Here is a 57671-nt window from a genome sequence, read left to right as displayed (position 1 = left end):
ATGACCCTTCGAACCCGAGTCCTGCTCGTCCTCACCGCACTGCTTCTCACCCTCGCGCCGACCACGCCGACGGCCTTGGCCCGCGCCGCCTCGCCCGCGGCGACGGGGGCGGCCGACGCCGCGCTTGCCCCTTCCCCGAAGCCACGAGGCACCGAGGTCGTCGCGGTCACCCAGGTCGCGGACCGCCAGGTCGACCTGTCCGTGCGCTCACCGGCCCTGGGCGGCCGGACGGTCAAGGTCCGGCTCCTCACCCCCGACGGCTGGAACCCGAGCGACCGACGCCAGCATTGGCCGACCTTCTGGCTGCTGCACGGCTGTTGCGGGGACTACACCTCCTGGACCGCCCTCACGGACGTCGCCCGCATCGACAGCCTGCGCAACGTGCTCGTGGTGATGCCGGAGGCCGGCTGGAACGGCTGGTACAGCGACTGGTGGAACCACGGCCAGGGCGGCGACCCCGCGTGGGAGACCTTCCACACGGTCGAGCTGCGGCAGCTCCTGGAGCGTGACTGGGCCGCCGGCAGCAACCGCGTCGTCGCCGGCCTGTCGATGGGAGGCCAGGGCGCCCTGCTGTACGCCGCCCGGCACCCCGGAATGTTCAAGGCGACCGCGGCGTACTCCGGCTCGGCGCACCCGCTGCTGAACGAGGAGTCGGTGAACCGCATCCTGGGCTACTTCGCCGGCCAGGGCGACGACCCCCTGCGGGTCTGGGGCGACCCGGCCGCCCAGCGCGGCATCTGGGCGGCGCACGATCCGTTCCACCTGGCCAAGCGGCTCAGGTCGATCCCCGTGTACCTGTCGTGCGGTGACGGCACCACGGGCCCCCTGGACTCCCCGGGCAGCACGAGCGAGCTCGAGTCCGACTTCAACCGCCAGAACCACGCCCTGGCCGCCGAACTGGCGCGCGTGGGCGCGAAGCACGTGACCACCCATTTCTACGGACCGGGAACCCACGGCTGGGCCTACTGGCAGCGCGAGCTGCACGCCTCACTGCCGATGCTGCTGGGCGCCCTGCGCGTGGACGGCTGACACCGCATGGTTTCCGTCAGACACAAGGTGGTTCTCGCACCGGTCCCGTACCCGTGGCTCGTCGACGCCCTCGCCGCGATCCGCACCCTGCTGGAGGAGAGCCAGGCGGACGAACGAGGGCTCGTACTGCCCGATGGACAGGTGATCCCGGACATCCGACTCGCCCGAGGGAGACACCTGCGACCCGGCTCGGTCTACCTCATCGAGGACGAGGACGAGGACGAGGACGAGGGCAAGGACAAGGACAAGGACGCGGACGCGAGCGAAACCGTACAGATCACCGTCGGGGAGTGGGATCACCGCCGCGCTGTCCGCCTCGAACTCGCCCTGGCCGCAGACGACATGAACGTCGAACTGGACGCGACCCTGAAGAGCCCCGACCGCCCGAGCCTGGTCGAGGTCAGCGGCCGGACACGCGGCGACGCGAAACCACGCACGCTGTTCGACATGGCGGGCCGCGCCCGGGTGCGGCTGGACGACTGGTGGCCCGCCGCGGACACCGACCGCACCCCACCCTCGGCCCCCGCCTCGGCCCGGCTCGATCACCGCTGGATCCGGGCGGACGTACAAGCGGTTCCCCGGCCTTCCCCGTCCCGGGACGACGGCGGATGGGACCTACACGTCACCGTCTCCCTGCGCGGCCGCCGGCTCCTGCGACCGGTCGCCGCGGTCGTCCTCGCCGTGGCCGCCGGCCGGATACGCCGATCCGTGATCCAGTCCCTGGACAACCTGGCCGCGCGGTGGAACGACCGCGTACCACGCCTGGTGGCGATGAACGCGGACCAGCTGAGGGAGAACCTCCTGAGCAAGCCGTGAGACGAAAGCGGTCAGCGCGGCACGGCGGCCACCGGCGCGCCGGGCCGGCTGGGTCCTGGTGGGGGCCCAGGACCCGGCCGGCGCCGTAGACCGTCGCTGTCACGCGGTGGTGAGCAGGGACTCCAAGGCCGTCGCCGTGGCCGGATACCGGCTCGTCAGCGCGGCACCCGAAGGTGCGGAGCCGTACGCAGCCGCCCACGCCCCGTCGCAGCCCAGCAGCTCCGCCACCGCGTCGCACGTCGCCGGGTACGCGGTGAGCAACCCGGCACCCGACGGCAGCGGGACGTCGGCCGGCGTCCACCCCTGCGCGCAGCCGAGCAGTTCCGCCACCGCGTCGCAGGTCGCCGGATGCGCCGGCACCAGCGCGGCGCCTTGGCGGCCGTGCTCCGCGGACTGCGTCCGGCGTCCGGCGGGCGCGGCCGGGGGCGTACGCCACGGCGGTATCCACGCGTCCAAGGCCGCCAGCCGGCCCGGGAAGATCCGGCCGGCCTCGCGCATCAGCAGCGGGGCGAGCTCGGCGGCACCGGACCGCAGGGTGGTGATGAGCAGCGGCAGCCACGGCAGCAGCACCGCGTCGGGCAACCGCCCGAACGCGTTCGACACCGCCTCCACGACCACGTCCGCCAACCCCGGCACCGGCTCCAGCGCGTGGACGAAGCCGCTGAGGTAACGGGGATAGGCGGGCACCACCAGCGGATTGTCCAGCAGCGCCTCGCACCGGCCCCGCAGCTCCGCCCGGGACAACGTGCCCAGCTGCACCTGCGCCGCCCACAGCAGGGCCGTCTTCGACGGCTCCTCGGGATGCGACTGGGCGACCGCAAGCTCCAACTGGGCCCGGTCGCACCCCAGCGACAGCGCGAGGCTCTCCATGCTGAACAGGAAGCCGAGCATCGCCGCGACCTGCCCGACCGTCGCGTCCTCGTCCCGGAACGCCATCGGCAGCAGCGTGCAGTAGTGGGCGTAACCCGTCTTGACGAACGACTCGATCCACGACGGCAGCACCGGTTCACTCGTGCGGTAGTACGCCAGCAGCCCGCGCACCCGGCGCAGCACCTCCGGCGCGCCGTCGACGCTGCGTTCGGTGGCGAGCACCTTCAGCGCGTGCGTGCCGAGTTCGTCGGCGAGGCGGCGGCTGCGCAGGTACAGCGTCGCGTCCTCCACCGCGGCCAGTACGGTCGCGGTCGTGGCCTGCGGGGCGTAGGCGTCGCGCCGCAGCCGCTGCTCCAGGACCTGCTCGATGCTGACGCCCTCGTAACCGAGTTCGATGAGGGCCCGCTGGTGGGTGCCGAGCGCCAGGTCCCAGGACTCCTGGATCGAACGCTCACCGAGCCGCCGTTCGCCCATGATCGGCCGGGCCGCGCCGTGCGGCATCAGGCGCCGCAGCATCCACAGGACGTCGGAGCAGGCCTCGAGTTCCGGCCGGGAGGCCATGTCCAGCAGGGCGCGTTGCACGCCGCGCTGCTGGAGCTTCAGCCCGAGCGGCGCCAGCCGGTCGTGCACGTCGCGGGCGAGCGGCGGCAGCGCGTCGTAGCCGACCTGGCCGATCCGGTCGCCGCCCATCATGATCTCGACGAGGCGCCGCACGTCCCGCCGCCCCGGCACGGCGTCCTTCTCGATGCAGGTGACCGCCGCGTCCTGGAAGTCGTACGGCGTGGGCTTGGCCCGGTCCCGCATCCCGGCGAGCAGGACCGACGTCTCGAACACCGCGATGGCGTCGGCGGTGGAGGCGAGATAGCCGTTGCGCCGGGCCGCGCGCACGATGTCCACCGACCAGCCGAGCAGTTCGGCCTCGTCCAGGCCGTCGAGCACGGGCGGTCTGCGCAGGAAGCCGGACAGCCGGTCCGCGGCGGCGGACTCCGGTGCCGGAACGGTCGCTTCCCCTCCCCGGGCCTTCGCCGCCGCGACCTTCGCTGCCGAGGCCTTCTTCCCGGGGGTCTTCTTCGCCGCGGACTTCTTCGTACCCGCCTGGCCCGCCAGCCGGTACGGCCGCACCCGGGTGCGCTTGAGGCTCTTCGCCCACTCCGTCGAGGCGATCGACACCGAGCCGGCGGCAAGACCGAACTGCGCCTCGATCGCCGCGTGACTGGACGGGATCAGCCCGTACTGCCAGGTGGTGGCGGTTCGCGGGGTGATCGTGAACGTGTCGGTGCCGCCGTGCACGCCGAACTCCTCGACGCGGCTGACCGCGTGGAACGCCCCGCACACGTACAGACAGTCCGCCGGATCGGTCCCGGTCGCCTCCAAGTGCTCGCGCATACGGGTCCACATGTACCGTTCGCGGTCCTCGTCCACCCGGACGCGGTCGCCGTCGCCCGGAGCGAGGCGCCGGAACAGGCTGCCGACGAGGAGCATCACCTGGCGGTAGGTGTCGTGGTCGGCGGTGCTGTCGCCGAGCGGCACCTCGACGTACTGGTGCCACCACTCCGACCAGTGCCGCACCTTGCCGTGGCGCAGCAGGTGCTCCTCCAGTTCGGCGAAGCGTGGCCTCAGGTCGCCGAGTTCGACGCCGACGGCCTCGCCGTGCAGCGCGGCCTCGGGCTCGGCCGGCGGGTCGGTGTCCTCCGCCGTGCTCTCCCGCGTCTGCTCGCCGCGGGTGTCCCACTGGAAGACGTGGTCCGCGGACCGGTCCACGAGGACCAGCTCCACACCCGGGGTGTCCAGGGCGTACGCGATGGCCTGGTACTCGGCGGACGCCTCGGTGATCGGCGCGACGACCGACAGCGGAGCCCAGTCCTGGGGGAACCCGTCGACGTCACCGGCGAACGCCTGCACCGCCACCGGCAGGCGGCAGTTGCGCAGTTCGGTCAGCAGCGGTGCCATGTCCTCGCACAGCTCCAGGTAGACCACCTTGGGCTGCTTCTCGCGCAGTCGCCGGGCCATGGCGGTCGCCGAGGCGGGGGAGTGATGGCAGACGGGGAAGATCTCCAGCGGCTCCCGCAGTGCCCGGTCGACGTCGTCGACCATGCCGAGCAGGATGCCCTCCAGGGCGTCGGGCCCGCCCGCGAACGTGTCGGCGGCCTCCCTCAGTTGCCCGCGCAGCGGGGCGAACGTGCCGCTCTCGTGGGGCCCGCTCATGACAGCGTGGCGATCGCGTCGCGGCCGCCCTCCAGGAACTCGGGCCAGGAGCCGCCCTCCTCCTTGCTGCGCGGCTCGACGACACCGTGCAGGTACTTGTTGAGGATGGCCAGGTCCTCGGGCTCGCGGCGGGTGAGGGAGCCGACGAGCGAGGAGGCGAGCGTGCGGGCCGTCAGGGCGCGCTCACCGAAGAAGTTGCTGTGCAGGACGGCGTCCTCCAGCACGCCGATCTGCTCGGCCGTCGACAGCGCCGACTCCAGCTTCTCGTCGTCGCTGCCGGCCGCGGCTGCGGACGCGCGCAGGTCGGCGAAGCTCTGCAGGAGCACGTCGAGCAGGGTCGGCGGCACGTCGAGGTCGATCGAGTGCCGGCGCAGCAGTTCCTCGGTGCGGAAGCGGACGATCTCCGCCTCGCTCTTCTTGTTCGTCACGACCGGGATGCGGACGAAGTTGAAGCGGCGCTTGAGCGCGGAGGACAGGTCGTTGACGCCCCGGTCCCGGCTGTTGGCCGTGGCGATGATCGAGAAGCCGGGCTTGGCGAAGACGATGTTGTCGCTGCCGCCGCTCTCCAGTTCGGGGACGGAGATGTACTTCTCGGAGAGGATCGAGATCAACGCGTCCTGGACATCACTCGTGGACCGGGTCAGCTCCTCGAAGCGGCCGATGGCACCGGCCTCCATCGCGGTCATGATCGGCGAGGGGATCATCGACTCCCGTGACTGGCCCTTGGCGATGACCATGGACACGTTCCACGAGTACTTGATGTGGTCCTCGGTGGTGCCCGCCGTGCCCTGCACGACCAGCGTGGAGTTGCGGGATATCGCGGCGGACAGCAGCTCCGCCAGCCAGCTCTTGCCGGTGCCGGGGTCGCCGATGAGCAGCAGACCGCGGTCGGACGCGAGGGTGACGATGGAGCGCTCGACGAAGCTGCGGTCGCCGAACCACTTCTGCGCGATCTCCCGGTCCAGGCCGTCGGAGCGCTCGGAGCCCAGGATGAACAGACGGACCATCTTCGGGGACAGGCGCCAGGAGAACGGCTTGGGACCGTCGTCGATCGACTCCAGCCAGTCGAGTTCCTCGGCGTACTTGATCTCGGCGGGGGCACGGAGCAGGTCGGACATGAGGGAAGGGCCTTTCCATGGGGTGATCACCACGACGCGGACGTACGGTCGGTGATCAGGTGAGAAACGTCTTGAGTTCGTGTACGAGCTTCTTGATGTGGCCGGAGATCACCGGCGTGCCGAGGTCCTTGAACCGCTCCCGGAACCACGGGTTGACGCTGCCGCGCCCGGAGCTGGTCACCGAGCCGACCGGGATGAACTTCGCTCCCGAGCGGTGAACGGCGGCCATGCTGTCGAACAGCTCCTGGTGGCTCCACTCGTAGAAGTCGGAGATCCACACCACGACGGTGTTGCGCGGCTCGGCGATCTTCGGCTGGGCGAGCCGCATGGCGACGGTGCCGTCGGTGCCGCCGCCCAGCTTGGTGCGCAGCAGCGTCTCGAACGGGTCGTGCGCCCAGGGAGTGAGGTCCAGGGCCTGGGTGTCGTAGGCGATCAGGTGGACGTCCACCTTCGGCAGCCCGGCGAAGATGGAGGCCAGGATGGTGCAGTTGACCATCGAGTCGACCATGGAACCCGACTGGTCCACGACCACGATCAGCCGCTGGGGCGTCGTCTTGCGGCTGGTGTGCCGGTAGTAGAGGCGGTCGACGTAGAGCCGTTCCTCCTCCGGGCTCCAGTTGGTGAGGTTCTTCCAGATGGTGCGGTCGAGGTCGAGGTTGCGGAACACACGCTTGGGCGGCACGGACCGGTCGAGCTCGCCGACGGTGGCCTTCTCCACCTGGGTGCGCAGCACCTCGGTGACCTCGTCGACGTAACGGCGGATCAGCGCCTTGGCGTTGGCCAGGGCCACGCCGGAGAGGTTGTTCTTGTCGCGCAGCAACTGCTCGATCAGGGACATGCTCGGCGTCAGCCGCGAGGCCAGCTGCGGGTCGGCCAGCACCTCGCGCAGGTGCATGCGCTTGACCAGATCGCCTTCGATGGAGCCGAGTTCCGGACCGATCGCCGGGATCAGCCGGCTGAGGTCGGGCGCGGGGCCGCCGATGCCGGTGCCGGTCGGGCTGACGCCCCCTCCGGCTCCCCTACGGTGAGTGCCGCCGCGCCCGCCGCGCAGTTCACCGGGCCGGCAGCCCAGGGCCCGCTCCAGCCAGTCCGCGTCGGACTGCCAGTGGGCCAACTGCTCGGCGGTGACGGTGCCGGGGCGGGCGGCGAAGACGTTCAGCAGCACCTTGGACGCGAGCGCCGCCCGCCGCACCTCGGCGGCCCGGTCGCGCTCGCCGTCCTCGTCCGGCGCCGGTGCCATCAGCCCGTCGAACTCGGCGGCCAGCTCCGGATGCCGCTGCACGACGGAGTCGACCGACGCACCGGGATCGAGCAGCGCGGTCGGCAGGCCGATGTCCTCGACCACGGCGAGACTCGCCGACTCCAGGGAGGCCTGCTCCTCCGGGTCGAAGAGACGGGCCAGCAGGCGCCAGTAGAGGACCTGCCGCCGGTTGTCGTACGGATCGGGCTCGGGGGCGTCCGCGTCCCCGCTGGTGTGGTGGGTCAGCCGGTGGGTCATTTCCGCAGCAGCCTTCCGGCACGTTCGCGCAGCACGGTGACGGCGTCGGTGGCGGCCTTCTCGGCCCGGACCCCGGCCTTGTCGGCCGTACCCCCGGCCCAGGCCCCGGCGTGCACGGCGACGGACTTCTTCCGCACGGTCCGCTCGACGGCGAGCGGCTGGAGCAGGAACGCCCCGGCGTCCCAGCGCAGCAGCCCGACACACGCGCCGGACGCGGCGACGACCTCGGGCGAGAGCGGGCCGGCGGCCGGGACGCGGTCGGTGTCGACGGCCAGGCGGCACCCGGCGACCTGGAAGACGACTCCGTCGTCGCCCTCCTCAACGCTGTACCCCTCCAGCAGGACGGGCACCGCGATCCGGGCCGGGTGCCGGTCCAGCGGTGCCACGGCGAAGGCGGCGGCGGTGGGCAGGGCCACCCGGGCAGTGGTGAGGACATCCGCGGGCTCGCCCATACGCGCACGGGCGTCGTCCCACATCAGGTCGCCCTCGGCGGTGACGGGCATCGCGTCCAGGTCCATGGCGCGGCCCTCGCTGACGGCCCCCAGCAGGGACATGTGCGGCCGCAGCAGCTGCCACAGACCGGCGCCGACGACCGTGTCGGGCTTGGGCGCGGAGACCGAGGCGCGCACCAGCCGGGGCGTGCCACCGTCCGCGGGCTCGAACACCGCGTGCACCTGGGCCTGTACGGCGGTGGCGTGCTCCTGCACGTCGACACCGAGCGGCAACAACCGGCCGGTCGCCTCGGCCACGGAGGCAGCGCGCGCCGCACCCGGCAGCGTCAGCAGCAGGGCGCGCGACCACAGGTCGGCCCAGCGGCGCACGGGGACGCGCTCCAGGGTCGCCCCCGGGCAGGAGGCGGCGAGTTCGGCGGCGAAGCCGTCGAGCAGCGTGGCCAGGCGGCGCAGCGCCGGGTCGGGCAGCAGCGCGGAGACGACCGGCGCGGCCCCGTCGACGAGTTCGTGGTCGATGTTCTGCCAGCCGGCCCGCGCCAGGTCGCACAACCAACCACGCGCGGCGGCGTACAGATTCGCCGCGTGTTCGTCGTCGCCGGCCGCCGCGGTGCCGGCTTCCTCGACCCGCGGCCGGCCGACGGCCTCCTCGACGCGGGCGGTCAGCGCGTCGTGCACGGAACCGAGCAGGGCGGTGCGGGCCGCGGCGAGGGCGACGAAGTGGTCCTCGCCGGCGGCTCCGGCGACCGCCTTGTCGGCGGCCTCGGCCACCCGCGCGGCCAGCGGCGTCCCGGCGACGGCGTCGGCGAGCCCGGTCAACCCGGCCGCCTGGCCGGGCTGCGGACGCAGCAGACCGGCGACGAGGGCCTCGTCGAACCCGTCCACGGCCGCGAGCGCCTCGTCGAGGCCGTCGACGGCGTCGGAGAGCAGAGCGGCATGCATCAGGCCACCGCCCTCGTCGTCGGGAACCACTGCATCTCCGGCACCGGTGCGGTGCTCGGCGCGAGTTCGAGATAGGCCAGGTGCCGAAGGAACCGGCTGAACACCCGGGCCGCAGCCGAACTCCCGGCCGCCGCAGGACGGGTGACCGTCATGGCGTCGGTGACGGCGTGCGCGTCCGGCTCCGCCGCGTCCACCTCGACCTTCAGGTACCGGGCCACGCGCGCGGCGCCGTACTGCAGCACGGCCTCCCCGACGAGCGCGCGGATGTGGTTGCAGAACATCCCGCGGGCCCCGCCGCAGGGGCGGTTGTTGTTGGTGCTGCACGCGAACGCGTACGTCCCCGCCTCGACCGAGGACACGTACACGCGCCCGATGTCCGACCCGCTGGAGACCACCCCCTGCAACCGCCCGTCGGCCAGCTCGACGAACGGCACCTTCGCGAGCTTCCGCGGCCGCGCGGACGGCACCACCCGCGCCGTGCTCGACTTCTCCCAGACCGACAACGCACCATCTCCCATGCATGCGAAAGGGGGCGCTCACGCCACCTCGGCGGAACGAGATCGAACCTAGCGGGGGCCACTGACAACTCCGCCGGAAGACGGTCGGGGGAGAGTGCGGGGGCGTCGGTGTGCGGCGCGGCGAAGGCGACGCGCCGGCCCCACCCACCACCGCGGCCTCACTCGTTGCGCAACGCCTGCGCCACCGTCAGCAGTGCCGCGCCCCGTGCCGGGACGAACGCGCCCAGGACCGCGATGGCGACGCCCGACAGGGCCAGGAGCGCCAGGGTGCCGGCCCGCCAGACGTCCGTCATGAAGGCGGGCAGGACGACGTCCACGGCGTCCGCCATCCGCGGCACCACCAGGTGGTAGCCGGCGATGCCCAGCGGGACACCGAGCAGGGAGCCGACCGCGCCGAGCAGCGCCATCGACGTCACCACCATCACAGTCACCTGACGCGGTGTCATGCCGATCGACTTCAGCATGCCCAGGTCGCGGCGCCGGTCCCGGGAGTTGAGGACGACCGTGTTGAGGACGCCGAGGGAGGCCACCACGGCGAGCATCGCGGTGAGCAGCGCCGCGGAGCCGACGATGGTCTGGGTGATGGTGTTCGGGCCTTGCGGCACCGGGTCGATCCCGTTGTCGACGGCCCTGGCCGCGCGCGCGTAGGCGGTCGGGTCGGCGCCGCCGCGCAACGCGACCAGGTACGCGATGGGCTTCTCGTGCGGGGACAGCGCCGTCAGCGTCGGCCAGTCGGTGAAGACCACCTGGCCGTTGGTGTCCAGGGACTCGCCGACGACGACCACCTTCTCCCGGCGGTCGCCCTTCTCCAGGACGAGCCGGTCACCGACCCGCAGGCCGTGCCGGTGCAGAAAGGCCGAGGGGGCCACGATCTCGCCGGTACCGCGCGCCCATCGGCCTTCGACGAGCACGGTGTCCGCCTGCGGCCGGTCACCGCGGCGCCCCTCGATCATCACCGACCGCACCGAGCCGGCGATGCGGGCCTCCGCGACCCCCCTCGCGGTGATGCCGCTCGCACCCTGCAGCGAGCGCAGCAGCGACTGGAGCGCGAGGTCCCCGTGCTCCGGCTCGATCACCTTGCCGTGGCTGACCTTGCTCGCGTACACCGAGACCTGGTAGGCGTCCCGGCCCGCGTTCCCGAACCTGGTCATCGTCGTTCCCAGGCCGGTGGCGAACGTCACGGTGGCCACCCCCAGGACCACGGCGGCGAGCGTGAGGCCGCTGCGGCCCGGCCGGGCGAACGGCAGGCCCACCCCCAGGCTCACCGACCGCGGCAGCCCGCTGCCCGCCAGCCGACGCTGAATGCCCAACGCCCGCCCGGCGCGCGGGGCGCTGCCCGCGCTGATCGCCCGCGCCGCGGACAGCCGGTGCGCACGCGCCGCCGGACCGAGCGCGGCGAGCACACAGATGGAGGGCATGCCGAGCAGGGCGAGCACGTTCACCCAGGGCGCGATGCCGACGCTGCGGTGGAACATCCCCGCGTCCGGCCCCATGAACACGAACTGAAGGAGGGGACGCGCCAGCAGATTCCCGACGACGGTGCCGACCACGCAGCCCGCGACCGCGGGGACGGAGACCATCGTGAGGTACACGGCGACGACCTGCCCCGGCGTGAACCCCAGGGCCTTGAGGATGCCGATGTGCCGGAAGCCGGAGATCACCGCGCCGCTCACCACGTTGCCGACGATGAGCACCGCCACCACGACGCCCAGAACACCGAACGCCATCAGGTACGGGCCGTAGGCCCGCGCCGAACTTCCCACCTGGCTCTTGAGCGTGAGATACGACTGGGAGGCGGTGAGCGCCTCCTTGGGCAGCCCCGCGGTCACCGCGGACAGGTCCGCGCGGAGCCGGCTCTCCGAGGACGCGTCCGTGAAGCGGAACAGCATCTGCGTGGCCGTCGGGTGCAGGGCCGGCATCTGGCCGGGCACGACCCAGGCGTCCGCGGTGCGGCTCATCTCGAAGCCGAACCCGACGATGGTGAGCGTCGGCCCCGAGGGCACCTTGATCCGCTCGCCGAGGTCGTGCGCCGTCCCGTCCGACTGCCGGTTCACGACGATCTCACCGGGCCGGGTGGCCCAGCGGCCCGCCCACAGGTCCACCCGGTCCACCGGGCCCCCGGGACCGGGACGGCCCACGACCGTGACCGCGCCGGGAAGACCGTGGGCGTGGGCGCCGTCCCTCGGCAGGTCCAGCACGGCCTGCGCGAAGGGCCCGGCAGCGGCCTCGACCTCGGGCCGCCGCGCCGCCCGCGCCAACTGCGTGTCCGAGACCCTGGCCGGATCGAACGCGGCGACGACATGCGGGCCGTGCTGCTCGGCGAACGCCTTGTCGAACGGCGCGGACGCCGAGTCGACCAGGCCGAGCGCGACCACGATCGCCCCGGTCGAGGTCAGCGTGACCAGCCAGATGACGATCGTCTGGAGCCTGCGCCGCCGTACCGCCGCCTGCGCGGCCCGCCACACCGCCCTCACGCGGACGGCTCCAGGGCGTGCTCGCCGGCCACCCGGCCGTCGGCGAGGAGGACCAGCCGGCTGGCGCAGCGCCGCGCGAGGTGCTCGTCGTGAGTGACCAGGATCAGCGTCTGCCCGATCTGGTTGAGGTCGAGCAGCAGGTCCATCACCTGCTCACCGGAGCGGCTGTCCAGGGCGCCGGTCGGCTCGTCCGCCAACAGCAGGGCGGGGCGGTTCATCAACGCCCGTGCCACGGCGACCCGTTGCCGCTCACCGCCACTGAGCACGGCGGGATAGGCGTTCCGGCGCTCGGCGATGCCGAGTTCCTCGAAGAGCTCCAGGGCGCGGCGGCGGGCCTGCCGGGCCGGGGTGCCGGTCAACTGCGCGGCCAACGCGACGTTGTCCAGGGCGGACAGGTCGTCGATGAGGTTGAAGAACTGGAAGACCATGCCGATCCGCCGCCGCCGGTACAGCGCGAGGCCCTTCTCGCTCAGCGCCCCGACGTTCTCCCCGTGCACGAGGACCGTGCCGCCCGTCGGACGGTCCAGGCCCGAAATCATGTTGAGCAGCGTGGATTTGCCGCACCCCGAGGGTCCCATCACCGCGACCGCCTCCCCGGCCCGGATCCGAAGCGACACCCCGTCCAGGGCCGTCGTCCCGCCGTACTCCTTGCGCACACCGTCGAGTCGGACGACGGCCTCTCCGCTGCTGTCCTCAGTGACCATGCACGGGACGCTAGGCGAAGACGGCTGCGGGGACATCGCCCTGCGGAGGGCACTCGGACCCGTACCTCATCCTCCGGATGCAGCGCCGTGGATCCACAGGCTGATGCGGATCGGACGCCGCTCTGCGAAGGTGACCTTCGTGTGGGAGTGGAAGACGGACGCCCTGGTCGCGGCGCTGGTGACGACGTGCGCGGCTGCCGGATGGCTGGCGGTGGCGCTCGTGCGCACGAGGTGCCGCTGGCGGACCGCCGTGGGAGAACGCGGCTGGCTGCTTGAGCGGGAGCGGGCGAGCGCCGCCCGCGGTGCGGTGGCGGCCGAACGCGACCGTATCGCCCGGGAGTTGCACGACATCGTCAGCCACAATGTCAGCCTCATGGTGGTTCAGGCCGGCGCCGCGAGGGAGGTGCTGGGCACCATGCCGGACGAGGCCGCGGCGGCGCTGAGGGCCGTGGAGGACGCGGGGCGCGGCGCGATGACCGACCTACGGCACCTGCTGGGCCTGCTGGCGCCGTCGCAGAGCGGCGAGGACACGGACTACGACGACCTGGTCGAGGGCGCGGGAGGCGATCGCAGAGCCACGGGGCCGGCGCCGCAGCCCGGCCTCGACCGGCTCGGCCCGCTCGTCGACCGGATCTCGTTCGCCGGACTCCCCGTGGAGGTACGGATCTCCGGCGAGCCGCGCCCGCTGCCCGAGGGCATCGACGTGACGGCCTACCGCATCATCCAGGAGGCCCTGACCAACGCGCTCAAACACGGCGACGGCGGCAAGGCCGAGGTGACCGTGCGGTACGCGGACCACACCCTGCGCGTCGAAGTGCTGAACACCGGCCCCAGCGTGCTGACCGGCACCGCACCCGCACGGAGCACAGGCCGCGGGGACGGTACGGGCCGTGGACTCCTGGGCCTGCGGGAGCGGGTCGCGGTGTACGGAGGAGACCTGGACGCCCGCCGCAGACTCGGCGGCGGCTACCGGGTGCGGGCACGCATACCCCTGGACCGCCCATGACGACGACCACGCCAGGTCCCGCGCCCCGCGTCCTCGTCGCCGACGACCAGACCCTCATCAGAACGGGCTTCCGGCTGATCCTGACCGCTCGCGGCATCGACGTCGTGGGCGAGGCGGCAGACGGCGAGGAAGCGCTGGCGGCGGCGAGCGAACTCAGGCCGGACGTCGTCCTGATGGACATCCGCATGCCGAACATGGACGGCCTCGAAGCCACCCGCCGCATCCTGGAACGGCTTCCCGACTGCCGGGTGCTCATCCTGACCACCTTCGACCTGGACCAGTACGTCTACACCGCGCTGTCCCTCGGGGCCAGCGGCTTCCTGCTGAAGGACGTCACCCCGGAACACCTGGCGGCGGCCGTACGCCTCGTCGACACCGGCGACGCCCTGCTGGCCCCGTCCATCACCCGCCGCCTGGTCGAACGCTTCGCCTCGGAGCCCACCCGTACCCCCGCCGTGCACGCCGACCTGGCCACGCTGACCCCCCGCGAGCTGGAAGTCCTGACCCTTCTGGCCCGCGGCCTCTCCAACGCCGAACTGGCCACCGAACTGACCCTGAGCGAGGCCACGGTGAAATCGCACGTGGCCCGCATCTTCGCCAAGCTGGCTCTCCGTGACCGCGCCCAGGCGGTCGTGCTCGCGTACGAGACGGGGCTGGTCCGGCCCGGCGGCTCCGGGGGGAGCGGACCCGCGGGACCGTGACCGGGTCCATGGCCCGGCCTTCTTCCTTGGCCTGGTCACCTACTTGACGCACCTTTTGGTCCAGTCCACTCTGGGCGTGCGCATCACGGCTGCCGTTCCCCACCGAGGCAGCACCCCCCATTTGCCGCCGGCCCGGGAGGCGCCGCCATGATCAGAGCACTCTCACCCTCAAGCCCGGCCTCGCGGCAGGCCAACCGTGGCACCAGGACGGCGGTGGGCGCGGCCGCGGCCGCCGCTCTCCTCAGCGCCGGCCTGCTTGTCCTGCCCGGCACCGCGTTCGCGGACGCCGTCCTGCCCACCTCTGCGCCCTCCGGCGGGGAGCAGACGGTACGCGTGTCGGACGGCAAGGGCCTCAAAGCGGCGCTGGCGGCCGCCCTGCCCGGGCAGACCATCGAACTGGCCGACGGCGCCTACTCGGGCAACTTCAAGATCACCACAGGAGGAACGGCGAGCGCGCCGATCACCCTCACCGGTTCCCGGAACGCGGTCCTGTCCACGCCCTCGGGCGGCGGCAACGGCATCCAGCTCACGAGTGCCCCCTACTGGACGATCAGCGGCATCACCATCACCGGCGGCCAGAAGGGCATCATGGTCGACTCGTCCGACCATGTCGTCGTCGACGCGGTGGAAGTCCACCACACGACCATGGAGGGCATCCACTTCCGGACATCCAGTAGCTACGGGGTCGTGAGGAACTCCTTCATCCACGACACGGGCACGTCCCGCAACGGCATGGGGGAGGGGGTGTACGTCGGGACCGCGAACACCCTCACGGACGCCAGCGATCACGTCCAGATCATCGACAACCGGATCGGTCCCAACGTCGGCGGCGAGAACATCGACATCAAGGAAGGCACCACCGGAGGCCTGATCTCCGGGAACACCTTCGACGGCAGCGGTCTCACCGGGGCCAACTACGACGACTCCTGGGTCGATGTGAAGGGCAACGGGTACACGATCGAGAACAACCGGGGCAACCACACGACCAACGACGGCTACCAGACGCACAGTCAGTACCCTGGGTGGGGATGCGGCACGGTGTTCCGCAACAACGCCTCGGACCTGACCGGTTCCCCCGGCCCCGACCGCTATGCCATCAACATCACCAACTACGACCCGGCCGCCTGCCCCGCGAGGGTCACTTCGGACAACAGCGTCACGGGCGGCAGGGGCCTGGTCAACCCCGGCGTTCCGGTCACCTGACGGACGGGGTTCACCTCTCCGCGTCGGCGGTTCCGCGGGCATTTACCGGTAGTCGTCGGGGTGGCCCTGCATCCAGGTGTTGACCTCCTCCCGGGTGTCCAGCAGAAGCTTCTGGTGCCGTTTGAGGTTCTCGAAGGAGAAGTCGCCTTCGAGGGCGTCCTGCATCGCGCGGATCCGGGTGAGGGCACCGGCGAAGTGACCAGTGCCCTTGGGGCTGGCCTTCATCGAGTTGTAGAGGTCGTCGAGATTGGTCAGCACCCGGTTGAGGAAGTACTCGCAGTTCCCCGGAGTGGTGCAGCCGTCGGTGTACGTGGCCTGGAGGACGGCGAAGGCGTCCCGAACCTGCGCTACCGGTGCTCCCGGCGCGGCTTCTGTGGTCGGGTAGCCCGCCGTCGCGGAAGGGCTCGCCACTGGCGCGGCGGGAGTCACGGGACCGCTGCTCGCGGCACCGGCCGGCGTGGCCGCGGACGAGGCCTTGTCCGAGGCCGACGCCGTAGCGTCGCCCTCTCCGGTCGAGCACGACGTCAGCAGGACGGCCGCCAGCAGCATCGGCGCCGCGCGACGTGCAGTTGTCATGGCACGCATGAGTATCCCCCGGTGATCGAATTGTGGTGATCATGACTAACGGCTCGCTCGGAGCCCTGTCCACCCTTCGCCGGCGCATGCCGGGGGGATCTGGCAACCCTGATCCGACAGGTGCACCCCGTGGGCTCCGGACGTCGCTATCCGAGCGGTCCGACAAAGCCGTTCACCACGAGGGCCAACTGCTGGATCCAGCTGCTGAGTTCGTCCTCGTCCTGGGCGGTGACGCGACAGGGCTGGGAGCGCCCGTCATGGAGGTGGACCGTCACGTTGAGGGAGAACCCGCGCCCCGACCTGGTGTGGGTGACGGCGCGGACGGCGTACCAGGGGTAGTCGCTGGGGCGGCCGTTGATGCCCAGGGAGATGCCATGGACGTCGGCGACGATGGCGTTCTTGTTGTCCATCGCGAGGAACTCCTGCCCTTCGACGGCCGCCGGCTCGGGAGGACCGAAGACCCCAGGCGGTCCGAACCCTCCGGGCGGGGGAGGCGGCACGGCTCCGGGCGGGTACGGGGAAGGCGCGGTGACCGTCGGCCTCACCGAGGGGGCGTATGGCGGCGGTGCGGGTGCGGGAGTGAACGGCGAAGGCGCGGCGGGAGCCATCGGCGAAGGCGCGGCCGCCGGCGGAGGGGGAGCCACCACGGTCGGCGTGTAGGCGTACGACGGGCTCGCCGCCTGGGGGAGCGCGAGCAGGTCCAGCAGGTTCGCGGCGGTGGGTCGCTGCCCGGGGTCCTTGGCCAGGCACGCGGCCACGGTCGGCCGCAGCCCCGAGGGCACCGCGCTCAGGTCGGCTTCCTGGTGGACGGAGCGGTACATCAGCCCCATCGGCGTGCCCTGGCCGAAGGCGCTGCCGCCCGCCGCGGCGACGAGGACGGCGCCCAGCGCGAAGATGTCCGCGGCCCCGGTGACCGGCAGTCCCTCCGCCTGCTCGGGGGCCAGGAATCCCGGAGTGCCCAGAGCGATCCCGGTGACCGTGAGCCCGGATCCCTCGACCGCCCGCGCGATGCCGAAGTCGACGACCCTGGGTCCGTCCTCCGCCATGATGATGTTGCCGGGCTTGAGGTCACGGTGGACCAGCCCGCAGGCGTGAATGGCCCCCAACGCCTCGGCCAGCGCGAGGCCGAGCCGACGCAGGCCCGCCTCGTCCATCGGCCCCTGGGCGGTGAGCAGTTCGGCGAGATGGGGACCGGGGATGTACGCGGTGGCGAGCCAGGGCGCCGGAGCATCGGGGTCCGCGTCCACGACCGGCGCGGTGTGGAAGCCGCCCACCGCGCGGGCCGCGGTGATCTCCGCACGGAAACGCTCACGAAACCCCGCGTCCCGCGCCAACTCCGGCTTGGCGACCTTCACCGCCACACGGCGACCGCCCCGCGACCTCGCCAGGTAGACGGTGCCCATCCCGCCCTCACCCAGCACACGCTCGACCGTGTACTCCCCGATCCGCTCCACGCCGACCCCTCCCCGTGCGCGTCGTCACGCGTCACCTTAGACCTTCCGGCCCGGACCGGGTTTTACCCGGCGTTGGAGTAGCGGCACGATGGACGTCCCCCTCCGGAGGTCGGCGCCTGCGCTCCCTCTGACCTGGTCTTCTTCTCCTCGGCGGCGGCCTTCTCCAAAGCGGTGAGGGCGTCCTGGTCCAGGTGCATCCCGGCGGCGTCGTGGTGGGCCCGGGCGGTGGTGAGCCCCCGGCGGGCAGAAGGCGTCCGGGTCCGCCGTGAACGCCTGCCAGGCTGCCCCGCCGCCGGTGCCGCGACCTCCGATCCGACTTCAGTTCCGAGAGCAGTGCCCCGGCCCAGCTCGTCGAGCGGCTCGGAGAGTTCGCCGCGGTCGGCGCGAGCAGGTTCCATCTGCGCCTGACCGACTTCACCGACCTCGACCACCTGGAACTCATCGCGAGTGAGGTGCTCCCGCAACTGGCGGAGGCGAAACCCGGGGAACCCTGCGCTTGAGCGGGATCCGAGGGCGGGGCGGGCGGTCAGGCCACTGGACGGATCCGGTCACCGGTCGCTCGGCGCAGTGCGGCCTGGAGGCGATCTCGGACCGCGGTCTGGGCGGCGATGCGTTGGTTGAGAACCGCAAGTCGCTCCAATGCCACCTGTATGCCCTTGTCGGAAGGCGGCGCCGTGGTCATGTCTCCGTCCAGGCACGGCAGGAAGACCCGCGCGTCGTCCAGGGTGAGCCCGGCGGCCAGGAGGTAGCGGATATTGCGGACCCGCACCACCGCACCCTCGTCATACACGCGGTAGCCATTGGGGGCCCGATGCGAGGAGATCAGCCCGGCCTGCTCGTAGTGCCGCAGAGCACGGGCGGTCGCCCCGCTCGCCCTGGCCAACTCACCGATCTGCACCCGCTCCACCCTCCCGGGCACCACTCCTATCACGCCACTACCGCCCCGCCGTCGACCGGGAGGACCACCCCGGTGACGAACGACGCGGCCGGTGCGGCAAGCCGGGTGATCGCCCAGGCCACCTCCTCCGGTCGGCCGATCCGGCCCAGCGGCGTGTGCGCCAGCTGCCACTCCTTCACCGCGGCCATCCGCTCCGATGTCAGTCCCTGGTGCTCGCCGATCGGGGTGTCGATCGCGCCGGGTGCGACCGCCACCACCCGGACCCCGCGAGGTGCCAGCTCGACCGCCCAACTGCGGGTCAGCAGCTCCAGCGCGGTCTTGGTCGCCGCGTAGACCGAACTGCCCGGCCAGGCCCGCTGCCCCACCGACGTGGTCACGTTGACGATCACCCCGCCGGACGCCTCCAGAGACGGCAACGCAGCCTGGGCCAGCAGGAGGGGTGCGATCAGGTTGGTGGCAATCTGAGGTGCAATCGTGGCCGGAGTGAGCGTGCCGAGGGGACCGCCGTGCACGATGCCGGCATTGTTGACCAGCACGTCCAACCGGCCGTTCATCTCCAGCGCGACTTGGACGATCCGCTCGGGCTGTCCCTCGGCGGTGATGTCGGCTGTCAGCGGGGTGATCCGGTCGTGCCCGGCTGCGGTCTCCTGGAGCGGTTCGGCCCGCCGACCGACGGCGAGGACGTGGGCACCCTCGGCGGCGAAAGCGCGGGCGGTGGCCCGGCCGATCCCGGTGCCGGCCCCGGTGACGGCGACGATTCTGCTGATCTGAGGTGCGGTGCTGCTGTCCATGCCGGCCATCGTTCAACCCTGCCGCCAGCGGTAAGGTCAAGCTTCACGGCGACCGGCCGGTCCAGTACAGCGCCGTACCCCGCCACACGACTCCAAGTCGCCGTGGCTGAACTGCCCGAGCAGCTCAGTCCTCTTCCTGAATACGGCGCGGGCCGGTCCAGGGGGCCGGCCCGCGCTGTTTCACAGGGATGGGGCTACGGTCACGGGCTCTTCTTCAGCGTGAAGTTGCCGGTGGTCGTCTCCCCCTTCTTGATCTTCACGGTGGTGGTCACCGGCTGGTAGCCGTCCTTGGACACGATGACGGTGGCCGGCTTGCCGCGGCTGTCGAACCACAGGCCGAAGGTGCCGTCCTTGGCGGTCCGCAGGGTGTAGCTCGCCGCAGCGGTGTCGATCTGGACGGTTGCCCCGGCCAGGGGCGCGCTGCCGCCCTTGCCGTCGGCCTCCAGCACGGTGCCGGCGTACTTGCCCCAGTCCTTCGGCGGGCTGACGCGCATCTTCACGTCGACCGAGGTGCCGGCGTACGGGGTGTCGGTCTGGACGGTCAGAGCCGCGGTGTACGCACCGGGCTGGGTGACCTCCTCGACGGTGGCGTCCAGACCGACCGTGATCGTGGCACTCGCCCCGGGCTGAAGCGTCACCTTCTGCTCGGAGAGGGACAGCCAGCTGACGTCCGAGGAGCCGCCGGTCTGGTCGTAGCCGGGCAGCACCTCCACGGTGGCCACCGGCGGCGTGAAGCTGCCGCCGGGGCTGCCGCCGACCTTGTAGAAGCCGGCCGCGCCACCGGTGCGGTAGACGGAGTTGTTGGCGTTGGGCAGGGCGGTCCAGGCGCCGGTGCCCGGGTCGAAGGCGAAGCCCTGGTTGGTGATGGCGGTGCTGTCGTTGGTGACACCGGCCGAGACCAGCAGCAGACCGTTGGCCGCTGTGGACGCCGAGCCCCACAGGTCGATGGGCAGGTCGGCCAAGGCCGACCAGGTGTCGGACGCCGGGTCGTAGACGTAGGTGTGCTTCACCGAGCCCGCGTCGGTGGTGCCGCCGGCGCAGTAGAGCTTGCCGCCGATGCCGCCGCAGGCCTCCCAGGCGATCGACTCCGGGTAGGAAGCGACCTGCGACCAGCTGTCGGACGCGGCGTCGTAGACGGTGACGTCCTTGGTGCCGCAGACGCTGGCGGTGCAGCCGCCGACGACGTACAGCTTGCCGTCGAGCACCGCGCTGCCCGAGCCCGCGTACGGCTTGGGCGAGGACGCCTTGGTGCTCCAGGAGTCGGAGGCCGGGTCGTAGACCTCCAGCTTGGCGTCGGGGTTGCCGCTGGCGCCCCAGCCGCCGACCGCGTACAGCTTGCCGCCGATGAAGCCGCGGGCCGGGGACTCACGGGTGTCGGTGGCGGAGGCCAGCTTGGACCAGGAGCCGGTGTCGGGGTCGTAGGCGTACAGCGCGTTGGTGTCCACGCTGCCGGTGTAGCCGAAGGCCGAGTAGACCTTGCCGCCGTCGGCCGCGACCGCGTTGTCCTGCACGGTGGTGGGCAGGTTGGCCACCGGCTGCCAGGCATCGCCGCCCGCGTTGCCCACCACGGTGGGCTCCGCCTTGTTCTTTCCGTCGGCCTTGGCCGCGGAGAGCGGGGAGTAGTGGCCCTTCACCAGGTTGAGCGGTGCACCACCGGTGGACTGGCTCGTGAAGCCGCCGGACTGCTTGCCCAGGGTGAGGGTGGCAGGCGCCCCGCCGGTGTTCTTCACCGTCAGGTCCTGGGAGGCCGTCGTGCCCCACTCGACTGTCTTGTCGACCGAGCTGGGGGTGAAGACCAGCTTGCCGGCCTTCAGAGCGAAGTCCGCCCGGGTGGTGCTGTCCGGTGCCACGTCCACCGTCTTGGCCAGGTCGGTGTAGTGCGACTTGGAGGCGGTGAGGGTGTGGCTTCCGGTCTTGGCGGTGAACATCCAGTAGAAGCCGCCGCCGAGCGCCGGGTCGTCCGGGGTGGCGGTCGTGGTGGCCTTGTCCTGCGAGGCATCGGCGTTGACGACGGTCGCGCCGGTGATGCCTTCGCCGGTGTTGGCGTCGGTCACGGCGCCGGCGACCAGAGCGCCGGTGACGGGCTCGTAGGCACGCTTGCCGACGAACACGTTGTCGAGCGCCCACCAGTAGCCCCAGGTGGCCGTGAAGTGGAACCGCAGCTGCACACCGGACTTGCCGGCGTAGGCGGTCAGCGGGACCTCGACGTGGGCGGGGCCGGTCAGCGTGGTGGTGCGGTTCCAGACGTTGGTCCAGGTGGCGCCGCCGTCGGTGGTGACGTCGATGTCGCCGCTCTGGCCGGAGTAGCTCTTGTAGTCAGTGTCGAAGGAGAGCTGCGGGTTGGTGTTGCCGGTCAGGTCGAAGACCGGGCTGATCAGCGAGCTGTCCTGCTTCTTGCCGCTGCCGTAGTGGTCGCTGTCGACCATGGCGAAGCCGCCGGAGCCACCGGTGGTGTTGCCCCGCTTGCCCGGGTCGCCGAAGTCCCAGCCGCCGGTGGTGCCGTCGGCGTTGACGACGCTCCAGCCCTCGGGGGCCGCGGTGGTGGAGTCGAAGGGCTCCGTCGGACCGGTCAGCTTGAGCGCGTAGCCGGGGGCCGTGGCCGCCTCGACGTCCACCGGGACGGCGACGTTCAGGCTCTGTGCCGAGTCACCCACGGTCACCTGCTTGGTGACGGCCTGGTAGCCGGGGTACGCGGCGGTGAAGTGCAGGGTGAAGTCCTCGCCCTGCGGCAGGTCGACGCTGTACGCGCCGGTGTACGGGTCGGTGAAGACCGGAGCGCCGGGCATGCCGTCGACGGCGATCCTCGCGTAGAGCGGCCAGCCGTGGCCGGAGCCGTCGGTCACCTTGCCGCTGAGGGTCTGCCGGGCCACCGCGGCCAGTGTGAAGTCGGCCTTGACGGTGCCGTCCTCGACGACGGTGACCTTGGACGTCCTGGTTCCGTACCCGTAGGCGGACGCCGTCACGTCGTAGGCGCCGGGCGGCACGGTCAGGCTGTAGTGGCCCTGGGCGTCGGTGGTGGTCCGGTAGTCACCGGCCATGACCGAGGCGCCGGCGAGTGCCTTGCCGGCGGTGTCGGTGACGCTGCCGGAGACCTCGCCGTGCGGGCCGCTGCGGAAGGCGGCGGGGCCGTCGGGAGTTCCCAGGCCGGTCGGTCCGTCGTAGCCGGGTCCGGCGGTGCACAGGTAGGCCGGGCTGCAGCTGCCGTTGGAACCCTCGGTCACGTCGTTGAGCGCGGACGGGTTCTGGTACGGGTACGCGTTCGGGTAGCTGCCCGGGGCGGGGGTACCGGCCACGGCGTACACGCCGGCGATGATCGGCGCGGAGGCGCTGGTGCCGCCGTACACGGACCAGCCGGAGCCCCCGTAGGTCTGGTACACCGAGACGCCGGTGACCGGGTCGGCGACCGCGGAGACGTCTGCGACGGTGCGCATGGCGCAGCCGGTGTCGGTCTGGAAGGACGGCTTGGGCTCGTACAGCGAGCAGCCCGAGCCCGGGCCGCCGTAGCTGTTGTGCCACACCGACTCGGACCAGCCGCGGGCGGTGCTGGTGTCCTGCTTCAGGGCGGTGCCGCCGACGGCGGTCACGTACTGCGACGCGGCCGGGTAGGAGACGCCGTAGTCGTCGTCGCCGGAGGAGGCGACCATCGCCACGCCCGGATGGTTGTAGTGGGGGTCGTACTCCGTGGTCTCGGACGGGTCCTCACCGCTGCCCGGCGTGGAGGTGTAGCCGGTGCCGTAGGAGTTGGACACGTACTTGGCGCCCTGCGCGACGGCCTGGTCGACGGCCGCGGCCATGTCGTCGAAGTAGGCGCTGTCGGCCTCGACCAGCAGGATGTGGGCGTTGGGGGCGGCCGCGGAGACCATGTCGAGGTCGAGCGATATCTCGCCCGACCAATCGGGGTCCGGGGACGGGTAGTTCGTACCACCGCGCTGGTCGATCTTCTTGAAGCAGCCGTTGTCGGTGGTGCAGGGGGGCAGGCCGTACTGCTGGCGGTAGACGGCCAGGTCGGCCTCGGCGGCCGGGTCGTCGTAGGCGTCGACGATGGCGATCGTCTGACCCGCTCCGCCGTTGGCCGGCAGGTTGTAGGCGCTCTGCAGGTCAGCGGCGCCGAAGCCGCTCGGCGTACTGGCCATCGGTTGGATGCCCTTGACGCCCTTGACGTCGGTGCGGCGCAGCGCCATGCAGCTGAACTCGCCCTTCTTGGGCGTGCTGCAGACCTGTTCCACCCCGGGATGTGCCGCGGTGGCGGCCTTCGGAGCGGCTGCCGCGGTACCGCCCGCGGCCTGGGCGGCGGGCAGGCCCACCGTCATGGCGGCGACGGCGGCCGCGGTCAAAGCGGCCAGGCGCGCGGAGATCCTCCGCGCGCCCGGTCTGGAGTGCCTCGAAGTGCGCAATGCGTGACTCCCATGCTGTTGAGCCGGGGTCGACCTGTGCGCTGGTTCAAGGTCGACAGCGGATGGAATTCATCCGCTGTGAGACAACCAAGTGTCATCGCCATGTTCTCGACAAGAAAGCATCAATGGCGGGGACATGACATGGCATGGATCCGCCAAGAGTGACAAAAGTGGATTTTCCAACGGAACATCATGGTTGGTGTGACGGACCCCCACAGTCCGGATCGCGGCCAGGACGAGGAGAGAGCGGCTTCGCCCCCCCGCGGCCCGACCCGACCCGGTCCTGAGCGGCCGGGCCGGGCCGCCGGGGCGGGCGCCGGCGGTGGTGCCGTGTCAACGGCGTGGCATGCGCACGGTGATCGGGGAGCTCTCGCGGCTCGCGCGGTCCACCGACGTGACCGTGTACGTCGTGCCTTCCGGGGCCGCCGGACCGGTCCACTGGCTGTCGCGGGCGCCCGGGAGCACCGCCACCAGACCGTCGTTGTCGGCGGTGTGCTGCCGCACTGCGTACAGCGCGGGGACGTGGTTGCCGCGGGAGCGCACCTCGATCCGGATCCCGCCGTCGGCCGTCCGGGCCGCCGACGCGAGCGGGGGCATGGGGGCGGGACCGTGGGCGAGCCTCGGCAGGAGCGGCGGCAGCGCGGGCCGCATCCAGTGGTCGGCGCTCAGCCGGGCGACCGCGCCGATCCGGTCGGCGGTCACGTCCGCGGCGCTGAACAGGATCTCGCCGTTGATCTCCGGCAGCCCCCTGTCCATCGTGAGGTGCCGGGAGAGTTCTGCCGGGTCCTGCCAGGCGTCCGGTTGGGCGGGGTCGCCGGCCTTGTACAGGGCCTGGCCGATCCACAGCTGCACGTCGGTGCCGCGGACCGCCTGTGCCCACCACGGGGCGAGGACGGCGTAGTCGGCCACCGGGAGACCGATGTTCCAGTACAGCTCCGGGGCGATGTAGTCCAGCCAGCCCTTGCGCACCCAGCCGAGGGTGTCGGCGTTGAGTGCGTCGTAGGACTGGGTGCCGTTGGTGGCCGAGCCCCGCGGGTCGCTCGAGGCGTTGCGCCAGATGCCGAAGGGGCTGACGCCGAACGCCGCCTCGGGCCGGGCCGTACGTACCCGGTCGCACACCTCCCGCACCAGCAGGTCCACGTTGTGCCGGCGCCAGGCGGCCCGGTCGGTGAAGTCCGCGCCGTACGTGGCGAAGGCGTCGTCGTCGGGGAAGTCCGCGTCGCCCACCGGGTAGGGGTAGAAGTAGTCGTCGAAGTGGACGCCGTCGACCTCGTAGCGTTCCACCGCGTCCATGATGGCGTTCTCGACGAAGGCGCGTGCGGCCGGTATGCCGGGGTTGTAGTACAGCTGGCCGCCGTAGGAGACGATCCACTCCGGGTGCAGCCGCGCCGGGTGGCCGGGCACGAGCTTGGTGACGTCGGACTGCAGCGAGACGCGGTACGGATTGAACCAGGCGTGCAGGGCCAGCCCGCGGTCGTGCGCGGCCTGGACCATGAAGCCCAGCGGGTCGTAGCCGGGATCCTGGCCCTGAGTGCCGGTCAGGTACTGCGACCACGGCTCGTAGCGTGACGGCCAGAAGGCGTCGGCCGCCGGACGGACCTGCGCGAACACCGCGTTGAGTCCGATCGATCGGGCGTGGTCGAGCAGTGCGATGAACTCCGCCTGCTGTGCGGCGGGGCTCAGTCCGGTCCGTGAGGGCCAGTCGATGTTGGAGACGCTGGCGATCCACTCGCCACGCAGCTCGCGGTCGCGGTACGCGGTCGGGGTGCCCTCGGCGGCGGCCGCCGCGGCGGTGGGGAGGGACGACCCCGTGGCGGCCAGTCCGGCCATCAGCCCTGCGGCCCGCAGCAGCACGCGGCGCGTGGGGCGACGTACGGCAGGGCCATGGTGCGCGGTGTCGGTCACGCGGACTCCTGAAGAGAGACGGGAGCGGCTTGATCGGCTCACCGTTCCCACCGCGTCCCGCCCAGTCAACGAGCGGGGTGAAATAGTTACCGAACCGCTAGCAAGTGCCCAAGTGCCCCTTGGGAACGCGGAATTCGCTGCGTTCCGCGCGGCCGGGACTGTTCATGGCGCGGCGTTTCTGCGCGCAGCCCGATTCCTGGCGGCGCGCACCTGGAGCACTCGCCGACCTCGCCGCACGGCGCGGCCGGGTCTCGGGCCATGCCGTGCGCGCCGGTCCGGTGGTGATCACCGCGACCGTTCCGCCGGCGGAGGTCTTCGGCTATGCGACCCGGCTGCGCGGCCGGACCGACGGGCCTCGGTGACCTGGCGCTGGGCCGCCGGGAAGCGTCGGCGCGCGGGGCGTCTTCACGACCCGTCCCGCCGGGTACGCCCCGCGCCGAGCCCGGTCCCGGCCTCCAGCCCGGCCGGCTGGCGGTACGCAACCGCCCATCCTCCCGGGCCACTTCGGGAGGATGGGCGGCCGGCCTTGGCCGTCGTCGGAGCGGGACGACAGCTGACGACAGCTACAGCGCGGCACCCCGGGAGTTCTCCGGGCGCCGGGTCCCTCCCCCCACGGCCGTCGTGGCGGGGCGTGTCGCGCGGGCGTAGCCCGCCGCCGCCGTGAGGAACACGCCCATGACGGCGACGGGGGCGGCGGCGGTCACCCAGTGGGGGTCGCCGTCGGGGCCCGAGGCGGACTGCCAGGTCCAGGCCGCGACGGCCACCGCCGTGACCAGGCCGCAGCCGAGGACGGTGGCGACGACGTTCCGGGAGTGGGACGGGCCGGTCGGGGCGGGGACATGGCCCAGGCGTGTCCAGTGGCCGGCCATCTCGCGGGCCTCGCGCCTGCACCGGGCGGCGGCGTGCAGGCGCAGGGCGACGGCGACGGTGGCGCCGGCCACGGCCGCGGCGACCGGCGTCCACCATGCCTCGGCGACGAGCAGCAGCACGGCGAGAGCGCCCGCGCCGGCCCAGCCGGTCACGCAGGCCGCGGCGGCGATGCGCCGGGACTCGGGCCGGTCCGCGCCGGCCCGCAGGTCGGCGAGGGCCGGCACGTACCAGACGGAGCCCGCGGTGGTGAGCGCCGCGGCTCCCAGGGCGGCGACGGCGTGGGACACGGCCTACCTCGCCGCCTCTTCCACCGCGGCCCGCCCTGCGGTCCCGCCGACCCCGGCGACCCCCGTGACCCCGGAGATCTCCGGGTGGTGCAGGTCGAACGCCGGGGACTCGGTCCGGATCCGCGGCAGGGAGACGAAGTTGTGCCGCGGCGGCGGGCACGAGGTCGCCCACTCCAGGGAGCGGCCGTAGCCCCACGGGTCGTCGACGCCGACCGGCTTGCCGTACTTGGCGGTCTTCCAGACGTTGTAGAAGAACGGCAGCAGCGACAGGCCGAGCACGAACGACCCGATCGTCGACAGGGAGTTGAGGAAGGTGAAACCGTCGGCCGCGAGGTAGTCGGCGTACCGGCGCGGCATGCCCTCCACACCCAGCCAGTGCTGGACCAGGAACGTGAGGTGGAAGCCCACCGTGAGCGTCCAGAAGGTGATCTTGCCGAGCCGTTCGTCGAGCATCTTGCCGGTGAACTTCGGCCACCAGAAGTGGAATCCGGCGAACATCGCGTACACCACCGTGCCGAAGATCGTGTAGTGGAAGTGCGCCACCACGAAGTACGAGTCGGACAGATGGAAGTCCAGCGGCGGGGAGGCCAGGATCACTCCGGTCAGACCGCCGAAGAGGAACGTCACGAGGAAGCCCACCGTCCACAGCATCGGCGTCTCGAAGCTCAGGGAGCCGTTCCACATGGTGCCGATCCAGTTGAAGAACTTCACTCCGGTGGGGACCGCGATCAGGAAGGTCATGAAGGAGAAGAACGGCAGCAGGACGCCGCCGGTGACGTACATGTGGTGCGCCCACACGGTCAGCGACAGACCCGCGATGGAGATGGTGGCGCCGATCAGGCCCATGTAGCCGAACATCGGCTTGCGGGAGAAGACCGGAATGACCTCGCTGACGATGCCGAAGAACGGCAGCGCCAGGATGTACACCTCCGGATGGCCGAAGAACCAGAACAGGTGCTGCCACAGCAGTGCGCCGCCGTTGGCCGAGTCGAAGACGTGGCTGCCGAACTTGCGGTCCATCTCCAGGGCGAACAGCGCCGCCGCGAGCACCGGGAAGACCATCAGCACGAGGAGCGCGGTCAGCAGCACGTTCCAGGTGAAGATCGGCATGCGGAACATGGTCATGCCGGGCGCGCGCATGCAGATGATCGTGGTGATGAAGTTGACCGAGCCGAGGATGCTGCCGAAGCCGGACAGGGCCACACCCATGATCCACATGTCGGACCCGATGCCCGGCGAGTGGACGGCGTCCGACAGCGGCGCGTACAGGAACCAGCCGAAGTCGGCCGCGCCCTGCGGGGTGAGGAAGCCGGCCGCGGCGATGAGGGAGCCGAGCAGGAACAGCCAGTAGGCGAGCATGTTCAGCCGCGGGAAGGCGACGTCCGGGGCGCCGATCTGCAACGGCATGATCCAGTTCGCGAAGCCGGTGAAGAGCGGCATCGCGAACATCAGCAGCATGATCGAGCCATGCATCGTGAACGCCTGGTTGAACTGCTCGTTCGACATGATCTGCAGCCCGGGCCGGGCGAGTTCGGCCCGCATCAACAGCGCCATCGCGCCGCCGAGGACGAAGAACGCGAAGGCGGTGACGAGATACAGCGTCCCGATCTTCTTGTGGTCGGTGGTGGTCAGCCACTCCACCCACGAGGGTCGAACGGGGCCGTGTCCTGGGACCTGGGCCGCCTGCCCTCCTGTCACCGGGCCGCCGGCCGCGCCCTTGTCCGCCACCGCGGTACCGGGAACCGGCGTGGCCTCGACCACGTCTTCCCGGTCTTCCGGCCGCGCTGCCGCCTGTTGTATGCGCACCTCGTCCACCGGACGGTGCCCTCCGCATCTGCTTGGTTCATCGACACAACGACGAGCCCGGAGGTGCTCCGGTTGAGGAACGGACCCGACCCTCCCGGCCGCCGCCTCATGATCCCCAAAGGGGCATGGGGTGCGGATAGGGCCGAACAGTCCCTCCGCGCCCCTCCGGGCAGGGCCTAACAGCCCTGCACCCGGGATCCCCGTTCTTACCGGCCGCCAGGAATTCCGGTATCCGGAGAGGCGGCTACTGAGAGGCCATGAGCCGGCTCCGCTGTTCAGGAAATGAACGGCGGAGGGTTCGAGAGCGCACTCCTGACGGGGAATGCCTCACGCGAGTGAACGAAGCGTCAGGAGGTGCGGGAGGGTCAGGTCAGGCGGGAGGTGTCGTCACGTCAAGTCCCTCTGCTCGCCAGCGAGATGCCCCCCGCTGCGCCGAGCCATCCGTGCGGGCCCCCGAGACCCAACCGTTGTACTGCTCTTTCCGCGCTCCTTCCCCGCCCTCCTGCCGCAGGTCAGGCGGCAGACCCAGGCCGTCTCGGGTCGGCCGCCCCGTCCCCGTCGCCGCCGGCCGCCGATTCATCCCTGCCGGATCCCTTGACGACGCCTCGCCCGGAGGTTTAACTCACGTCCTAAATTAAGCCCTGAGGCGCCTTCGGAAGTCGAACCGAACGAACCGGACCCGAGCGATCGAGCACGAGCACGGGTCACGGGAACGAGAGCGGTGTCGGCGTCCGGAGGACTCCTCGCGGTTCTCGACTCCCGGAAAGGGACACCAGGAGCCATGCGCAGCATCCGAGCCGCGGCCGTAGGCGCCGTCACCATGTCTCTCGCCCTTGCCGCCTCGGCCTGCGGAGGCGGTTCGTCGACGGGCGGCGGGTCCGACGACTCGCCGAAGACACTCACGTACTGGGCCTCCAACCAGGGCGCCAGCATCTCGATCGACAAGAAGGTCCTCCAGCCCGAACTCGACAAGTTCGAGAAGCAGTACGGGATCAAGGTGAAGCTGGAGGTCGTGCCCTGGTCGGACCTGCTGACCCGGATCCTCACCGCGACCACCTCAGGACAGGGCCCCGACGTCCTCAACATCGGCAACACCTGGAGCGCCTCCCTCCAGGCCACCGGGGCGCTGCTGCCCTGGGACGCCAAGAACCTCGACAAGATCGGCGGCAAGGACCGCTTTGTCGACTCCGCGCTCGGCTCGACCGGCGCCCAGGGCCAGGACCCGGCCGCCGTACCGCTGTACTCGATGGCGTACGCGCTCTACTACAACAAGCAGATCTTCGCCGACGCGGGCATCGCCAAGCCCCCGGCCACCTGGGACGAACTGGTCGCCGACGGCAAGAAGATCCAGGCCAAGGGCAAGCAGGTCATCGGCGCCGAGGGCGCCAACGTCTCGGAGAACATCCACCACGCCTTCGTCTTCGCCCAGCAGCACGGCGCCGACTTCTTCACCGCCGACGGCAAGCCCGACTTCACGAGCGACGGCGCGGTCGCGGCGGTCAAGCAGTACGTCGACCTGATGGCCAAGGACAAGGTCATCCCACAGGGCGACGCCGAGTACGCGCAGAACCAGTCGGTCAGCGACTTCGCCAAGGGCCGCACGGCGATGCTGCTGTGGCAGTCCGCCTCCGCCAACCTCAAGTCCCAGGGCATGAGCGAGGACGCCTACGGCATCGCGCCCGTCCCCGTGCAGTCCGGCACCCCCGGCACCGGCACGCAGGTGAACTCGATGGTGGCCGGCATCAACATCGCCGTCTTCAAGAACAGCCACAACCTCGACGGGGCCACGAAGTTCGTGAAGTTCATGACCAGCGACGACGAGCAGAAGGTCCTCAACACGGCCTACAGCTCCATCCCGCCGGTCAAGACCGCCCAGGCGGACGCCGCCTTCAACTCCCCGGCCAACGCGGTCCTGAAGGACACCCTGGCCACGAGCGCCGCCGCGCTGCCGCAGGTCGCCGACGAGTCCCAGTTCGAGACGGCCGTCGGCACGGCCGTCAAGGACCTGTTCGCCGACGCCGCCGCCGGACGCGCGGTCACCACCGCCTCGGTGAAGGCCAAGCTGCTCAAGGCCCAGCAGCAGATGCCGGCGAAGTGAGCACGGACACCCCCATGACGACCACCGCTCCCGCGCACACCGGCGGGACGACGGCACCCGTGACATCACCCGGGGCGGCGCGCGGGCCGCGCCGCCCCGGGTGGCTCGGACGCGTCTCGCTGCCGTACCTGCTGCTTCTGCCCGCCCTGCTGCTCGAACTCCTGGTCCACCTGGTGCCGATGGTGATCGGCATCGTGATGAGCTTCAAGGAGCTCACCCAGTTCTACATCCGCGACTGGAGCACGGCCCCCTGGTCCGGCTTCGACAACTACCGCATGTCGGTGGACTTCAACGCGCCGGTCGGCGAGGCGCTGCTGCACTCCTTCCTCGTCACCGTCGCCTTCACCCTGCTGTCGGTCGGTCTGTGCTGGCTCATCGGCACCGCGGCCGCGGTCTGCATGCAGGACACCTTCCGCGGGCGCGGCCTGCTGCGCGCCCTGTTCCTGGTGCCGTACGCGCTGCCGGTCTACACGGCCGTCATCACCTGGGTGTTCATGTTCCAGCACGACAACGGCCTGGTGAACCACGTCCTGCACGACCAGCTGCACCTCACCGACAAGCCCTCGTTCTGGCTCATCGGCGACAACAGCTTCGTCGCCCTGCTGACGGTGTCGGTGTGGAAGGGCTGGCCGTTCGCCTTCCTCATCGTCATGGCCGGACTCCAGAACATCCCGGGCGAGCTGTACGAGGCCGCCGCGCTGGACGGCGCCGGGCTGTGGCAGCAGATCCGCCGCATCACCCTGCCCTCCCTGCGGCCCGTCAACCAGGTGCTGGTGCTGGTGCTGTTCCTGTGGACGTTCAACGACTTCAACACGCCGTACGTGCTGTTCGGCAAGGGCGCCCCGGAGGCAGCGGACCTCATCTCGGTCCACATCTACCAAGCCTCCTTCGTCACCTGGAACTTCGGCACCGGCTCCGCGATGTCCGTCCTGCTGCTGCTCTTCCTGCTGGTCGTCACCGGCGTCTACCTCGTGCTCACCTCACGCGGACGGAGGGCCGCCGATGCCTGACACCCCCAGGTCCCTGACGGCCGGTCCCCACCGGTCCCCGATGGCCCCGCCGCGCTCCTTCCTGTGGACCCGCCGGATCTTCCTCACCCTGCTCACCGGGTTCGTCCTGGTGCCCGTCTACGTGATGGTCTCCAGCTCGCTGAAGCCGCTCGCGGACGTCACGGGCAAGTTCCGCTGGATGCCCAGCGGTCTGACCTTCCGCCCCTACATCGACATCTGGTCGACGGTCCCGCTCGCCCAGTACTTCGTGAACTCGCTGATCGTGGCGGGCGCGGCGACCGCCTGCTCGGTGGTGATCGCGGTGTTCGCGGCGTACGCGGTCAGCCGGTACAGCTTCCGCGGCAAGCGCGTCTTCACGGTCACCGTGCTGTCGACGCAGATGTTCCCGGGCATCCTCTTCCTCCTCCCGCTGTTCCTGCTCTACGTCAACATCGGCAACGCCACCGGCATCGCCCTGTTCGGGTCACGCGGCGGCCTCATCCTGACGTACCTGACCTTCTCGCTGCCGTTCTCGATCTGGATGCTGATCGGGTACTTCGACTCGGTGCCGCGCGACCTGGACGAGGCGGCGCTGGTGGACGGCTGCGGACCGCTCGGCGCGCTGTTCCGGGTCGTGGTGCCGGCCGCGATCCCCGGCATCGTCGCCGTCGCCGTGTACGCCTTCATGACCGCCTGGGGCGAGGTGCTCTTCGCGTCCGTCATGACCAACGAGACCACCCGCACGCTCGCCGTGGGCCTTCAGCAGTACTCCACGCTGAACGACGTGTACTGGAACCAGATCATGGCCGCCTCGCTCGTCGTCAGCGTGCCCGTGGTCGCCGGCTTCCTGCTGCTCCAGCGCTACCTCGTCGCGGGGCTCACCGCCGGAGCGGTGAAGTGACCCCCGGCACGCCCCCAACACGCCCTTCCGAAAGGACTTACGTGTCCGACGTCATCGACCTCGCCGCACTCCCGCACGACTTCCGGTGGGGCACGGCCACATCGGCGTACCAGATCGAGGGAGCCGTCGCCGAGGACGGCCGCTCGCCGTCCATCTGGGACACCTTCTCCCACACCCCCGGGAAGATCGACAACGACGACCACGGCGACGTCGCCTGCGACCACTACCACCGCTGGCGCGAGGACATCGCCCTGATGAGCCGCCTGGGCCTGAACGCCTACCGGCTGTCGATCGCCTGGCCGCGGGTGATGCCGGACGGCGACGGCCCCGTGAACCCCAAGGGCCTCGACTTCTACGACGAGCTGATCGACGGACTGCTCCAGGCGGGCATCACGCCCTCCGTCACCCTCTACCACTGGGACCTGCCGCAGACCCTCCAGGACCGCGGCGGCTGGCCCGAGCGCGCCACCGCCGAGCACTTCGCCGCCTACGCCTCGGTCGTCGCCGAACGCCTCGGCGACCGCGTGTCCCACTGGACCACCCTCAACGAACCCCTGTGCTCCGCCTGGATCGGCCACCTCGAGGGCAAGATGGCCCCCGGCCTGACCGACCTGACCGCCGCGGTCCGCGCCTCCTACCACCTGCTCCTCGGTCACGGCCTGGCCGCCCAGGCGATCCGCGCCGCGACGACCGGCGCCGAGGTCGGCATCGTCAACAACCTCTCCACCGTCTTCCCCGCCACCGACCGCCCCGAGGACGAGGCCGCCGCCCGCCGTCACGACGGCCACGTCAACCGCTGGTGGCTGGACCCCGTCCACGGCCGCGGCTTCCCCGCCGACATGCGCGAGGTCTACGGCGTCGACCTCCCCGAGCAGCCGGGCGACCTCGACACCATCGCCGCCCCCCTGGACTGGCTCGGCCTCAACTACTACTTCCCGGCGACGGTGGCAGACGACCCCGCGGGCTCGGTGCCCCACGCCCGCTCCGTACGCCGCCCGGACGTGCCCCGCACCGGCATGGACTGGGAGATCGACGCGTCCGGCATCGAGACGCTGCTGCTGCGCCTCACCCACGAGTACGGCGCGCGAAAGCTCTACGTCACCGAGAACGGCTCCGCCTTCCCCGACGCCGTGGCCCCCGACGGCACGGTCGACGACCCCGGCCGCCAGGACTACCTGGTGGGCCACCTGGCCGCCTGCGCCTCCGCCGCCCGCAAGGGCGCCCCGCTGGCCGGCTACTTCGCCTGGTCGCTGCTGGACAACTTCGAGTGGGCGTACGGCTACGACAAGCGCTTCGGCCTCGTCCACGTCGACTACGCCACCCAGACCCGCACCATCAAGGCCAGCGGCCACCGGTACGCGGAGATCGTGCGGGCGCACGGGGAGCGGGGGCGGAACGCGACCTGAGCAACGCACGTGCCTCGCCTTACCCGAACGGGTGATGTTCGGCGTGGCGGGCACGGCCGGTGGGGGCGGCTCGTTCGACGGGTGACGGGATCTTCCGGCACATCGCATCGAAGGAGGCGCGACATGGGGCTGTACTTCCGGCGCAACGAGGACGGCACGACCTCAGCTAGACCACGCGGCCGGTCCGCCATGACGGGCCGTCGGCCCGGCCGCTAAGTCCAGTCGACCGACGGCGCCGGGAACCAGGTGAGCCCGTGGCGGCGCCAGGCGGGGGACTGGGCGGCGAGGCGGGTGCGCAGGTCGTCCCAACTGCGGGCGGGGCCCGGGGACCAGGCGCGGTCGGCGAGGGCGGGGAGGCGGGGGAGCAGCAGGAAGGACAGGTCGTCGGCGTCGTTCACGCTCTCGCACCAGACCACCGCCTCGAAGCCCGCGACCTCGAAGGCGGTCTCGGCGTCGAGGCCCGCGATCGGCGCGGTGCAGGCGTCGCGCAGCGTCACCGGCGGGTAGAGCGGGTGCCCGAGGCGGGCGCGGCGCTCCTCGGCCTCGCCGGTAACGGCCTCCGCGTAGGGGCGGTCGAGGTAGGCGCGTCCGCCGGAGGAGACCAGGACACGCGCCTGCTGCTCGGCCATCAGAGCGGTGTCCTTGGTGGCCTCGCGGGAGGCCGCCAGGAGCATGTCCGTCACCTGCGGCGGGAGCATGGTCATGAACGGGTGCGCCGGGTCGGGGGCCAGCTCCTCGTCGATCCAGAGCTGGACGAGCTCGCCGGGAGCGGACGCCGCCCGGATCGCCTCCTGCCAGCCGATCGGCTCCTTGCCGTGGGCGCGGACCAGTTCGCGCACATGGGCCACGAACGCCCGGTGGTCCGCCACGGGCATGCCGAAGGCCTCGTCCCCGCCGATGTGGAGGAATCGCCCGGGCGTGAGCGCCGCGAGCTCGGCGATCACCTCCTCGACGAACCGCCACACCTCCGGGCGTCCGGGCTCCAGCCACAACGGCCGGAGCTCGCCCGCGACGAGCTTGGCCCACATCTCCTCGGTCGAGCCCGGTAGGGCCGTCGCTTCCGCCGAGCTCAGCTCCGGGCAGGCAGCGATCGCGGCGCTGCTGTGGCCAGGCATGTCGATCTCGGGCACCACGGTGACGTGGCGCGCGGCTGCGTAGGCGACGACCTCGCGGTACTGCGCCTGCGTGAAGAAGGCACCGGGCTCCTGGCCGTGCGTCAGTTCCGGCCGGGAGCTGATCTCCAGGCGCCAGGCCTGGTCGTCGGTCAGGTGCAGGTGCAGCACGTTGAGCTTGTAGCGGTCGAGCAGGTCGATCACCCGGCACACCTCGGCGACCGAGAACCTCGCGCGGACCACGTCCAGTGAGAGACCGCGCCAGGCGAGGGCTGGGCCGTCGGCGAGGGCCAGGGTGGGCAGCCCGATGCCTGTCGAGTCGGCCGGGAGCTGTTCGGCGAGCGCGACCAGGGTGGTCAGCGCGCGGTGCACGCCGGCCGCGGACGCGCCCACGACGCGGATGCCGTCGCCGTCCACGGTGAGGGCGTGGCGTTCCGCGCCGAGGTCGTCCCCGGACACGGATACGCCGCGCGCCACGGGGATTGCGGCGATCGCCGGGTCGGCGGGATCCACGCGGACGCTGATCGTGCCGGGCCGCGCAGCGCCGACCTCGGCCCGGCCGAGCACCAGCCCGGTCTCCGCCGCGAGGCGCTCTGCGAAGAGGGCGGCGCTCGTCAGCAGCTCGGAGTCGGCGACCACGACGGGGGTGTCCGCCCGGAGGGGGAAGCCGCGCTCGCCCGGGACGGCCGTGCGGGGAATGGGGAGAACGCGGAGCAGTGCCGTCTCCGGGGACGTCGTCATGTGGACCTCCTGATCAGCCAGCAGGGTTGCTGCGGGACCGGCGTCAGGTTCCGGTCCCGCAGCGGTGGTGCCTTGCCCCGCCCCCAGGCACGAGGGCGGGACGAGGCGTCAGTGGTGGGCGTCAGCCCTGGGCGGCCGGGTTGACGGTCACGCCGTGGCCGGGGTCGGCGACGGAGGTCGCGATCCGGAGGGTGAAGGCGCCGGGTTCGGTCACCCAGGCGTGCGCCTCGGTGTCCCAGTGCTGGAACGCCCGCGGGGCGATCTCGATCCGCGCCCGCACCCGCTCGCCGGCGTCCGCCCGCACGGCGGTGAACCCGGCCAGCCAGGCGACGGGCCGTTCGACGGTCGAGCCCGGACGGGACAGGTAGGCCTGCAGGACCTGCTTGCCGTGCCGGGCACCGGTGTTGGTGACCTCGGCCAGGACGACGACGCGGTCGCCTTCGATGGTGAGGGTCGGTGCGTCGATCTGCCAGGTGGTGTAGCCGAGGCCGGACCCGAAGGGCAGCGCGGGCGCGTTGCCGCCGTCGGCCTCGCGCTTGAGCCAGGCGCGGTAGCCGATGCGGAGGCCTTCGGTGTAGGCGAGCCGGCCGTTGTCGGGCGTGACCTCCCAGACCGGGACGTCCTCCTCGCGGGTGGGCCAGGTGGTGGGCAGGCGGCCGCCCGGCTCGCGGGCGCCGGTCAGGACGTCGGCGAGGGCCGCGCCGAACTCCTGGCCGGGGAACCAGGCCAGGACGACGGCGGCGACCTCGTCGAGCCATGGCATCAGCACCGGGGCGCCGGAGTTGACGACCACGACGGTGCGGGGGTTGACCTCGGCGACGCGGCGCACGAGTTCGTCCTGCCCTTCGGGGAGGGCGAGGCCCGGCCGGTCGAAGCCTTCGGACTCGATGGCCTCGGTGGTGCCGACGACCACGACGGCGACGTCGCTCGCGGCCGCCACCTCGATGGCACGCTGGAACTCCTGCTCTGGGTCACCGAAGAGGTCCTTGAAGCCAAGCTTGACGCTGGCGAAGGGGTAGCCGAGGAGCTCCGGGGTGTAGGTCAGGCGCAGTTCGACGGTCCGGCCGCGGCTGAGGTCGTGGGAGACCACGAACGACGGGGGGTTGAGGAGGGCGGCCATCGGGTCGCCGCCCTCGGGGACCCCGAGCGGGCCGGTGCTGACGGTGACGCCGTCGATCTCGAAGGTGAAGCCGCCCAGTCCCGCGAAGCCGAGGTCGTGGCGGCCGTCGCGGTCCGGGGTGAAGCGGGTGGTCAGCTCGAGGCGGGTGGCCTGGGCCAGTCGCGGGTCGCCGAACGAGGAGAAGCGCCCGGACGGGATGGTCTCCTCGCTGAACGTCTCGCCGTCCTGGTCGAGGTAGCGGACGTGGACGCCGTGGTCGCCCGTCAGCGGGTCGGTGACCGTGCCGCCCGCGAAGGGGTGCAGTTCGTCGACCGGGGGCAGGCCGGGGGCGAAGTCGATGGCGTCCGCACCGTAGGCCTCGCGCAGACCGTCGAGCGGCGTGACGACGCGGCGCGGGAACACGGACGCCGATCCGCCGCCCTGGGCGCGGGCACGCAGCGCGTGCTGCCCGATCACGCCGACGGTCAGTCTTTCCCGGGGCGGGGCGGGCAGGGTCCCGTTGTTGCGGGCCAGGACCATGCCGTCCGCGGCGGCCTCGCGCAGCAGGCCTGCGATCGCGGTGTCGTCCCAGGGCTCGACCGGGACAGTCGCCGGACCGCTCTCCAGGGCGCCGACGCGCGAGGCGAGCAGGAGCAGCCGGGCGACCTTCTCGTCGATCGTGTCCTCGGGGACGCGTCCGGCCTTGACGGCCTCGACGAGCGCGTCGCCCCATGTCCCGTCCGGGCCGGGCATGGCCAGGTCCTGGCCGGAGTTGGCCGACGGCTCGGTGTCGCGCACCGCCATCCAGTCCGAGACGACGACGCCGTCGAAGCCCCACTCGTCCTTCAGCGGGTCGCGCAGCAGCGGGTTGGCAGTCATGGTGGTGCCGTTGACGGAGTTGTAGGCGGACATCACCAGCCAGGCGCCCTCCTTCACCATCCGCTCGAAGGGGGCCAAGTAGACCTCGCGCAGGGTCCGCTCGTCGACCCGGGCGTCGACGGTGAAGCGGTCGGTCTCGGAGTCGTTGGCGACGTAGTGCTTGGCCGTGGTCGCCACGCCGTGCGCCTGCACGGCGGTGACGTAGGCGGCACCGAACTCGCCGGTGAGGTAGGGGTCCTCGCTGTAGGCCTCGAAGTGGCGGCCGCCGCGCGGCGAGCGGTGCAGGTTGACGGTGGGGCCGAGCACGACGTCGACGTCCTTGGCGCGGGCCTCGGCGGCGATCAGGGCGCCGAGCCGGCGGACCTGCTCCAGGTCCCAGGTGGCGCAGACGCAGCCGGCGGACGGCAGGCTTGCCGAGGGGTCGAGGTCCTCCACGGCCGCGCCGCGGACTCCGGTGGGGCCGTCGGAGACGACGATGGGGCGCAGGCCGACGGCGGGTTCGTCCTGCAGCGTCCACAGGGAGGCGCCGGTGAGCAGGCGTACTTTCTGTTCGAGGGTGAGGCGCTCCAGCAGCGCCGTGACGAGCGGGGAGGCGAGCATCGCCGCTCCTTTCGGTGGATGGGGTGAGGGTGGAGGTGCGGGTGCGGGTGGGGAGGATCCGGGTCAGCGAACGCTGCGGATGGGGAGGACCGCGAGGGCGCCGAGGAACCCGATCACTCCGACGACCGGGTAGAGCGCGGCGTAGCCGCCGAAGGTGTGCACGATGCCTGCGGCCGCTACGGGCGCGATGGTGTTGGGCAGGGTCGCGGCGAGGTTGAGGACCCCGAGGTCCTTGCCGAAGTCGTCCGGGTCGGGCAGGAGGGAGCTCATCAGGGCCGGGTCGACGGCGGCGAAGGCGCCGAAGCCCGACGCGACGACGAAGCTGGACAGTGCGAGTCCGAGAACCGAGGGCAGGACGAGTGGAATCACGGCGCCGCCGGAGATGAGCAGTCCCGAGACGAGCACGACCGGCTTGCGTCGCCCGAGGCGGTCGGACAGCGGTCCCGCGACCGTGGTTGCCACCAGGATCCCGGGCAGGGCGACCAGGCTGAGCAGCGGCACGGTTCGTTTCGCTTGTTCCAGGGTCAGGCCGATGTAGTCCTGGGCCAGGTAGAGCTGGTAGGTGTTCAGCATCGCGTAGCCGCCGAACAGCAGGAAGCGTCCCGCGAAGCCCCAGAAGAAGTCGGGGTTGCGGACCGGGTTGATCCAGAAGGCGGAGAGGAAGGCGCGCAGCGAGAACGGCCGGCGCGGTTCACCGCGGTTGTCGCGGTCGGGCACGAGGGCCACGAAGAGCACGATCGCGAGGAGCGCCACACCGGCGATGACCGCGTAGCCGAGCGGGATGTCGTCGGCGAACAGCGAGCCGGCGATCGGGCCGAGGATGGCGCCGAGCACCATGCCCAGCCCGACGCCGGTCGAGTAGCGGCCGCGCAGATGGTCGGGGACCCGGTCGGGCAGCAGCGCAGAGAAAGGTCCTTGAAAGGCGTTGAACCCGAACTGCACCAGCATGACGCACACGGTCAGCGCGGCCACGTTCGGTGCGAGTCCGCAGGTGAGCAGAGCGGTGGCGCCGAGGCAGGCGCTGACGAGCATCCACGGTCTTCGCGCGCCGTAGCGGCTGCGGGTGCGGTCCGACAGCACGCCCACGATCGGCTGGGCGACCATCGCGGCCACGGCGGCGAGCGCGTTGATGAACGCGAGGTTCGAGGTCTTCGCGCCCGGGTCCATGTGCTCGACCTGGATGGCGATGTAGTAGGCCGTGACGGAGTAGACGATCGGGGCCATCGGGGCGACGAACGGGGCGGTGCGGAACAGTCGCCGCAGTGCTGGCGGCACCTTGCGGGAGGGCTGCGCGGCCTGCGGGTCGGTCGGCGCGGCGTCGGCCGTCGTGGAGGGGGCGTAGGCCGGCCCGGGGTCGGCGTGCGTGGACATCCGGGGTCTCTGTTTCGTCGGCGTGGTTAGTGCAGGCCGTTGCGGCGGGCGCAGGCGCCGAGCCAGGCCAGGCTGGGCTTCGGGGTGCGCACGAAGGTCTCCCGGTCCACGGCGATCAGGCCGAACGTGGGCGCGTAGCGGCCCCATTCGTAGTTGTCGAGCGCCGACCAGTGCAGGTAGCCGCGCACGTCGACGCCGTCCGCGACCGCCTTCTCCAGGTGGCCGAGTGCCTCGGTGGTGTAGGCGATCCGCCGGGTGTCGTCGGCGGTGGCGATGCCGTTCTCAGTGACCAGCAGGGGAACGCCGCCGGTCTCGTCCCACGCACGGCGCAGCGCTATGCCCAGCGCGTCGGGCCGGTACGCCCAGCCGGTCAGGGAGTTGTCGGGGTGCTGCGGGTGCGGCACGGGGCCGTTCGCGTCGACCGGCTGGCTGGTGTAGGCCTGCACGCCGAAGAAGTCGTCGTCGCGGGCGACGTCGAGGTAGAAGCCCTCCCACTCGTGGTGGACGCGCTCGAAGACGTCCTCGTTGCCCTCAGTGGGGGTGAACGCCTGCTGTGCGACGGTCCAGCCCGCCTTCGCGTTCGTGGTCGCGCGCACCACCTCGACGGCGCGGCGGTGCACCTGCGCGAGCGTGTCCCCGAGCGCCTGGTCGGGGCGGACCTGAGCCATCGCCGTCGCAAGTTCCGTCGCGGCGGCGCCCTGGCTGTCCGTCACCTTGAAGAGGGCCTCCTGGATGGTCGCGAACAACGCGAGCATGTTCGGCTCGTTGATCGTGCAGATCCAGTCCACTTCCTGCAGCGCCGGGGCGATGAACTCGATGTAACGGGTGAAGCGGTCCGCCGCGTCCGGCCTGCGCCAGCCGCCGGACTCCGCGAACCAGCGCGGCAGGGTGAAGTGGTGCAGCGTCACCACGGGCTTGAGACCGAGCCGGAGTGCCGCGTCGATCATGCGCCAGTAGTGGTCGCGCTCGGCACGGGAGAACTGACCGTCGGCCGGCTCGATCCGGGCCCACTCGAAGCCGAAGCGGTAGGCGTTCAGCCCGGCCCCGGCCAGCAGGGTCATGTCCTCGTTGTAGCGGTGGTAGCTGTCGACCGCGTCGCCGCTGAGGTCCGGGAACGGGGAGGTGGGGGCGGTCTCCAGTGCCCACCAGTCCGAGTTGAGGTTGTTGCCCTCCACCTGGTGCGGGGAGGTGGAGGCACCCCAGAGGAAGTCCTTGCGCAGGCCGGCCATGTCGCTCCTTCGCTCGTCCCAACGAAACGAAAAGTTACCAGGAAGGTGGTAAGATTTGAGGAAGGTTAACACAGCGGCGATACTGGAGCGATGGCAACGAAGCGGGGCAGTTACCGGACCGGACGAGAGCGCGTCGAACGCGTCCTCGACGCCTCCCACGAGCTGTTCATCAGCTCCGGCTACGGGGCCACGTCGCTGCGCGACATCGCCGCAGCCTCGGGGATCTCCCACCCGGCACTGCTGCGCCACTTCGCCTCGAAGCAGGAGATCCTCACCGCCCTCGTCGACCGCCTCGACCGCGAGCACGGCGACTGGCTCGCGACCGACGCGGACTCCGCGGGCAAGTTCCCCTCCGCGGCCGAGACGGCGCGACGCAATGCCGACACGCGCGGCTGGATCCCCCTGTTCACCGCACTGCTCGGCGAGGCGACCAGCCCCGAGCACCCCGGTCACGAACTCATGCGGACGCGCCAACGGGTCGGCACCCGCCTGGGCGTGCAGATGCTCAGCAGTCCCGGGGACGACGAGCGCTCGGCCAGGCTGGCCGCCGAGCGATTCGGCGCCGCGTGGGACGGCCTGCAGATCCTCTCGCTCTACTTCCCCGGCCTCATCGACATCCCCACCCAACTCGCCACCCACGAAGACGAGATGAAGGCGAGCGGGTTTCCGCCCGCGCCCGCCCTGCCCGGGCCCGCACCTCGGCCGGCGGACACCGTGAACGCAGACACGCCGCCGGAGCGGACGTCACGTGCACGGGCCGTCGAGGTCGCGGCGCGCCTGTACGCGCGCCACGGCTACCACGGCACCTCCATGCAGGCCGTCGCGGAGGAGGCCGGACTGACCAAGGCCGCGCTCGTGCACGTCGCCCCCACCAAGCACGCACTCCTGGACCTGGTCCTCGCGGAGCTGTTCGCCCCCGCGAAGGACGAGTCGGATCCCTACGGCCGGCTCCGGGCGCTGCTGGACCGTCCCCGCTGGCAGGCCGCTGCGGAGATCGTGCTCATGTGCGAAGCCACCGTGCCCTCCCACCCGGCGCACGCCCAGATGGCCAAGCGGCTCGCCGACAACCTCGCCAGCGCGGCGGACGACCTCGCAGCGGCGCAGTCGCTGGGGGAGGAGGAAGCGCGCACGAACGCGCAGTGGCTGGTCGCGCTCGCGCTCGGGGGGCTGATCGCCTGGCTCTACGAACCCGATGCCATCGACTTGGAGGCCCTGATCGGGGTTGCGCCGCCCTTGGGCTGACGGTCAGCGGGCGGCGTCGAGCTGACGGGAAACTCTCCAGCTTCCGCCCCTGCCAGACCATCACCACAGGTCAGCGCCCTGGGCGGCCCACTTCTGGGCCGCTTCCGGCGATCCGGACCGCCTCCGCAAGACTCGGCGAGGGCGGCCAGGACTTCGACGGCCTCGGTGATGTAGCGGCAAGCGATCGTCGTGCCGATGCCGAACCCGGCGGCGAGCCGGGCATAGGGGTGGCCGTTAGCTCACACGGTGAGCGGACCGAGCGGCACGGTCACGTCACGAAGACTGCGGAAGTTCTCGACGTGTAGTTCGAGCAGGCGGCCCGGCATGGGACGAAACCTATGGGGTCGGTGATCGGGGCGCGGGGGAGTGGGCCGGATGCGCCACCCGCGCTGCTGCGTTCTCCGTCCTGTTCGAACGCGGCCCGGGACGGCGGGCGAGGACACGTTCCGGTGCGAGGGCGAGCCGACATGCGGAGCAGTCCGGGCCCACGCCTCGTGTGCGTGCCGGGCTCCTCGGCGCTTTCGTCACCTGGTGGACACGGGAACGGCCCGGATCACATCCCCGCGATCCGAGCCGGCCCTCCAGTGTCGTGGAACGTCACGCTGCCCGCGCGGCCTCCAGCATTCCCTCGACGGGCTCCGCGACGGACTCCTTGAGGCGGGCCTCCCTCATCACGCCGGCCTCGGCGGCAGCCGCCCGCACCCGCGACGTCCGCCACAGCCACAGCACGTCCCGGCCGAACGACCACACCAGCAGGGCCAGAGCCAGCAGCACCACACCGGTGGTGGCCGGCAGGGGCAGCAGGTTCGCGCCCGCGAGCAGCAGGCAGATGCCCTGGAGGGCGGCGACCGTCTTGCGGGCCGTGCTCGGGGGCAGGGGGGCGTTCAGCCAAGGCAGCACGCGCGCGGCGGCGACGAACACGTACCGCATACCGCCGATCAGCAGCACCCACGGGCCGAGCCGGGTTGAGACGTACACGCTCAGGACCAGGATCAGGAACGCGTCCACCTCCATGTCGAAGCGGGCGCCGAGCGCCGTGGAGGTGCCGGTGCGGCGGGCCACCCTGCCGTCGACGCCGTCCAGGATCAGCGCCACCGCCGTGAGCGCGACCAGCAGCGACACCGGCGGTGCGCTCTCGAAGGAGTCCGCGACCAGCGCCGTCACCCCACCGACGAGAACGGCCCGGCCCAGGGTGACCCGGTTGGCCGGGCCGAAGGAACGCGGCCGCGAACGGCGCAGCGCCCGGGAGAGCACCGCCCAGGTGGCGACGGCGAAGATCAGGCCGGTCACCCAGCCCGCGGGACCCATGCCGATCGCCGGGCCGAGCAGGGCGAGCAACAGGATCTGCGCGCCCGCTCCCACCACGGTCTCCTGCTGGACCAGCCGTGCGTCGTACGTGTTGTTCAGGGCCACCGAACACCCTCCGGACGAGTGACAGAGTCGATCAACGCCGCGTACGTTGTGCGCGGCCTGTGCACTTCTCGGTACGTGAACAACTTCTCGATCGTTCAGGAGGATTCTCGATGAACCGCTCCGCGCGCGCCTTCTGGCTGACCTCGCCGGGCCACGGCGAGATACGCCGGACGGACCTTCCGGAGCCCGGGCCGGGCGAGGTCGTCGTCCGCGCGCTGTACTCCGGGATCAGCCGCGGCACGGAGACGCTCGTGTTCCGCGGCCAGGTGCCCGAGAGCCAGTACGAGGCCATGCGGGCGCCGTTCCAGGAGGGCGACTTCCCGGGCCCGGTGAAGTACGGCTACCTCAGCGTGGGCGTCGTGGAGGAGGGCCCGTCGGAGCTGGCCGGGCGGACGGTCTTCTGCCTCCACCCGCACCAGAGCCGCTACGTCGTCCCGGCGAGCGCGGTGACCCGTGTGCCGGAGAACGTGCCGGCCGGGCGGGCGGTGCTCGCGGGCACCGTCGAGACCGCCGTGAACGCGCTGTGGGACGCCGCGCCCCTGGTCGGCGACCGCATCGCCGTGGTCGGCGGCGGCATGGTCGGCTGCTCGGTGGCCGCCCTGCTGGCCCGGTTCCCCGGCGTGCGGGTGCAACTGGTGGACGCGGACCCCGCCCGCGCCGAGGTCGCCGAGGCGCTCGGCGCCGGCTTCGCGCTGCCCCAGGACGCGCTCGGTGAGTGCGACCTCGTCGTGCACGCCAGCGCCACCGAGCAGGGCCTCGCCCGCGCGCTGGACCTGCTCACCCCCGAGGGCACCGTCCTCGAACTGAGCTGGTACGGCGACCGGCGCGTCGTCCTCCCGCTCGGCGAGGCCTTCCACTCCCGCCGGCTGGTCGTCCGCAGCAGCCAGGTCGGCACCGTCTCCCCGGCCCGCCGCTCCAGCCGCACGTACGCCGACCGGCTGGCCCTCGCGCTCGACCTGCTCGCCGACCCGGCCCTCGACGCCCTCGTCACCGGGGAGAGCGCGTTCGAGGAACTGCCGGAGGTGATGCCGAGACTCGCCTCCGGGGAGATCCCGGCCCTGTGCCACCGGGTCAGGTACGCCGACTGAGCACGGCCGATCATCCGATCCGGGACGACAGGAGCGCCTGGCCCTGAGAACGGCATGAGCGCCTGACCTTGAGAAAAGTGTGAGCGGGCACTGAACACGGGGAAGCGAAGAGCCGTACTACACGGCATCCCCCGGCAGGCACCGGCCGGGGGACCAGACGCGCCGCACCTGGAGGGTCGTCCGTTGTTCAGCATCACCGTCCGCGATCACATCATGATCGCCCACAGCTTCCACGGCGAGGTCTTCGGGCCCGCGCAGCGTCTGCACGGAGCCACGTTCCTCGTGGACGCCACCTTCCGGCGCGAACAGCTGGACGACGACAACATCGTCGTCGACATCGGACTGGCCACGCGGGAACTGGGCGCCGTGGTGGGCGAGCTGAACTACCGCAACCTCGACGACGAGCCCGACTTCGCCGGCGTCAACACCTCCACCGAGTTCCTGGCCAAGGTCATCGCCGACCGGCTCGCCGAACGGATCCACAAGGGCGCCCTGGGCGAGGGCGCCAAAGGCCTGGCCGGCCTCACCGTCACCCTCCACGAGTCGCACGTCGCCTGGGCGAGTTACGAGCGTGCGCTGTGACCGACACGACCGTCCACCGCCCCGCGCCCCTTGCCTACCTGCCCGCGCAGCGCGCCGGCTCGGAGAACGTCGGGATCATCCCCATGTCCCTGCGCACCGTGCACTTCGTCCTGCCGGGCGGCGTCGACGACCCGGCCACCCCGAGCGGCGGCAACGCCTACGACCGCCGGGTGAGCCTGGACCTGCCCGGCTTCGGCTGGCAGGTCAGGCCCCATGCCGTCAACGGCTCCTGGCCCCGGCCCGATACCCAGGCCCGCGCGGAACTCGCCCGCGTCCTACGGGAGTTGCCCGACGGCGCCGTCGTCCTGCTCGACGGACTGGTCGCCTGCGGCGTGCCCGAGATCGTCGGGCCCGAGGCCGACCGGCTGCGCCTGGCCGTCCTCGTCCACCTGCCGCTCGGCGACGAGACGGGACTCGACCCGGCCGTGGCCGCGGAACTGGACGCCAGGGAACGCCAGGTGCTGCGCGCGGTCTCCGCCGTCGTCGCCACCAGCGACTGGGCGGTGCGCCGCCTCGTCTCCCACCACGGCCTCGCCCCCGACCGCGTGCACGCCGCCGCCCCCGGCGCCGACATCGCGCCCGTCGCCCCCGGCACCGACGGGGTCTCGCGGCTGCTGTGCGTCGCCTCCGTCACCCCGCGCAAGGGGCAGCACCGGCTGGTGGAGGCGCTGGCCGCGGTCACCGACCTGCCGTGGAACTGCACCTGCGTCGGCGCGCTCACCCAGGACCCCGCCTACGTCGACCGGCTGCGCGGCCTGATCGCGGAGCACGGCCTGGAGGACCGTTTCCACCTGGTCGGACCGCGGTCCGGGGCCGAACTCGACGCCAGCTACGCCGCCGCCGACCTGATGGTCCTCGCCTCCTACGCGGAGACGTACGGCATGGCGGTCACCGAGGCCCTCGCCCGGGGCATCCCGGTGCTCGCGACCGACGTCGGCGGGGTGGGCGAGGCGGTCGGCCGCGCCCCCGACGGCGGGGTGCCCGGCATCCTCGTACCGCCGGAGGACCCCGCGGCCCTCGCCGCCGAACTGCGCGGCTGGTTCGGCGAGGCCGACGTCCGGCGCCGGCTGAAGTCCGCCGCCCGCGGCCGGCGCGCCGCCCTGGACGGCTGGGCCACCACCGCCCGCAGCCTGGCCGGCGTGCTCGGCTGGCTGCCGAAGGAACCCCGGAGGGCGGCATGACCACGCCGGAGACGTCCACGGGGACCGCCCGGCCGGCCGCCGACACCGGTGCCACCAGCGTCACCGGTGCTGGCGGTGCTGGTGCGCCGGCGGCTGACCGCAGTCGGGGCGGGGCGGGGTGGCCGGCCCCGGAGGCGGCGCGACTCGCAGGAAAGGATCCCTTGGCCATGGCGGAATCCGGTGCGTTCTCCGCACGAGCGGCTCAGGACGCCGCGTCCCCGGCGGTGATCCCGGGGGCCGGGCCCGCCCAGCAGCCCGGGGAGGGACCCGGTGAGCGGCCCACCGTGAGGCTTCGGGAGGGCCCGGCACCGGAGGAGCCGCCCCGGTACGCGCCCGAGTGGCTGCAGCTCCGGGAGGCGGCGGACGCCGCCGCGCGGGCGACGGAGTCGCTCGATCCGCTGCGGATCCGGCTGGTGAACCGGCCCGGCCGGCACGGCGGGATCGTCGTGCACGACCTGGGGTGCGGCACCGGCTCGATGGGCCGCTGGCTCGCCCCCCGGCTGGACGGCGCCCAGCACTGGGTCCTGCACGACCGCGACCCCTACCTGCTGCACTTCGCGGCCGTGGCCTCGCCGCGCGCCGCCGCCGACGGCAGCCGGGTCACCGTGGAGACGCGGCGCGGCGACGTGGCCCGGCTCACCCCGGACGCCCTGTCCGGCGCGTCCCTGGTCACGGCCTCGGCGCTGCTGGACGTCCTGACCCGCGAGGAGATCGACACCCTCGCCGCCGCCTGCGCCGGAGCGGGCTGCCCGGCACTGCTGACGCTCTCGGTGGCCGGCCGGGTCGAACTCACCCCGGCCGATCCGCTGGACGCCGAGATCACCGAGGCGTTCAACGCCCACCAGCGGCGCTCCGGACTGCTCGGTCCCGACGCGGTCGACGCGGCCCGCGAGGCCTTCGCCGCGCACGGCGCCACCGTACGGGTGCACCCGAGCCCCTGGCGGCTCGGCCCCGACCAGCGCGAACTGACCGCCCAGTGGCTGCGCGGCTGGGTCGGCGCGGCCGTCGAGCAGCGTCCCGAGCTGAGGTCGCGCGCCGACCGCTACCTCGCCGACCGGCTGGAGGCGTGTGCGGCGGGGGAGTTGCGGGTCGTCGTGCACCACATCGACCTGCTGGCGCTGTCCCGGCCGACGGACCGCGCCGCATGAGCGCGCAGACGATGCACGCACCTCTCGTACGCGACCCGGAGGCGGGGGCGTACGAGCGGGCCGGAACTCCGGATCCGTCCCGTTCGTGCGACGAGTCCGGCACCCGTGGCGCGCCTGGCGCTCCCGACGCGCCTGGCGTATCCGGTGCGGCAGGTGCCCCCGATCCGTCCCATGCTTTCAGTGGGCCCGGCACGCTCGGCGTGCCTGCCGTACCCGGTACGGCAGGCGCTCCCGATTCGCCCCGTGAGCTCGACGCGTCCGGCACCGTCCGCGCGCCTGGCGCCTCCGACGTGCCCAGCACCGCTGACGCGTCCGGCGCGTCCGGCGCGTCGAGCGAGTCCGGCGTGCCCAACACGCCCCGTACGCACGGTGCATCCGGTGCCGCCATCCGCGGCCGTACCCCGCTCGCGGGGCTCTCCCGCCTCAACACCCGTGCCCTGCGGACCCACTTCGGCACCGCCGCCGGGGTCGCCATCCTCGCCGTCCTGCTGTGGCGGCTGGGCACCGGCGTCTTTCTGGACGGGCTGCGGCGGATCGACGCGCCGACCCTTCTCGCGGCGCTCGGCATCGGGCTGGTCACCACCGTGTTCAGCGCCTGGCGCTGGCAGTTGGTGGCCCGCGGCCTGGGCATCAGGCTGCCGCTCGGCCCGGCGGTGGCCGACTACTACCGTGCGCTGTTCCTGAACGCGGCACTGCCCGGCGGCGTCCTGGGCGACGTGCACCGGGCGGTGCGGCACGGGCGGAGCACCGGCGACCTGGGGCGCGGCGTGCGGGCCGTGGTCCTCGAACGGGTCGCCGGGCAGATCGCGCTCGCCGTCACCGGCGCGGCGGTGCTGCTGACCCTGCCGTCCCCCGTGCGCGACCAGACCCGGCACCTCGCGGCACCGGTCGCCCTCGCCGCCGCCGGCGCGTTCGCCGTCGTCCTCGCCCTGCGCCTGAACCGCGCGCCCTCGCGCCGGGGACGGGCCCTGCGCCGTGCTCTCGCCGAGGCCCGCGAGGGGCTGCTGTCCCGCCGCAACGGGCCGGGCGTCGCGCTGTCCTCGGCCGTCGTCCTGGCCGGGCACATTGGGATGTTCATGGTCGCCGCGCACGTCGCCGGCTCCTCCGTCCCCGCCGGCCCCTCCGTCCCCGTGATCGTCCTGCTGCCGCTGGCCGTCCTCGCGCTGGTCGCCATGGGACTGCCGCTGAACGTGGGCGGGTTCGGACCCCGCGAGGGCGTCGCCGCCTGGGCGTTCGGCGCCGCCGGACTCGGCGCGAGCTCCGGAGTGGCCGTGGCCGTGGTGTACGGGGTGCTGAGCTTCGTGGCCGGCCTGCCGGGCGCGTTCGTCCTCGTCGCCCGCTGGTACGCCGCGATGCGCGCCGGGTCCCGCCCCGCCGAACCGGCCGCGGAACCCGGCCACGCGTCCGGCGGGACCTATGCGCGTCCGCTCTCCGGCAGCTCCGAGAGCTCCGAGCCCTCGGACGTGAGCAGCGAGAAATACGCCCCGAAGGAATCCACCAGGCTGTTCAGCAGTTTCTCGCCCTTTTCCGCGGAACCGAGGGAAGGACGGCCGATGACGCCCGATTCGGTATAGGCGGACATTCCGGTGGTGAGCAGATGCCGCCGGTCGTCCGCGACGAAATCGGCGGACTCGTAACCGGCCCGGACCATTTCCGGATGGGCGTGCAGAAGAAGGGAGGTCTCGATTTCCCCCGCGTGCATGTCGGTGAGCGGCGAGGTGCGCACCCCGGCCGTGTCCAGGGCCGTCTGCCAGTCCTCAGCGGCGGGGAACAGCGCGAGGCGCTCACCGCGCGCGGAGGCCTCCTGGACCACGTTGCCCAGCACGTAGTTGCCGCCGTGACCGTTGACGACCACCAGGGCCTCGACGCCGGAGCGGCGCAGCGAGTCCGCGATGTCCCGCACCACCGCATGGAGGGTCACGGAGGAGATGCTGACGGTTCCCGGCCAGGCGGCGTGCTCGTGCGAGCAGGAGATCGTCACCGGTGGAAGGAGGTGCACCGGGTACGCGTCGGCGATCCGGCGTGCGATGGCGCAGGCGACCAGTGTGTCGGTCGCCAACGGGAGGAAGGGACCGTGCTGTTCGAAACTGCCCACCGGCAGGACCGCCACCTGCCGTGCGAGGTCCGCCCCCCGCGTCCGTACGTCTTGCGTGGTGTCCGCCGGCAGCAGACCATGTGCCGTCGGCCGCGTTCCCGAACCGCTCATTGTTTTCCGGCCTTTCGTCTCTGCTTAGGAATCAGATCATGACAGAAGACCTCGGCGTACTCGGCAAGAAGTCTTCCCGGCGCACGGGCGTGGAGCGCGTCGTGAATGCCCCACTGCCCACCGTGTACGGGAAATTCCAGGCCGTCGGCTATCTCGACCACGACCGCGGCGACGAACAGGTCGCGCTGGTGCACGGCGACATCGGCACCGACCGGGTCCTGGTCCGGCTGCACTCGGAGTGCCTGACCGGGGACGCCTTCGGCTCCCAGCACTGCGAGTGCGGCGACCAGCTCGCCGCCGCGCTGCGCGCCGTCGTCGCCGAAGGCAGCGGCGTCGTCGTCTACTTGAGAGGTCACGAAGGACGGGGCATCGGGCTGCTCGCCAAGCTGCGGGCGATGGCCCTCCAGGCGGAGGGCCTGGACACCGTCGAGGCGAACCTCGCGCTCGGCCTGCCGGTCGACGCCCGCGACTACGGCGTCGCCGCCGGGATGCTGACCGACCTGGGCGTGCGCTCGGTGCGTCTGCTGTCCAACAACCCGCGCAAGCGTGAGGCGTTGGTACGGCACGGAATCCAAGTCGCCGAGCAGGTACCGCTGCTGATCCCGCCGTGCGAGAGCAACATCACCTATCTGCGCACCAAGCGGGAGCGGCTCGACCACCACCTGCCCCACCTGGACGCGGTGGCGCACCTGTCCTGAACGGAGTGGGAAGCCCGGCGGGCGACCGCCGGGGTCCCTCCGCCCCGCCCCCTTGCCCAGGGGGCCCGCGGGCGGGGGAGCGACCACGGGGAATGCGAGGCTCGGCCCCACGGGTTGACCGGAGTATGACTCAGGACACGCCGTACGACGCCGTACAGGAAGCCCTGCTCGCGCTGCTCTCCGAAAGCCGCGGCGGGGTGCTCGCGACCCTCAAGCGGGACGGCCGGCCCCAGCTGTCGAACGTCTCGCACGCCTACGACCCCGACGAGCGGGTCATCCGCGTCTCGATCACCGACGACCGCGCCAAGACCCGCAACCTGCGCCGGGACCCGCGGGCCTCCTACCACGTCACCAGCCCGGACCGGTGGGCCTACACGGTGGCCGAGGGCACCGCGGACCTGTCACCGGTCGCCGCGGACCCGTACGACGGGACCGTCGAGGAACTGGTCCGCCTCTACCGCGACGTCCTCGGCGAGCACCCCGACTGGGACGACTACCGCGCCACCATGGTCCGCGACCGCCGCCTGGTGCTCCGCCTACGGGTGGAACGGGCCTACGGCATCCCCAGGGGCGCCGCCGGCGGGTGAGACGCGCGCCCCCGTGCCGGGGCGGCCGCCGCGCCCGTGCGGCGGTCTCCGAGGCCCCTGGGCGCCCGGCGGCACGGGGCCTGTACGCGCCCGTGAGCCGGGCGCGTACGGCACTCCCCGGACGTGCCTGTGCGCCCAGTGGCGCGGCGCCCTGAACGCACCCTGTGCACGTCGCGGTCCCGCGCGCAGGACGCACCCGTGGCGCGTGTCCGGGGCGTCAGTCCTTCTCAGTCCTTCTCAGTCCTTCTTCGCCTCGTCCGCCGGTGCCGCCTCCACCGCGTGGCCGCCGAACTGGTTGCGCAGCGCCGCGACCATCTTCATCTGCGGGGAGTCGTCCTGGCGGGAGGCGAACCGCGCGAACAGGGCGGAGGTGATCGCCGGCATCGGCACCGCGTTGTCGATGGCGGCCTCCACCGTCCAGCGGCCCTCGCCGGAGTCCTCCGCGTAGCCGCGCAGCTTCTCCAGGTGCTCGTCGTCGTCCAGGGCGTCCACGGCGAGGTCCAGCAGCCAGGAGCGGATGACGGTGCCCTGCGTCCAGGAACGGAACACCTCGCGCACGTCGGTGACCGAGCCGACCTTCTCCAGCAGCTCCCAGCCCTCGGCGTAGGCCTGCATCATCGCGTACTCGATGCCGTTGTGGACCATCTTCGCGAAGTGGCCCGCGCCCACGCTGCCCGCGTGGACGAAGCCGTACGGACCTTCGGGCTTGAGCGCGTCGAACACCGGCTTCAGACGCTCGACGTGCTCCTCGTCGCCGCCCACCATCAGCGCGTAGCCGTTCTTCAGGCCCCACACGCCCCCCGAGACGCCCGCGTCGACGAAGCCGATGTCGCGCGCCTGCAACTGCCGGGCGTGCTTCTCGTCGTCCGTCCACCGCGAGTTGCCGCCGTCGACGACGATGTCGCCGGGTTTGAGCAGGGTCGCCAGCTGGTCGATGACACCCTGGGTGGCGGCGCCGGCCGGCACCATCACCCAGACCGTGCGCGGTGCCTCGAGCCGGTCCACGAGATCGACCAGGCCGTCCACGTCGGAGAGGTCCGGATCGCGGTCGTAGCCCACCACGGTGAGGCCGGCGTCGCGGAGGCGTTCCCGCATGTTGCCGCCCATCTTGCCGAGGCCGACGAGACCCAACTGCATCGCTGCCATGTCAGTTCACTTCCTGCCGGATGTCGGACATTCAGACGGTCTCCTTGGCGCTCTCGCCGCGCAGGGCGACCGCGTACATCTCGTCGGCGTCGAGGCGGCGCAGCTCCTCGGCGATGAGTTCGGACAGGGGGCGGACCTTCAGCGCGAGGGTGCGCGGCGGCTGGCCCGGCAGGGTCAGCGTGGCCAGCGGGCCCTCGGGCCGGTCGATGACGACCTCCCCGTTGTCGGTGCCCAGCCGCACGGCCGTGACGACCGGGCCGCCGGAGACCACGCGGTCCGCCCGCACGCCCAGCCGGGCCTCCAGCCAGCGGGCCAGCAGCTCCGCGCTCGGGTTGTCCGCCTCGGCCTCCACGGCCGCCGACACCACCCGCACCCGGGCCTGGTCCAGGGCCGCGGCCAGCATCGAGCGCCAGGGGGTGAGCCGGGTCCAGGCGAGGTCGGTGTCGCCGGGGGAGTAGTTGCGCACGCGCGTCTGAAGGATCTCCAGCGGGCGCTCGAAGGCGTACAGGTCGGTGATCCTGCGCTGCGCCAGCCGGCCCAGCGGGTCCTTCGCGGGGTTCTCGGGCGCGTCCACCGGCCACCAGACGACGACCGGCGCGTCCGGCAGCAGCAGCGGCAGCACCACCGAGTCGGCGTGGTCGGACACCTCGCCGTAGGTGCGCAGGACGACCGTCTCACCCGTACCGGCCTCGGAGCCGACCCGTACCTCCGCGTCCAGCCGGGAGTGCGTGCGGTCGCGCAGGGTGCGGGCGTGCCGCTTGATGACGAGCAGGGTGCGCGAGGGGTGCTCGCGCGAGGCCTCCTCGGCCGCCTTGAGCGCGTCGTAGGCGTTCTCCTCGTCCGTGACGATGACCATCGTCAGGACCATGCCCACGGCGGGTGTGCCGATGGCGCGGCGGCCCCGCATCAGCGCCTTGTTGATGTCCCCCGCGGTGGTGTCGGTCAGGTCGATCTTCATGGCCTGCGCCAGCTCCGTCCGTCTCGTGCGAGTATCTCGTCGGCCTCCGGCGGGCCCCACGTGCCCGCCGGGTACTGCGCCGGCCTGCCGTGGTCGTCCCAGTACGCCTCCACCGGATCGAGGATCTTCCAGGACTCCTCCACTTCCTGGGGGCGGGGGAACAGGTTGGCGTCGCCGAGCAGTACGTCCAGGATGAGGCGTTCGTACGCCTCCGGGCTGGACTCCGTGAAGGACTCACCGTAGGCGAAGTCCATCGTCACGTCCCGGATCTCCATGGAGGTGCCCGGCACCTTGGAGCCGAACCGGACCGTCATGCCCTCGTCCGGCTGGACGCGGATCACGATCGCGTTCTCGCCCAGCTCCTCGGTGGCCGAGGTGTCGAAGGGGGAGTGCGGGGCCCGCTGGAAGACCACCGCGATCTCGGTGACCCGGCGGCCCAGGCGCTTGCCGGTGCGCAGGTAGAACGGGACACCGGCCCAGCGGCGGTTGTCGATCTCGAGTCGCAGCGCCGCGTAGGTGTCGGTCCTCGAGTGCGGGTCGATGCCCTCCTCCTGGAGGTAGCCGACGACCTGGCTGCCCCCTTGCCAGCCCGACGCGTACTGGGCGCGTACGGTGTGGGTGCCCAGGTCCTCGGGCAGCCGCACCGACTTCAGCACCTTCAGCTTCTCGGTGAGCAGCGCCTCGGCGTCGAAGGCGATGGGTTCCTCCATCGCGGTGAGCGCCATCAGCTGCAGCAGGTGGTTCTGGACGACGTCGCGGGCGGCGCCGATGCCGTCGTAGTAGCCGGCCCGGCCGCCGATGCCGATGTCCTCGGCCATCGTGATCTGCACGTGATCGACGTAGGAGCGGTTCCAGACCGGCTCGTACATCTGGTTGGCGAAGCGCAGGGCCAGGATGTTCTGGACGGTCTCCTTGCCCAGGTAGTGGTCGATGCGGAAGACCTGCTCCGGGGCGAAGACCTCGTGCACGATCCGGTTCAGCTCCCGGGCGCTGGCCAGGTCGTGCCCGAACGGCTTTTCGATGACCGCGCGCCGCCAGGCGCCCTGCGGGCCCTTGGCCAGGCCGTGCTTCTTCAGCTGCTGTACGACCTTGGGGAAGAACCTGGGCGGTACGGAGAGGTAGAAGGCGAAGTTGCCGGCCGTGCCGCGGGAGGAGTCCAGGTCCGCCACCGCCTCGCGCAGGCGCTTGAACGCCGTGTCGTCGTCGAAGTCGCCGGGGACGAAGCGCATGCCCTCGGAGAGCTGCTGCCAGACCTCCTCGCGGAACGGCGTGCGCGCGTACTCCTCGACCGCGTCGTGCACCACCTGCGCGAAGTCCTGGTCCTCCCACTCCCGCCGGGCGAAGCCGACCAGGGAGAAGCCCGGGGGCAGCAGGCCGCGGTTGGCCAGGTCGTACACGGCGGGCATCAGCTTCTTGCGGGACAGGTCCCCGGTGACACCGAAGATCACGAGCCCGGACGGCCCCGCGATCCGTGGCAGCCGCCGGTCCCGTGGGTCACGCAGCGGATTCACCCAGTCGGCGGCCGCCGCCACCGGCACCCGGACCTCGGCACCCGCGTCCGGCGCCTGGTGCCCCTTGGCACGGGAGGCCCCGTTCCCGGTCGCGGTCCTGCGGCCGGGCCGCGCGGACGGCGCCTCCGGCGCCCGCGCGCGCGGAGTCGCCTGGCCGCGCGTGACCGCAGGGGCCTGGCTGTCCGTGGGGCCGGGGCTGGGGTCGGGGCCGTTGCCTGGGCTGGGGCCGGAGCCGGCGGGGCCTTGGTCGGGGCCGGGACCATGGCCGGAGTCGGAGCTGGGGCTGGGGCCGGAGCGGGAGCCGGCGGGGCCTTGGCCGGGGCCGGGACCGGAGCCGGCGGCCGGTGGTCCGCTGTCGGCCGCCCGGGAGGCCTGTGCCGCCGCCTCGGTGGGCTTCTTGCTCATTCCACGTCAACTCCCTTGCCGTCGAAGGACCTGGCCACCGCGTCCAGTGGGTCGCCGCGCGGCGTGCCTTTGGCGCGGTGACCACCGTGCCGGGCGCGACCGGCTCGTCCGTCTCCAGGGTGTCCTCGTAATACAGGGTGTCCTCGTACGGCGCATCCCTCACCTCGATCCGCGGATCCGCCCGATTAGCCTGTGGGCCCGGTGACGGTGATCCAAGACGGGAGACATGCGTGATCATCTGGGTGAACGGCGCCTTCGGGAGTGGGAAGACCACCCTGGGCGACGAGTTGCACCGGCGCTGGCCTGCTGCTTTGGTCTATGACCCGGAGCAGATCGGTTACGTGTTGCGGGGCATCGTCGAGGTGCCGACCGGGAACTTTCAGGACCTGCGCCTGTGGCGCCGGCAGGTGGCCGGCATGGCCGTGGGCCTGCTGGAGGAGTACGAACGTCCGATCCTGGTTCCGATGACGCTGGCCGACCCGGGGTACGTCGCCGAGATCTTCGGCGCGTTGGAAGAAGCGGGAGCGACCGTCCACCACTTCTTCCTCAAGGTTCTGCCCGAGGTCCTGGCGCGGCGGATCGACGCCCGGAGCGTCGCGCCGCACGATCCTGAACGTGACGAGGCCGTCCGGCAGTGGTGCAAGGCCCGGATCGAGCAGTGCGCGGCCGCGGCGGACGCCTTGCCGGCGGACACGATCTTCCTGGACGGCGAGCGCCCCTGCCAGGAACTGGCCGACGAGGTCCTGACGCGCGTCGGGGTGGGAGTGGCCCCGTAGGCGGCGGCCACGACACGGCGCCGGGGCCCCACGCACGCGCGTGGAGCCCCGGCGCCATGCCGTGCGTGCCGGTCAGTGGCCGAAGTCGAACCAGTTGACGTTCACGAAGTCCGCCGGCTGGCCGCTGCTGAAGGTGAGGTACACGTCGTGGGTGCCGGTCACCGGGCCGATGTTCGCCGGGACCGTCGTCCATGACTGCCAGCCTCCCGTGTTGGACACCGCGAAGCTGCCGACGGGGGCGTTGTCGCGGCTGTCCAGGCGCACCTCGACCAGCCCGCCGACCCCCTCCGCGGCGCCGCTGGCGACCCGCGCGTAGAACTGCGTGGCCGGGGTGGAGCCGAAGTCGACGCCCCGGTAGAGGGCCCAGTCGCCGTTCGCGAGGGAGCCGATGTTCTGGCCGCCGCCGATGTCGGTGGTCGCCTCGGTGACGACGCCGCTCTGGCTGTCGTAGGACTCGGCCTCGATGGGACTGTAGGCGTCCCGGTTGCCGGACGGGGGCGGTGTGGTACCGCTCCCACCGTCGGAGGACTGGAGCACCTGCACGTAGTCCACGGTCATCGGGTGGCCGGGCTCGGTGCCTCCGTCCGGGCCGCCGCCGAACGCGTCGGGGAAGCCGCCGCCCATCGCCACGTTCAGGATGAGGAAGTACCCGTGGTCGGTGGCGTTGGCCCAGGTCGTCGCGTCCACCTGGTCGGCCTTCACCGTGTGGAAGTTGACGTCGTCGACGTAGAAGCGGATCTCCTCCGGGCTGGTCGACTTGTCCCACTCCATCGCGTAGGTGTGGAAGCCGGCCTGGCAGGTGGCGCCCGGGCACGACGTCGAACCGCCGATGCCCGTCGTCTCGTTGCACGGCCCGTCCGGGTTGGTGCCGCAGTGCATGGTCGCCCAGTTGGTGTTGAGGCCCTGGACGTTCTCCATGATGTCCAGCTCGCCCACCCCGGGCCAGTTCCAGTAGTCGCCGCGGAAGGGCGCGCCCAGCGTCCAGAAGGCGGGCCAGTACCCCCTGGCCGCGGCGCCGGTGACGTCGGGCATCCGGATGCGGGCCTGCACGCGCAGCTTGCCGCCGGCCGGGGGCTGGAAGTCGGTGCGCCTGGTCTCGATGCGGCCCGAGGTCCAGTTGCCGGCGGCGTCCCGGAGCGGGGTGATGAGCAGGTTGCCGTTGCCGTCCAGGGCGACGTTGCTGGTGCTGGACGTCATCGTCTCGATTTCGCCGGTACCCCAGTTGGCGGCGCCGCCCGGGTAGGAAGTGCCGGTGTCGTACTGCCAGTTGGAGGTGTCGACAGCGCTACCGGCCGGACCGTCGAAGTCGTCGAGGAAGACCTGCGTCCAGCCCGACGGGGGTGTGGGGGCGGAGGCGCTCGCGGGCAGGGTCCCGGCGGTGGCGGCGGCCGCCGCCAGACCGAGCGTGCCGAGGACGGCGACGAGCGCGCGCCGCACGGAACGTCTGCGGCGCGCACCGGCGGGCGCGACGGGGGGTTCACTCATGGGGGGTGCCTCTCGGGTACGGAGTGGGGGTGCTCGGATGCCGTGCTCGAACACGTACGGGGAGGTCTTGAGAGCGCTCTCATCGATGGTTGCGCGGCCAATGTGCCCAAGGGCTCCGCCACCGTCAAGAGTCAAAGCAAAGAAAGTCCTTTCCCGGAACGGGAGTTCAAGGCTTCACCGCGACAGAGGGGACGTCGGACGTGTCCCCGCCCCGCCGCGCCGCCCTCCTGGGGCGAGGTGGACGTAGGGTGCAGGCGTGAGGCTGACGATTCTGGGCGGTGGCGGATTCCGTGTGCCGCTGGTGTA

At 71.9% G+C, this 57671-nt stretch carries 43 protein-coding genes and 4 pseudogenes (1 of these 47 only partly in view); 20 read left to right on the top strand and 27 right to left on the bottom strand.

Annotated features, from left to right (window positions below; translation table 11 throughout):
- Both ACTYVM_RS23910 and ACTYVM_RS23905 read left to right on the top strand, forming a co-directional pair.
- The gene (locus ACTYVM_RS23910) at positions 1 to 1029 is read left to right on the top strand and encodes an alpha/beta hydrolase (RefSeq protein WP_445527906.1); all 1029 of its coding nucleotides are present in this window, start codon (positions 1 to 3) and stop codon (positions 1027 to 1029) included.
- A 6-nt stretch (positions 1030 to 1035) separates the two neighbouring features.
- Positions 1036 to 1845: a hypothetical protein gene (locus tag ACTYVM_RS23905; RefSeq protein WP_445527905.1), complete on the top strand. Its 810-nt coding sequence runs from the start codon at positions 1036 to 1038 to the stop codon at positions 1843 to 1845.
- A gap of 99 nt (positions 1846 to 1944) precedes the next feature.
- Here ACTYVM_RS23905 and ACTYVM_RS23900 read toward each other — a convergent pair whose 3' ends face one another.
- The 7 genes from ACTYVM_RS23900 to ACTYVM_RS23870 all read right to left on the bottom strand — a co-directional run bounded on the left by ACTYVM_RS23900 (position 1945) and on the right by ACTYVM_RS23870 (position 12623).
- Positions 1945 to 4920 (bottom strand): DUF5682 family protein, encoded by a 2976-nt coding sequence (locus tag ACTYVM_RS23900; protein WP_445527904.1) that lies wholly within the window; start codon positions 4918 to 4920, stop codon positions 1945 to 1947.
- Positions 4917 to 6038: an ATP-binding protein gene (locus tag ACTYVM_RS23895; RefSeq protein WP_445527903.1), complete on the bottom strand. Its 1122-nt coding sequence runs from the start codon at positions 6036 to 6038 to the stop codon at positions 4917 to 4919. The genes ACTYVM_RS23900 and ACTYVM_RS23895 overlap by 4 nt, the downstream gene beginning before the upstream one ends.
- A gap of 55 nt (positions 6039 to 6093) precedes the next feature.
- Positions 6094 to 7536, bottom strand: coding sequence for a vWA domain-containing protein (locus tag ACTYVM_RS23890; RefSeq protein ID WP_445527902.1), 1443 nt, complete (start codon positions 7534 to 7536; stop codon positions 6094 to 6096).
- Positions 7533 to 8957: a hypothetical protein gene (locus ACTYVM_RS23885; RefSeq protein WP_445527901.1), complete on the bottom strand. Its 1425-nt coding sequence runs from the start codon at positions 8955 to 8957 to the stop codon at positions 7533 to 7535. Before ACTYVM_RS23885 ends, ACTYVM_RS23890 begins: the two co-directional genes overlap by 4 nt.
- Positions 8927 to 9445 (bottom strand): hypothetical protein, encoded by a 519-nt coding sequence (locus ACTYVM_RS23880; protein ID WP_445527900.1) that lies wholly within the window; start codon positions 9443 to 9445, stop codon positions 8927 to 8929. The genes ACTYVM_RS23885 and ACTYVM_RS23880 overlap by 31 nt, the downstream gene beginning before the upstream one ends.
- A gap of 158 nt (positions 9446 to 9603) precedes the next feature.
- Positions 9604 to 11919 (bottom strand): ABC transporter permease, encoded by a 2316-nt coding sequence (locus ACTYVM_RS23875; protein ID WP_445527899.1) that lies wholly within the window; start codon positions 11917 to 11919, stop codon positions 9604 to 9606.
- Positions 11916 to 12623: an ABC transporter ATP-binding protein gene (locus tag ACTYVM_RS23870; protein WP_445527898.1), complete on the bottom strand. Its 708-nt coding sequence runs from the start codon at positions 12621 to 12623 to the stop codon at positions 11916 to 11918. Before ACTYVM_RS23870 ends, ACTYVM_RS23875 begins: the two co-directional genes overlap by 4 nt.
- A 103-nt stretch (positions 12624 to 12726) precedes the next feature.
- On the opposite strand from ACTYVM_RS23870, the gene ACTYVM_RS23865 reads away from it, so the two are divergent.
- From ACTYVM_RS23865 to ACTYVM_RS23855, 3 genes are all read left to right on the top strand, one after another.
- On the top strand, positions 12727 to 13629 hold the full coding sequence (locus tag ACTYVM_RS23865) for a sensor histidine kinase (RefSeq protein ID WP_445527897.1): 903 nt from the start codon (positions 12727 to 12729) through the stop codon (positions 13627 to 13629).
- Positions 13626 to 14330: a response regulator gene (locus ACTYVM_RS23860; RefSeq protein WP_445527896.1), complete on the top strand. Its 705-nt coding sequence runs from the start codon at positions 13626 to 13628 to the stop codon at positions 14328 to 14330. The genes ACTYVM_RS23865 and ACTYVM_RS23860 overlap by 4 nt, the downstream gene beginning before the upstream one ends.
- A 147-nt stretch (positions 14331 to 14477) precedes the next feature.
- Positions 14478 to 15533 (top strand): right-handed parallel beta-helix repeat-containing protein, encoded by a 1056-nt coding sequence (locus ACTYVM_RS23855; RefSeq protein ID WP_445527895.1) that lies wholly within the window; start codon positions 14478 to 14480, stop codon positions 15531 to 15533.
- Between the two features lie 42 nt (positions 15534 to 15575).
- Here ACTYVM_RS23855 and ACTYVM_RS23850 read toward each other — a convergent pair whose 3' ends face one another.
- From ACTYVM_RS23850 to ACTYVM_RS23820, 7 genes and pseudogenes are all read right to left on the bottom strand, one after another.
- Positions 15576 to 16109: a hypothetical protein gene (locus ACTYVM_RS23850; protein WP_445527894.1), complete on the bottom strand. Its 534-nt coding sequence runs from the start codon at positions 16107 to 16109 to the stop codon at positions 15576 to 15578.
- Positions 16110 to 16255: 146 nt separating this feature from the next.
- Positions 16256 to 17563, bottom strand: coding sequence for a serine/threonine-protein kinase (locus ACTYVM_RS23845; protein ID WP_445527893.1), 1308 nt, complete (start codon positions 17561 to 17563; stop codon positions 16256 to 16258).
- 62 nt (positions 17564 to 17625) lie between these two features.
- Entirely contained in the window at positions 17626 to 17994 is a 369-nt protein-coding gene (locus tag ACTYVM_RS23840; RefSeq protein ID WP_445527892.1) for a hypothetical protein, read from the bottom strand.
- Between the two features lie 95 nt (positions 17995 to 18089).
- Positions 18090 to 18461 (bottom strand): MerR family transcriptional regulator, encoded by a 372-nt coding sequence (locus tag ACTYVM_RS23835; protein ID WP_445527927.1) that lies wholly within the window; start codon positions 18459 to 18461, stop codon positions 18090 to 18092.
- Positions 18462 to 18490: 29 nt separating this feature from the next.
- Entirely contained in the window at positions 18491 to 19261 is a 771-nt protein-coding gene (locus ACTYVM_RS23830; RefSeq protein ID WP_445527891.1) for an SDR family NAD(P)-dependent oxidoreductase, read from the bottom strand.
- Positions 19262 to 19452: 191 nt separating this feature from the next.
- Positions 19453 to 23562 (bottom strand): carboxypeptidase regulatory-like domain-containing protein, encoded by a 4110-nt coding sequence (locus ACTYVM_RS23825; protein WP_445527926.1) that lies wholly within the window; start codon positions 23560 to 23562, stop codon positions 19453 to 19455.
- A gap of 735 nt (positions 23563 to 24297) precedes the next feature.
- A pseudogene (locus tag ACTYVM_RS23820) lies at positions 24298 to 25476 on the bottom strand (glycoside hydrolase family 10-like protein); the annotation flags it as partial.
- 287 nt (positions 25477 to 25763) lie between these two features.
- On the opposite strand from ACTYVM_RS23820, the pseudogene ACTYVM_RS23815 reads away from it, so the two are divergent.
- Positions 25764 to 25994 (top strand): annotated as a pseudogene (locus tag ACTYVM_RS23815) (hypothetical protein); the annotation flags it as partial.
- 120 nt (positions 25995 to 26114) lie between these two features.
- On the opposite strand, the gene ACTYVM_RS23810 reads toward ACTYVM_RS23815, so the two are convergent.
- Together ACTYVM_RS23810 and ctaD are read right to left on the bottom strand one after the other, a co-directional pair.
- A complete protein-coding gene (locus tag ACTYVM_RS23810) occupies positions 26115 to 26708 on the bottom strand; it encodes a hypothetical protein (protein ID WP_445527890.1) in 594 nt (197 codons plus the stop codon).
- A 3-nt stretch (positions 26709 to 26711) separates the two neighbouring features.
- Positions 26712 to 28406 carry an aa3-type cytochrome oxidase subunit I gene (gene ctaD / locus ACTYVM_RS23805; protein WP_445527925.1) on the bottom strand — a complete coding sequence of 565 codons (1695 nt, stop codon included), beginning with the start codon at positions 28404 to 28406 and terminating at the stop codon, positions 26712 to 26714.
- An 889-nt stretch (positions 28407 to 29295) separates the two neighbouring features.
- Between ctaD and ACTYVM_RS23800 the strand changes: the two genes are divergently transcribed.
- From ACTYVM_RS23800 to ACTYVM_RS23785, 4 genes are read left to right on the top strand one after another with little or no spacing between them, the layout of a single operon-like run.
- Positions 29296 to 30612 carry an ABC transporter substrate-binding protein gene (locus tag ACTYVM_RS23800; RefSeq protein WP_445527889.1) on the top strand — a complete coding sequence of 439 codons (1317 nt, stop codon included), beginning with the start codon at positions 29296 to 29298 and terminating at the stop codon, positions 30610 to 30612.
- Between the two features lie 14 nt (positions 30613 to 30626).
- Entirely contained in the window at positions 30627 to 31622 is a 996-nt protein-coding gene (locus tag ACTYVM_RS23795) for a carbohydrate ABC transporter permease (RefSeq protein ID WP_445527888.1), read from the top strand.
- Entirely contained in the window at positions 31615 to 32502 is an 888-nt protein-coding gene (locus ACTYVM_RS23790; RefSeq protein ID WP_445527887.1) for a carbohydrate ABC transporter permease, read from the top strand. The genes ACTYVM_RS23795 and ACTYVM_RS23790 overlap by 8 nt, the downstream gene beginning before the upstream one ends.
- A 41-nt stretch (positions 32503 to 32543) precedes the next feature.
- Positions 32544 to 33908 (top strand): GH1 family beta-glucosidase, encoded by a 1365-nt coding sequence (locus ACTYVM_RS23785; protein ID WP_445527886.1) that lies wholly within the window; start codon positions 32544 to 32546, stop codon positions 33906 to 33908.
- Between the two features lie 212 nt (positions 33909 to 34120).
- Here the strand turns inward: ACTYVM_RS23785 and ACTYVM_RS23780 are convergent, their stop codons facing one another.
- The 4 genes from ACTYVM_RS23780 to ACTYVM_RS23765 form a co-directional block, all read right to left on the bottom strand.
- Positions 34121 to 35761 carry a family 20 glycosylhydrolase gene (locus ACTYVM_RS23780; protein ID WP_445527885.1) on the bottom strand — a complete coding sequence of 547 codons (1641 nt, stop codon included), beginning with the start codon at positions 35759 to 35761 and terminating at the stop codon, positions 34121 to 34123.
- Between the two features lie 121 nt (positions 35762 to 35882).
- The gene (locus tag ACTYVM_RS23775; RefSeq protein WP_445527884.1) at positions 35883 to 38339 is read right to left on the bottom strand and encodes a beta-glucosidase family protein; all 2457 of its coding nucleotides are present in this window, start codon (positions 38337 to 38339) and stop codon (positions 35883 to 35885) included.
- A 63-nt stretch (positions 38340 to 38402) separates the two neighbouring features.
- On the bottom strand, positions 38403 to 39710 hold the full coding sequence (locus tag ACTYVM_RS23770; RefSeq protein ID WP_445527883.1) for an MFS transporter: 1308 nt from the start codon (positions 39708 to 39710) through the stop codon (positions 38403 to 38405).
- A 26-nt stretch (positions 39711 to 39736) separates the two neighbouring features.
- Positions 39737 to 40939 carry a glycoside hydrolase family 1 protein gene (locus ACTYVM_RS23765; protein WP_445527882.1) on the bottom strand — a complete coding sequence of 401 codons (1203 nt, stop codon included), beginning with the start codon at positions 40937 to 40939 and terminating at the stop codon, positions 39737 to 39739.
- A gap of 90 nt (positions 40940 to 41029) precedes the next feature.
- Here ACTYVM_RS23765 and ACTYVM_RS23760 point away from each other — a divergent pair, with 90 nt between their 5' ends.
- Positions 41030 to 42181: a TetR/AcrR family transcriptional regulator gene (locus tag ACTYVM_RS23760; RefSeq protein WP_445527881.1), complete on the top strand. Its 1152-nt coding sequence runs from the start codon at positions 41030 to 41032 to the stop codon at positions 42179 to 42181.
- A gap of 100 nt (positions 42182 to 42281) precedes the next feature.
- Here ACTYVM_RS23760 and ACTYVM_RS23755 read toward each other — a convergent pair.
- Both ACTYVM_RS23755 and ACTYVM_RS23750 read right to left on the bottom strand, forming a co-directional pair.
- A pseudogene (locus tag ACTYVM_RS23755) lies at positions 42282 to 42417 on the bottom strand (helix-turn-helix domain-containing protein); the annotation flags it as partial.
- A 361-nt stretch (positions 42418 to 42778) separates the two neighbouring features.
- Entirely contained in the window at positions 42779 to 43594 is an 816-nt protein-coding gene (locus ACTYVM_RS23750) for a CDP-alcohol phosphatidyltransferase family protein (protein WP_445527880.1), read from the bottom strand.
- A 110-nt stretch (positions 43595 to 43704) separates the two neighbouring features.
- Here ACTYVM_RS23750 and ACTYVM_RS23745 point away from each other — a divergent pair, with 110 nt between their 5' ends.
- From ACTYVM_RS23745 to ACTYVM_RS23725, 5 genes and pseudogenes are all read left to right on the top strand, one after another.
- Positions 43705 to 44682 carry a zinc-dependent alcohol dehydrogenase gene (locus ACTYVM_RS23745; protein ID WP_445527879.1) on the top strand — a complete coding sequence of 326 codons (978 nt, stop codon included), beginning with the start codon at positions 43705 to 43707 and terminating at the stop codon, positions 44680 to 44682.
- Positions 44683 to 44865: 183 nt separating this feature from the next.
- Positions 44866 to 45264, top strand: coding sequence for a 6-pyruvoyl trahydropterin synthase family protein (locus ACTYVM_RS23740; RefSeq protein WP_400031189.1), 399 nt, complete (start codon positions 44866 to 44868; stop codon positions 45262 to 45264).
- Positions 45261 to 46445, top strand: a complete 1185-nt coding sequence (locus tag ACTYVM_RS23735) for a glycosyltransferase family 4 protein (protein ID WP_445527878.1) — start codon at positions 45261 to 45263, stop codon at positions 46443 to 46445. Before ACTYVM_RS23740 ends, ACTYVM_RS23735 begins: the two co-directional genes overlap by 4 nt.
- A gap of 167 nt (positions 46446 to 46612) precedes the next feature.
- On the top strand, positions 46613 to 47593 hold the full coding sequence (locus ACTYVM_RS23730; protein ID WP_445527877.1) for a methyltransferase domain-containing protein: 981 nt from the start codon (positions 46613 to 46615) through the stop codon (positions 47591 to 47593).
- Positions 47590 to 48840, top strand: a pseudogene (locus tag ACTYVM_RS23725) (lysylphosphatidylglycerol synthase transmembrane domain-containing protein); the annotation flags it as partial. The gene ACTYVM_RS23730 and the pseudogene ACTYVM_RS23725, both read left to right, overlap by 4 nt.
- A 167-nt stretch (positions 48841 to 49007) precedes the next feature.
- On the opposite strand, the gene ACTYVM_RS23720 reads toward ACTYVM_RS23725, so the two are convergent.
- Positions 49008 to 49799 carry a creatininase family protein gene (locus tag ACTYVM_RS23720; RefSeq protein ID WP_445527876.1) on the bottom strand — a complete coding sequence of 264 codons (792 nt, stop codon included), beginning with the start codon at positions 49797 to 49799 and terminating at the stop codon, positions 49008 to 49010.
- A gap of 38 nt (positions 49800 to 49837) precedes the next feature.
- Between ACTYVM_RS23720 and ribA the strand changes: the two genes are divergently transcribed.
- Positions 49838 to 50497, top strand: coding sequence for a GTP cyclohydrolase II (gene ribA, locus ACTYVM_RS23715; protein WP_400031197.1), 660 nt, complete (start codon positions 49838 to 49840; stop codon positions 50495 to 50497).
- 125 nt (positions 50498 to 50622) lie between these two features.
- Positions 50623 to 51084: a PPOX class F420-dependent oxidoreductase gene (locus ACTYVM_RS23710; RefSeq protein ID WP_445527875.1), complete on the top strand. Its 462-nt coding sequence runs from the start codon at positions 50623 to 50625 to the stop codon at positions 51082 to 51084.
- Between the two features lie 237 nt (positions 51085 to 51321).
- Here ACTYVM_RS23710 and gnd read toward each other — a convergent pair whose 3' ends face one another.
- Genes gnd through zwf form a run of 3 tightly spaced genes read right to left on the bottom strand, consistent with a single transcriptional unit; the run spans position 51322 to position 55104 of the window.
- Positions 51322 to 52221, bottom strand: coding sequence for a phosphogluconate dehydrogenase (NAD(+)-dependent, decarboxylating) (gene gnd / locus ACTYVM_RS23705; RefSeq protein WP_445527924.1), 900 nt, complete (start codon positions 52219 to 52221; stop codon positions 51322 to 51324).
- Between the two features lie 40 nt (positions 52222 to 52261).
- Positions 52262 to 53188, bottom strand: coding sequence for a glucose-6-phosphate dehydrogenase assembly protein OpcA (opcA, locus tag ACTYVM_RS23700; RefSeq protein ID WP_445527874.1), 927 nt, complete (start codon positions 53186 to 53188; stop codon positions 52262 to 52264).
- A complete protein-coding gene (zwf, locus tag ACTYVM_RS23695) occupies positions 53185 to 55104 on the bottom strand; it encodes a glucose-6-phosphate dehydrogenase (protein WP_445527873.1) in 1920 nt (639 codons plus the stop codon). The genes opcA and zwf overlap by 4 nt, the downstream gene beginning before the upstream one ends.
- A 230-nt stretch (positions 55105 to 55334) precedes the next feature.
- Between zwf and ACTYVM_RS23690 the strand changes: the two genes are divergently transcribed.
- Complete coding sequence (locus ACTYVM_RS23690) at positions 55335 to 55880, top strand: P-loop nucleotide/nucleoside kinase family protein (RefSeq protein ID WP_445527872.1); 546 nt, start codon at positions 55335 to 55337, stop codon at positions 55878 to 55880.
- Positions 55881 to 55952: 72 nt separating this feature from the next.
- Here the strand turns inward: ACTYVM_RS23690 and ACTYVM_RS23685 are convergent, their stop codons facing one another.
- On the bottom strand, positions 55953 to 57365 hold the full coding sequence (locus tag ACTYVM_RS23685) for a glycoside hydrolase family 16 protein (RefSeq protein WP_445527871.1): 1413 nt from the start codon (positions 57363 to 57365) through the stop codon (positions 55953 to 55955).
- Positions 57366 to 57621: 256 nt separating this feature from the next.
- Between ACTYVM_RS23685 and ACTYVM_RS23680 the strand changes: the two genes are divergently transcribed.
- Positions 57622 to 57671 carry the beginning of a 6-phospho-beta-glucosidase gene (locus ACTYVM_RS23680; RefSeq protein WP_445527870.1) on the top strand. 1288 nt of this gene lie beyond the right edge of the window, so only the first 50 of its 1338 coding nucleotides appear in the window; the start codon lies at positions 57622 to 57624; its stop codon lies off the right edge, out of view.

The organism is Streptomyces cyslabdanicus (genome assembly GCF_052663305.1).
Note: the sequence above shows the minus strand (reverse complement) of the source record. Positions and strands in the feature narration are given on the sequence as shown.

Bases quoted from the DNA above. Each gene is read 5' to 3' on its own strand.
- ACTYVM_RS23795 (WP_445527888.1), top strand. From the start codon at position 30,627: ATGACGACCACCGCTCCCGCGCACACCGGCGGGACGACGGCACCCGTG.
- ACTYVM_RS23870 (WP_445527898.1), bottom strand. From the start codon at position 12,623: ATGGTCACTGAGGACAGCAGCGGAGAGGCCGTCGTCCGACTCGACGGT.
- ACTYVM_RS23730 (WP_445527877.1), top strand. From the start codon at position 46,613: ATGGCGGAATCCGGTGCGTTCTCCGCACGAGCGGCTCAGGACGCCGCG.
- ACTYVM_RS23865 (WP_445527897.1), top strand. From the start codon at position 12,727: ATGCGGATCGGACGCCGCTCTGCGAAGGTGACCTTCGTGTGGGAGTGG.
- ACTYVM_RS23900 (WP_445527904.1), bottom strand. From the start codon at position 4,920: ATGAGCGGGCCCCACGAGAGCGGCACGTTCGCCCCGCTGCGCGGGCAA.
- ACTYVM_RS23895 (WP_445527903.1), bottom strand. From the start codon at position 6,038: ATGTCCGACCTGCTCCGTGCCCCCGCCGAGATCAAGTACGCCGAGGAA.
- ACTYVM_RS23830 (WP_445527891.1), bottom strand. From the start codon at position 19,261: ATGGCCGGCATGGACAGCAGCACCGCACCTCAGATCAGCAGAATCGTC.
- ACTYVM_RS23790 (WP_445527887.1), top strand. From the start codon at position 31,615: ATGCCTGACACCCCCAGGTCCCTGACGGCCGGTCCCCACCGGTCCCCG.
- ACTYVM_RS23760 (WP_445527881.1), top strand. From the start codon at position 41,030: ATGGCAACGAAGCGGGGCAGTTACCGGACCGGACGAGAGCGCGTCGAA.
- ACTYVM_RS23860 (WP_445527896.1), top strand. From the start codon at position 13,626: ATGACGACGACCACGCCAGGTCCCGCGCCCCGCGTCCTCGTCGCCGAC.
- ACTYVM_RS23775 (WP_445527884.1), bottom strand. From the start codon at position 38,339: ATGCTCGCCTCCCCGCTCGTCACGGCGCTGCTGGAGCGCCTCACCCTC.
- ACTYVM_RS23855 (WP_445527895.1), top strand. From the start codon at position 14,478: ATGATCAGAGCACTCTCACCCTCAAGCCCGGCCTCGCGGCAGGCCAAC.
- ACTYVM_RS23910 (WP_445527906.1), top strand. From the start codon at position 1: ATGACCCTTCGAACCCGAGTCCTGCTCGTCCTCACCGCACTGCTTCTC.
- zwf (WP_445527873.1), bottom strand. From the start codon at position 55,104: ATGAGCAAGAAGCCCACCGAGGCGGCGGCACAGGCCTCCCGGGCGGCC.
- ACTYVM_RS23905 (WP_445527905.1), top strand. From the start codon at position 1,036: ATGGTTTCCGTCAGACACAAGGTGGTTCTCGCACCGGTCCCGTACCCG.
- ACTYVM_RS23765 (WP_445527882.1), bottom strand. From the start codon at position 40,939: ATGGCCGGCCTGCGCAAGGACTTCCTCTGGGGTGCCTCCACCTCCCCG.
- gnd (WP_445527924.1), bottom strand. From the start codon at position 52,221: ATGCAGTTGGGTCTCGTCGGCCTCGGCAAGATGGGCGGCAACATGCGG.
- ACTYVM_RS23825 (WP_445527926.1), bottom strand. From the start codon at position 23,562: ATGACGGTGGGCCTGCCCGCCGCCCAGGCCGCGGGCGGTACCGCGGCA.
- ACTYVM_RS23685 (WP_445527871.1), bottom strand. From the start codon at position 57,365: ATGAGTGAACCCCCCGTCGCGCCCGCCGGTGCGCGCCGCAGACGTTCC.
- opcA (WP_445527874.1), bottom strand. From the start codon at position 53,188: ATGAAGATCGACCTGACCGACACCACCGCGGGGGACATCAACAAGGCG.
- ACTYVM_RS23890 (WP_445527902.1), bottom strand. From the start codon at position 7,536: ATGACCCACCGGCTGACCCACCACACCAGCGGGGACGCGGACGCCCCC.
- ACTYVM_RS23800 (WP_445527889.1), top strand. From the start codon at position 29,296: ATGCGCAGCATCCGAGCCGCGGCCGTAGGCGCCGTCACCATGTCTCTC.
- ACTYVM_RS23770 (WP_445527883.1), bottom strand. From the start codon at position 39,710: ATGTCCACGCACGCCGACCCCGGGCCGGCCTACGCCCCCTCCACGACG.
- ACTYVM_RS23720 (WP_445527876.1), bottom strand. From the start codon at position 49,799: ATGAGCGGTTCGGGAACGCGGCCGACGGCACATGGTCTGCTGCCGGCG.
- ACTYVM_RS23745 (WP_445527879.1), top strand. From the start codon at position 43,705: ATGAACCGCTCCGCGCGCGCCTTCTGGCTGACCTCGCCGGGCCACGGC.
- ACTYVM_RS23710 (WP_445527875.1), top strand. From the start codon at position 50,623: ATGACTCAGGACACGCCGTACGACGCCGTACAGGAAGCCCTGCTCGCG.
- ACTYVM_RS23780 (WP_445527885.1), bottom strand. From the start codon at position 35,761: ATGACGACGTCCCCGGAGACGGCACTGCTCCGCGTTCTCCCCATTCCC.
- ACTYVM_RS23850 (WP_445527894.1), bottom strand. From the start codon at position 16,109: ATGACAACTGCACGTCGCGCGGCGCCGATGCTGCTGGCGGCCGTCCTG.
- ACTYVM_RS23880 (WP_445527900.1), bottom strand. From the start codon at position 9,445: ATGGGAGATGGTGCGTTGTCGGTCTGGGAGAAGTCGAGCACGGCGCGG.
- ribA (WP_400031197.1), top strand. From the start codon at position 49,838: ATGACAGAAGACCTCGGCGTACTCGGCAAGAAGTCTTCCCGGCGCACG.